Annotated in this window: 40 protein-coding genes and 1 pseudogene; 3 read left to right on the top strand and 38 right to left on the bottom strand. The window is 49.8% G+C overall.

Annotated elements, in window-relative coordinates:
* Positions 1-186 precede the first annotated feature (186 nt).
* Positions 187-396 carry a DUF1858 domain-containing protein gene (locus HMPREF9443_RS01315; protein WP_040564637.1) on the top strand — a complete coding sequence of 70 codons (210 nt, stop codon included), beginning with the start codon at positions 187-189 and terminating at the stop codon, positions 394-396.
* Between the two features lie 116 nt (positions 397-512).
* Positions 513-1,466: a lactate/malate family dehydrogenase gene (locus tag HMPREF9443_RS01320; protein WP_040564639.1), complete on the top strand. Its 954-nt coding sequence runs from the start codon at positions 513-515 to the stop codon at positions 1,464-1,466.
* A gap of 125 nt (positions 1,467-1,591) precedes the next feature.
* Here the strand turns inward: HMPREF9443_RS01320 and HMPREF9443_RS10770 are convergent, their stop codons facing one another.
* The 34 genes from HMPREF9443_RS10770 to HMPREF9443_RS01490 all read right to left on the bottom strand — a co-directional run bounded on the left by HMPREF9443_RS10770 (position 1,592) and on the right by HMPREF9443_RS01490 (position 39,016).
* Positions 1,592-1,951, bottom strand: a complete 360-nt coding sequence (locus tag HMPREF9443_RS10770; RefSeq protein ID WP_148495301.1) for a hypothetical protein — start codon at positions 1,949-1,951, stop codon at positions 1,592-1,594.
* Positions 1,952-2,251: 300 nt separating this feature from the next.
* Positions 2,252-4,873 (bottom strand): alanine--tRNA ligase, encoded by a 2,622-nt coding sequence (gene alaS / locus HMPREF9443_RS01330; protein WP_009144686.1) that lies wholly within the window; start codon positions 4,871-4,873, stop codon positions 2,252-2,254.
* A gap of 214 nt (positions 4,874-5,087) precedes the next feature.
* Complete coding sequence (locus HMPREF9443_RS01335; RefSeq protein WP_009144687.1) at positions 5,088-6,803, bottom strand: ABC transporter ATP-binding protein; 1,716 nt, start codon at positions 6,801-6,803, stop codon at positions 5,088-5,090.
* The gene (locus tag HMPREF9443_RS01340) at positions 6,804-8,213 is read right to left on the bottom strand and encodes an outer membrane protein assembly factor BamB family protein (RefSeq protein WP_009144688.1); all 1,410 of its coding nucleotides are present in this window, start codon (positions 8,211-8,213) and stop codon (positions 6,804-6,806) included.
* Positions 8,210-9,085, bottom strand: a complete 876-nt coding sequence (locus tag HMPREF9443_RS01345; protein ID WP_009144689.1) for an energy-coupling factor transporter transmembrane component T family protein — start codon at positions 9,083-9,085, stop codon at positions 8,210-8,212. Before HMPREF9443_RS01345 ends, HMPREF9443_RS01340 begins: the two co-directional genes overlap by 4 nt.
* On the bottom strand, positions 9,054-10,703 hold the full coding sequence (locus HMPREF9443_RS01350; RefSeq protein ID WP_009144690.1) for an ABC transporter ATP-binding protein: 1,650 nt from the start codon (positions 10,701-10,703) through the stop codon (positions 9,054-9,056). The genes HMPREF9443_RS01345 and HMPREF9443_RS01350 overlap by 32 nt, the downstream gene beginning before the upstream one ends.
* Before the next feature lie 2 nt (positions 10,704-10,705).
* A complete protein-coding gene (locus tag HMPREF9443_RS01355; RefSeq protein ID WP_009144691.1) occupies positions 10,706-12,364 on the bottom strand; it encodes a hypothetical protein in 1,659 nt (552 codons plus the stop codon).
* A 7-nt stretch (positions 12,365-12,371) separates the two neighbouring features.
* Positions 12,372-13,205: an ABC transporter ATP-binding protein gene (locus HMPREF9443_RS01360; protein WP_009144692.1), complete on the bottom strand. Its 834-nt coding sequence runs from the start codon at positions 13,203-13,205 to the stop codon at positions 12,372-12,374.
* A gap of 204 nt (positions 13,206-13,409) precedes the next feature.
* The gene (locus HMPREF9443_RS01365) at positions 13,410-14,219 is read right to left on the bottom strand and encodes a nitroreductase family protein (protein ID WP_040564642.1); all 810 of its coding nucleotides are present in this window, start codon (positions 14,217-14,219) and stop codon (positions 13,410-13,412) included.
* A 9-nt stretch (positions 14,220-14,228) separates the two neighbouring features.
* Positions 14,229-14,627: a hypothetical protein gene (locus HMPREF9443_RS01370; protein WP_040564644.1), complete on the bottom strand. Its 399-nt coding sequence runs from the start codon at positions 14,625-14,627 to the stop codon at positions 14,229-14,231.
* Between the two features lie 163 nt (positions 14,628-14,790).
* Positions 14,791-15,693 carry a UDP-N-acetylmuramate dehydrogenase gene (gene murB / locus HMPREF9443_RS01375; protein WP_009144695.1) on the bottom strand — a complete coding sequence of 301 codons (903 nt, stop codon included), beginning with the start codon at positions 15,691-15,693 and terminating at the stop codon, positions 14,791-14,793.
* On the bottom strand, positions 15,693-16,034 hold the full coding sequence (locus tag HMPREF9443_RS01380; protein WP_009144696.1) for a YlbF/YmcA family competence regulator: 342 nt from the start codon (positions 16,032-16,034) through the stop codon (positions 15,693-15,695). The genes murB and HMPREF9443_RS01380 overlap by 1 nt, the downstream gene beginning before the upstream one ends.
* Positions 16,035-16,419: 385 nt before the next feature.
* Positions 16,420-17,478 (bottom strand): M15 family metallopeptidase, encoded by a 1,059-nt coding sequence (locus tag HMPREF9443_RS10680; RefSeq protein ID WP_009144697.1) that lies wholly within the window; start codon positions 17,476-17,478, stop codon positions 16,420-16,422.
* Positions 17,478-18,257 (bottom strand): carbon-nitrogen family hydrolase, encoded by a 780-nt coding sequence (locus HMPREF9443_RS01390; protein ID WP_009144698.1) that lies wholly within the window; start codon positions 18,255-18,257, stop codon positions 17,478-17,480. Before HMPREF9443_RS01390 ends, HMPREF9443_RS10680 begins: the two co-directional genes overlap by 1 nt.
* A complete protein-coding gene (locus HMPREF9443_RS01395; protein WP_009144699.1) occupies positions 18,254-18,772 on the bottom strand; it encodes a YqeG family HAD IIIA-type phosphatase in 519 nt (172 codons plus the stop codon). Before HMPREF9443_RS01395 ends, HMPREF9443_RS01390 begins: the two co-directional genes overlap by 4 nt.
* Complete coding sequence (locus tag HMPREF9443_RS01400; RefSeq protein WP_009144700.1) at positions 18,769-20,316, bottom strand: sensor histidine kinase; 1,548 nt, start codon at positions 20,314-20,316, stop codon at positions 18,769-18,771. The genes HMPREF9443_RS01395 and HMPREF9443_RS01400 overlap by 4 nt, the downstream gene beginning before the upstream one ends.
* Before the next feature lie 3 nt (positions 20,317-20,319).
* Positions 20,320-21,024, bottom strand: coding sequence for a response regulator transcription factor (locus tag HMPREF9443_RS01405; RefSeq protein WP_009144701.1), 705 nt, complete (start codon positions 21,022-21,024; stop codon positions 20,320-20,322).
* 212 nt (positions 21,025-21,236) lie between these two features.
* On the bottom strand, positions 21,237-21,977 hold the full coding sequence (locus tag HMPREF9443_RS10255; RefSeq protein ID WP_009144702.1) for a M48 family metallopeptidase: 741 nt from the start codon (positions 21,975-21,977) through the stop codon (positions 21,237-21,239).
* Entirely contained in the window at positions 21,974-22,900 is a 927-nt protein-coding gene (locus HMPREF9443_RS01415) for a 3'-5' exoribonuclease YhaM family protein (protein ID WP_009144703.1), read from the bottom strand. The genes HMPREF9443_RS10255 and HMPREF9443_RS01415 overlap by 4 nt, the downstream gene beginning before the upstream one ends.
* Positions 22,901-22,918: 18 nt before the next feature.
* A complete protein-coding gene (locus HMPREF9443_RS01420; RefSeq protein ID WP_009144704.1) occupies positions 22,919-23,707 on the bottom strand; it encodes a Nif3-like dinuclear metal center hexameric protein in 789 nt (262 codons plus the stop codon).
* Entirely contained in the window at positions 23,682-24,386 is a 705-nt protein-coding gene (locus tag HMPREF9443_RS01425; protein WP_009144705.1) for a tRNA (adenine(22)-N(1))-methyltransferase, read from the bottom strand. Before HMPREF9443_RS01425 ends, HMPREF9443_RS01420 begins: the two co-directional genes overlap by 26 nt.
* Before the next feature lie 234 nt (positions 24,387-24,620).
* Positions 24,621-25,268, bottom strand: coding sequence for a phosphate signaling complex protein PhoU (phoU, locus tag HMPREF9443_RS01430; protein ID WP_040564648.1), 648 nt, complete (start codon positions 25,266-25,268; stop codon positions 24,621-24,623).
* A 23-nt stretch (positions 25,269-25,291) separates the two neighbouring features.
* On the bottom strand, positions 25,292-26,059 hold the full coding sequence (gene pstB, locus HMPREF9443_RS01435) for a phosphate ABC transporter ATP-binding protein PstB (RefSeq protein WP_009144708.1): 768 nt from the start codon (positions 26,057-26,059) through the stop codon (positions 25,292-25,294).
* Positions 26,056-26,940, bottom strand: a complete 885-nt coding sequence (gene pstA, locus HMPREF9443_RS01440; protein WP_009144709.1) for a phosphate ABC transporter permease PstA — start codon at positions 26,938-26,940, stop codon at positions 26,056-26,058. Before pstA ends, pstB begins: the two co-directional genes overlap by 4 nt.
* The gene (gene pstC / locus HMPREF9443_RS01445; RefSeq protein WP_009144710.1) at positions 26,937-27,842 is read right to left on the bottom strand and encodes a phosphate ABC transporter permease subunit PstC; all 906 of its coding nucleotides are present in this window, start codon (positions 27,840-27,842) and stop codon (positions 26,937-26,939) included. Before pstC ends, pstA begins: the two co-directional genes overlap by 4 nt.
* 242 nt (positions 27,843-28,084) lie before the next feature.
* Entirely contained in the window at positions 28,085-28,966 is an 882-nt protein-coding gene (locus HMPREF9443_RS01450) for a phosphate ABC transporter substrate-binding protein (RefSeq protein ID WP_009144712.1), read from the bottom strand.
* A gap of 459 nt (positions 28,967-29,425) precedes the next feature.
* Positions 29,426-30,007, bottom strand: a complete 582-nt coding sequence (gene pyrE / locus HMPREF9443_RS01455) for an orotate phosphoribosyltransferase (protein ID WP_009144714.1) — start codon at positions 30,005-30,007, stop codon at positions 29,426-29,428.
* Between the two features lie 4 nt (positions 30,008-30,011).
* Positions 30,012-30,728, bottom strand: coding sequence for an orotidine-5'-phosphate decarboxylase (gene pyrF, locus HMPREF9443_RS01460; RefSeq protein WP_009144715.1), 717 nt, complete (start codon positions 30,726-30,728; stop codon positions 30,012-30,014).
* Between the two features lie 47 nt (positions 30,729-30,775).
* Positions 30,776-31,741: a dihydroorotate dehydrogenase gene (locus HMPREF9443_RS01465; RefSeq protein WP_009144716.1), complete on the bottom strand. Its 966-nt coding sequence runs from the start codon at positions 31,739-31,741 to the stop codon at positions 30,776-30,778.
* Positions 31,735-32,502 (bottom strand): dihydroorotate dehydrogenase electron transfer subunit, encoded by a 768-nt coding sequence (locus HMPREF9443_RS01470; RefSeq protein WP_009144717.1) that lies wholly within the window; start codon positions 32,500-32,502, stop codon positions 31,735-31,737. The genes HMPREF9443_RS01465 and HMPREF9443_RS01470 overlap by 7 nt, the downstream gene beginning before the upstream one ends.
* Before the next feature lie 2 nt (positions 32,503-32,504).
* Positions 32,505-35,714, bottom strand: coding sequence for a carbamoyl-phosphate synthase large subunit (carB, locus tag HMPREF9443_RS01475; RefSeq protein ID WP_009144718.1), 3,210 nt, complete (start codon positions 35,712-35,714; stop codon positions 32,505-32,507).
* Positions 35,715-35,716: 2 nt separating this feature from the next.
* Complete coding sequence (locus HMPREF9443_RS01480) at positions 35,717-36,796, bottom strand: carbamoyl phosphate synthase small subunit (protein WP_009144719.1); 1,080 nt, start codon at positions 36,794-36,796, stop codon at positions 35,717-35,719.
* Positions 36,781-38,076, bottom strand: coding sequence for a dihydroorotase (locus HMPREF9443_RS01485; protein WP_040564651.1), 1,296 nt, complete (start codon positions 38,074-38,076; stop codon positions 36,781-36,783). Before HMPREF9443_RS01485 ends, HMPREF9443_RS01480 begins: the two co-directional genes overlap by 16 nt.
* Positions 38,060-39,016: an aspartate carbamoyltransferase catalytic subunit gene (locus tag HMPREF9443_RS01490; protein WP_040564652.1), complete on the bottom strand. Its 957-nt coding sequence runs from the start codon at positions 39,014-39,016 to the stop codon at positions 38,060-38,062. Before HMPREF9443_RS01490 ends, HMPREF9443_RS01485 begins: the two co-directional genes overlap by 17 nt.
* Before the next feature lie 252 nt (positions 39,017-39,268).
* Here HMPREF9443_RS01490 and HMPREF9443_RS01495 point away from each other — a divergent pair, with 252 nt between their 5' ends.
* Positions 39,269-40,408: an acyltransferase gene (locus tag HMPREF9443_RS01495; protein WP_009144722.1), complete on the top strand. Its 1,140-nt coding sequence runs from the start codon at positions 39,269-39,271 to the stop codon at positions 40,406-40,408.
* A gap of 68 nt (positions 40,409-40,476) precedes the next feature.
* On the opposite strand, the gene HMPREF9443_RS01500 is transcribed toward HMPREF9443_RS01495, so the two are convergent.
* From HMPREF9443_RS01500 to HMPREF9443_RS01515, 4 genes and pseudogenes are all read right to left on the bottom strand, one after another.
* Positions 40,477-41,913 carry a glucose-6-phosphate isomerase gene (locus HMPREF9443_RS01500; RefSeq protein ID WP_009144723.1) on the bottom strand — a complete coding sequence of 479 codons (1,437 nt, stop codon included), beginning with the start codon at positions 41,911-41,913 and terminating at the stop codon, positions 40,477-40,479.
* A gap of 110 nt (positions 41,914-42,023) precedes the next feature.
* Positions 42,024-42,455 (bottom strand): annotated as a pseudogene (locus HMPREF9443_RS01505) (FKBP-type peptidyl-prolyl cis-trans isomerase); the annotation flags it as partial.
* A gap of 182 nt (positions 42,456-42,637) precedes the next feature.
* Complete coding sequence (locus HMPREF9443_RS01510) at positions 42,638-43,423, bottom strand: hypothetical protein (protein WP_009144725.1); 786 nt, start codon at positions 43,421-43,423, stop codon at positions 42,638-42,640.
* A gap of 49 nt (positions 43,424-43,472) precedes the next feature.
* On the bottom strand, positions 43,473-44,358 hold an 886-nt coding region (locus tag HMPREF9443_RS01515), incomplete at its 5' end, for an SH3 domain-containing protein (RefSeq protein ID WP_222859536.1).

A 44,358-nucleotide genomic window follows, 5' to 3' on the forward strand; every position in this document is an offset into this window, starting at 1 on the left:
CCGTTTTTCCTACAAAAACTTTACGCTAGCCGGCTTAATGTGAAAAAATAATCAAAAAAACGTGAACTCTGTCAAGCTTATTTCGCAAAAAATTTTCAGTAATAAATTTGGCTTTTAGAAGCACAGATGATATAATGAATGAGTACGGATTTCGTGTACAATTTTTATAAAAAGGAGACTTATACAATGGTTACTAAAGATACCGGCATTATTGAAGCCGTTCAAAACCATCCTGAAATCATGGAGGTTTTCGCTGAATATGGTCTGGGCTGCATCGGCTGCATGGCTGCTCATTTCGAAACCATCGGTCAAGGCGCTGGCGCTCACGGCATTGATGTTGATGCTCTTATCGAAGATATCAATAAAGTTATTGCCGAAGCAGAAGCAAACAAATAAAATAGCGAAGCGGGATAAATACTGCACCGGCATATTTTCACCGCATAGAAAAAATGAGGGAGCTATCTCCAGCACAAGTGGGGACGGTTCCCTGTTTTCATAAGGAGGTCTCTGTTATGTTCAAAACTCGTAAGGTTGTAATCGTCGGCGCAGGTCACGTCGGCTCTCACGTTGCTTTAGCGCTCATCCAATCCGGTGAAGCAGATGATATTGTACTGATTGATATTCTTAAGGAAAAAGCTGCAGCACAGGCACTGGATTTGGACGACTGTGTCAGCGGTGCTCTTTGCGGTCACGACGCAAAAATCCGCGCCGGTGAATACAGTGAGCTCAATGACGCAGATATTCTGGTAATGGCCTTCGGCCGCAGCCGTCGTCCCGGCGAAACTCGTCTGGATATGTTTGATGATTCCATCAAGATGGCTAACGAAGTTATCAGCCACCTGAAACAGGTTGACTTCAAGGGAATTATGATCAGCATTTCCAATCCTGCAGATATTATCTGCGAGCATATCCGCCGTCAGATGCAGTGGGATTCGCATCGCTGCTTCTGCACCGGCACCAGCCTGGAAAGCTACCGCCTGCTGCGCGTACTCAGCGCCGCTACCGGCTACAGCCGTAAATCTATCCAAGCCTTCTGCATGGGTGAGCACGGTAATTCCAGCTTCGTTGTCTGGTCCCGCATCCGCATCGGCAGCAAGAGCTTTGCCCAGCTGCGCAGCGAACGTCCGGAGCTGGCTGCCCTCAGTCTGGATGATTTGCAGCTGCAGGTTAAAAGAGCCGGTGATATCGAGGTTGACGGCAAAGGCTGCACAGAATTCGGTATTGCCAATGCTGCCTGCATGCTGATTACGGCTATCTTCCATGATCAGAAGCTCATCTGGCCCTGCTCCACCGCTCTCAACGGCGAATACGGTCAGAAGAACGTTGCTGCCGGCGTACCCTGTGTCATCGGCAAGAACGGTATCGAAGAGATTCTTGAACTGAAGCTGACGGAAGAAGAAGAAGCTAAGTTCGCTGTCTCCTGCGACATTCTGCGTGGCTTTTTGGATAGAGCAGGCAGCTTGTAAAGATAAGCTTGCAATGCTTATAAGAATGTAAAACGTTAATTACAAAAAACGTCGTAAGCAATGATCAGCACTCATAAGCTCACGACGTTTTTTTATACACATTATAAAACTACAAACTCACACCCTCAATATGCGTCCAATCCGTTGCGTGCGCCGCCGACAACACGCACATTGCTAACATTAAAAGCAGCTTTAATCACAGGCAGATACTTGCCGATCAGCTCCGTGCGCACTCTTTCATCGCCGGCAACCAGCAGCAACGCATCGTCGCCCAGGTTAATATTCAGCAGCGGGCTAATCAGACGCTCAAACGCAGGCGCAGACATAGCCTTCTTCAAAGCCGTCAGTCCGGGTACAAGCTGCGGTTTTTCCTTAGCCATGCGCACCTCCAGCGCTTCAAAAGGAACCTCGAACAGCTTATCATTGGCTGCACCGACAAAGCTTTCATTAAGAGAACCGCTTACACCAACAAAATCTTCTGCCATAAGAAAAACCTCCTTCATAATATACACACATACGGAGACATAGCCCACGCTCAAAATAAAAACTCCTGCTAATATTAATTTATCACGATTCGGACTCTTTGTCAAAAAATACATAGTAAAAATATTATCGGCGTTGCAATAACGCTTAACAAAAAATGCTTCTCGGCAAGCGTTTTTTACAACTGTAATCAAACCGGCTGAAAGCACTATTACAGACATACAAAAACTGACGAAGCAAAATTTGCCTCGTCAGTTTTATTTTTAGGTAATATTTAATTCAACGTCTGCTAAACGAAGTAATTATTTCACCATAGCAGCAACGATATCAAAAGCAGCAGCAAGTGCTTCATCAACCTTAGCTACGTCCTTAGCACCAGCCTGTGCCATATCCGGACGACCGCCGCCGCCACCGCCGCACAGCTTAGCAACAGCCTTAACGATGTTGCCCGCATGTACGCCTTTAGCAACTGCATCTTTAGTAGCCATGGTCAGAATGCTTACCTTCTCGCCCATAACAGCAGCCAGCACAACAACGCCGCCCACCTTATCACGCATCTGGTCACCCAGATTACGCAGAGCGTCAACGCTGTCAGCATTAACCTTCTGTACCAGAACAGGAACGCCGTTAGCATCCTTAATCTGATCAGCAACATTGCTTACCTGCACCTTAGCGATTTCTGCAGCCAGCTCTTCGGCCTTCTTCTGTGCTGCCTTCAGCTCGCATTGCAGAGCCTCCAGACGAGTCGGAACGTCGCAGCAGCGGCATTTCAGCTCAGCAGCCAGACCGTTCACCATTTCCTCGGTAGCATTTACATGAGCCACAGCACCATGACCGGTAACAGCCTCAATACGGCGCACGCCTGCACCGCTGGAGCCTTCGCTAACGATTTTGAACATACCGATTTGAGCAGTATTGCTTACATGGCTGCCACCGCAGAACTCCATAGAGAAGTCCGGAACGGTAACAACGCGAACAATATTGCCGTATTTTTCACCGAAGAGAGCAGTAGCACCCTTCTTCTTAGCTTCCTCAATCGGCAGCTCTTCAATATTAACAGCTTTGCCAGCCAGCACCTGCTCGTTGACAATAGCCTCTACTTCCTTCAGCTCCTCAGCAGTTACCTGAGAGAAGTGGGAGAAGTCAAAACGCAGACGGTCCGGACCAACATAGCTGCCGGCCTGGTTAACATGGGCACCCAGAACCTGTTTCAGAGCAGCATGCAGCAGATGGGTTGCGGTATGGTTACGAGCGATATCCATCTTGCGTGCCTTGTCTACAGCAAAGGTAACAGCGTCACCTACAGCAACAGTGCCTTCGGTTACGGAACCGATCATAATAACAGCGCCGTCAGGCAGCTTTTTGGTAACATTTACAGCGATAACGCCGGTCGAAGCGGTAATAGTACCGATATCGCCCAGCTGGCCGCCGCCCTCAGCATGGAAAGCGGTAACGTCGCAGATAACAGCAACATCAGTGCCGTCAGCAGCGTTTTCAATCGGCTGTGCGTCATGCGCAGGATACATTTTTACAATCTTAGCTTCGGTTGCAGCTTCGTCAACCTTCAGTTCAGCAACATTGATGCCGCTGGTGTTATAAACAACCGGACGGCCCTCTTTATCGTTGCGTGCTTCACGCGCCATTTTACGCTGAACCTCCAGCGCAGCGTCGAAGCCTTCTTTATCCATAGTCATGCCGGCTTCTTCCAGAATTTCTTCAGTCAGTTCCCAGGGGAAGCCAAAGGTATCGTTCAGCTTGAAAGCAGTTGCACCGTCGAGCACGGTTTTGTTTTCAGCCTTCAGCTTTTCAATCTCCTCGTTCAGCAGCTCGCAGCCCTGTTTCAGAGTGCGCAGGAAGCTGGTTTCTTCCATTTCCACAACCTTTTTGATGAAGTCAGCCTTCTCTACCAGGTTGGGGTAAGCGTGACCGAACATGCCGATAACAACGTCAACAGCACCGGTCAGGAACATCTCGTTGATACCCAGCAGACGAGCGTGACGGATAGCACGGCGCAGGATACGGCGCAGTACATAGCCACGGCCTTCGTTGGACGGCAGAATACCATCACCGATCATAAAGGTCATGCTGCGTACATGGTCAGCGATAACCTTCAGGGAAACGTCGGTAGCCTTGTCCTTGCCATATTCAACATTAGCAATCTTAGCTGCATATTCAATAATCGGGAAAATCAGATCAGTTTCAAAGTTGGACGGCTTGCCTTGAACAACACTTGCCAAACGCTCTAAGCCGGCGCCGGTATCAATGTTCTTGTTTTTCAGCGGTGGATAGGTGCCATCAGGCATCTGGTTGAACTGGGTAAATACCAGGTTCCAGATTTCCAGGAAACGGTCACAGTCACAGCCGGGGCCGCAGGTCGGTTTGCCGCAGCCGCGTTCAGGACCGAGGTCGATGTGGATTTCGGAGTCAGGACCGCACGGACCGCTGCCAATTTCCCACCAGTTATCAGCCAGGCGTACAATGTGGTCTTCAGGAACACCTACAACATTGTGCCAGATATCAAAAGCTTCATCATCCTCAGTGTGGATGGTGATGTACAGCTTATCGCCAGGCAGGCCAAGCTCCTTGGTCAGGAACTCCCAGCTCCAGGGGATAACTTCTTTTTTGAAGTAATCGCCAAAGGAGAAGTTGCCCAGCATTTCAAAATAGGTATGGTGGCGCGCAGTGCGGCCAACGTTTTCAATATCACCGGTACGCACGCATTTTTGGCAGGTGGTGATACGAGTAGCAGGCGGTTTCATTTTGCCGGTGAAAAACGGCTTGAACGGTGCCATGCCTGCACCGATAATCAGCAGAGTCGGGTCATCCTGAGGAATCAGGGAAGCACTCGGAAGCATAAGATGGCCTCTATCTTGGAAAAATTTCAAAAACTTTTCGCGGATTTCGTTACCAGTCATGTATTTCATAGTAGTTCATTCGCTCCTTCGAAAAATAATACTGCATTACTGCGGAAATTACCGCAGCAGACAAAGATTGCATATAAAAAAATTATATAATTTTTGCCTGTGAATGTCAATAAGCGCAAAGCTCCGCAAGTGTATACATAGCATAAAAAACGGAGCAATTATCTGCCCGAAAGGCAATCTAACTGCTCCGTCTGCTTAAATTTAATTTTTAAGCTTAATCCTGTTCATCCAGCTCATAAAGGCGCTTATAAATGCCGCCAAGGGCCATTAGTTCTTTGTGTGTGCCGATTTCCGCAATTTCACCGTTATGCAGCACCACAATTCTGTCAGCGTTGATAATCGTAGACAGACGATGTGCGATAATCAGCGTAGTGCGGCTTTCAGCCAGCTTATCCAGGGACTTCTGAATCTGCTTTTCCGTTTTGGTATCAAGCGCACTCGTCGCTTCGTCAAAAACCATTACCGGCGGATTTTTCAGGAAGGCACGGGCAATAGCAATACGCTGCTTTTGCCCGCCGCTCAGCTTCACGCCGCGCTCACCGACCTTAGTTTCATAGCCCTCAGGCAGCGCGCTGATAAAGTCATCAGCAGCCGCCAGCTTGGCAGCCTGCTCAATCTCCTGCTCGCTTGCCTTAATCTTGCCATATGCAATATTAAAGTTAACAGAATCGCTGAAGAGGAAAACATCCTGCTGCACCAAACCTACATGATTGCGCAAGTAGCTCTGTTTATACTTTCTGATATCTACGCCGTCAAGCAGCACTCTGCCCTGCGTCGGCTCGTAAAAGCGCAGCAGCAGGCTTGCCAGTGTCGTTTTGCCTGCACCCGTAGCACCCACAAAGGCCACCTTTTCACCGGGAGCAATATCAAGATCAAAATGCTTCAGCACCGGCTTATCCTGCAGATAGCCAAAGGTTACATTCTCAAAGGTAATGCGGCCCTTAATCTCACCTGCAGCAATCGCATCAGGCGCATCGTCAATCTCCACCTCATGCTGCATCATCTCATTGAAGCGATTGTAACCGGCCATACCGCGCTGGTACATTTCCGTAAACATCAGCAGACGGAAAACAGGCTTCATAAAGATGTTGACATATAGGAAGAAAGCGACAAAATCGCTCAGCGGCAGCTGGCCATCAGCAACCATCACACCACCGCAGACTAATACAACAAGGTTAGTAATATTGGTAAAGAAGGTAATAGTGCCGTTAAAGTATGACAAGATGCCAAAGGATTCATTACGCACGCGCATAAGCTCGTTGCTCTTGCGCATAAAGCGTTCCAGCTCCAACGGCTCGTTGGCAAATGCCTTCACCAGACGGATACCGCTCAGTGCCTCCTCTGCCTGCGCCGAAACCTCACCGGACTTTTCACGGCTGCGGCGGAAGGCACGCTTCATCTTCCTGTTAACATAAACAGAATGCACTGCCTTGAAAAGCAGTAGCACGCTGATAATAGAACCAAGGAAGGGGTTCAGGTAAAGCATCATGAAAATAGTACCCAGCATACTGATGGTGCAGATGAGAAGGTCATTCGGACCTTTAAATGTCAGCTCACTGATTTCCACGATATCGCTCGTAATACGCGACAGCAGCTGACCTGTGCGGGCATTATCAAAAAAGCGGAAGGACATTTTTTCCATATGCGCAAATAAATCACGGCGCATGTCGTTTTCAATGCCGGAGCTCATCACACGTCCATAATAGTTAATTGCGAAAAGCAGTCCAAAGTTGATAAGATACAATACTACCAGTATGCCTGCCCAGTAAAAAAGCTCGTCAAGATTCTTCTGTGGAATTTCGACGTTGAGCATCTGTCTTACAATATAAGGAAAGACCAGCTCCATCAAGGCCGAGAAGCATGAGCCTATCAGCACCAGAAGCAAAATCAGCTTATAGGGCTTATAATAATGAATTATTTTTTCTAACATTTACTTTGCTCCTCCTGCGTTATTTTTCCAGATATGTAAACGGTAAGCACCGATAATTTTGCCATCCGGAGTCAGTGCCGGCGCCTCCACACCTGCCAGCCACTGTCCGTCAGGTGAAATACCAATCGCCTGACAAGGTCCTTCGGTTGGGAAATAGCTGTACTTTTTGCCTGTTTTCAGGTCCAGCACCAGTGCTCCGTGCGCCTTGTAATTGTGCGTGCGCACGTTGCGCCCCACCGCGCAGGCCGCCAGCCTGCCGGCGAAAGCAATTTCCTCCATCGTACCGTCTGCCATATACTGATAGCGGAAGGTACCGTCTGTATTGAATACAAAAATACTGTTATTGCTCGGGTGTTCTACCGGCGTCGGCAGCTGCCAATTTTCACGGTTAAAGGTGTTAATCGTGGTAAAGAGTACGCCGTAGGGTGTTACGAAACCGTCGCGGCCGCTGGCATTTACATATGCACCATCCACCTGCTGCGGCTTGGAAATGGAACGTGTCCACAGGATTTTGCCTGCCTCATCAAACAAAATTCCGCGTCCGTCACTGGCTCCTGCTGCCAGATATTTGCCGTCCGCGCTGTAGTTGGGGCTGCCGCGCATAACTGTGTTATCAAACGGTGGAATCGGCGGCACATGCGTCGAATTAAGCAGCTCGCCGGTTCTTTTATCGAGGAAATACATCGTATCCTTATACTTCATATCCTCGCGGTAATCGTAGGCAGAAGTAGAAAACACTGCTCTGCCGTTATTATCGTTGACATCGCACCAGTTTATCCAGCTGTCGATAACCTCATTCTTGGGGAACTGCCACAGCAACTTACCCTCCTCATTTACAGCCAGCATTTTTGCATTGTAGCCTCTGCTGCCGTCCTTGCGCATCAAAAAACGGTAGGCATTGGCATAGACGTTGTTTTCCTTATCGACTGCAATATGCACCACCGACGGATAGGAACGCTGCGAAGCATCGGAGCCGACGAAGTCAGCACTCTTATACTGCCAACGGATATCACCCGTATGAACATCAATAGCATACAGCCTGCCTTCAGCGCTCTGCTCGCCTACTATCGCCAGTTTGCCGTCAGACGTAAGGCACAGAGCAATCAGCTTGCCTATGCCAAGGGAACGTTTCCATTTCTGACGTCCTTCATTGTCAAAGAGGAAGAGCTCGCCACGCTCCGTACCGACAATCCAGCCTTCTTCGTCGGCAGCATAACGCACTACCGCCTTAGTAAAGCCCATGCGGTCATAATTCTGTGTTGGGATATCACCCAGATAAACGCTCACACCGGAGCCGTCATTGTTAACATGAAACTGGTTCCATGGCGTTCTGCTGCCGGTAATCCAGTACAGTGCGCACCAGGAAAGCAGCAGTAGCACAAGCGCCAGCCAGCCTTTAAGCTTATTCATAGATACAGCACCGTCCAATCATAGATTTGGCGGAAAACGCCAAAGTAGAAGCCCTGCTCCGACAGCAGGTAAATTATTTTACTGCCAACAACTGCCACCACTACTGCAAACAGCAGCAGGCAGCTTGCCTTTTCGCGTGCGTCCCACTGTTGGCGTCGCCTTCCGGCGCCGCCTGCGAAAAAGCCACGGCTCACAACCGAAAGCGCCAGCGTCTGCGCACGCCTCAGGCAGCGCGCCAACAACGGCTTGGCGATATACGGCAAATGCCGCAGCACAGCAGTGCGTCCCCTCTGGCTGTCACTGCGCAGCTGCAGCGCTGTAATAACCTCGCCTGTTTCTGCCGCCAGCACCGGCAAAAAACGAATCGCCGTCACCAGCATGAACGCCATCTGCGGCGGCAGCCTCCAGCCCAGCAATGCCTGCAGCAGCTGTCGCGGGTCACTCGTCCAGCAAACCAAAAGCCCCAAAGCCAACATGCTGGCGCTGCGCAATCCCTGCACCGCACCGTACAGAATGCCTTCGCGGTAGATGAAAAGTCCGCCCGTCAGCTGGCCGATAAAGCCTGCCTCCGGAGCAATCAGCACGAAAAGCGGTGTGCGCGGTGTCTGCGCAAAAAACAGCGCCTGGCTGAACATGGAGCCCCACAGGCCCAAGATCAGCAGAATCGCCATCACCTTCCATTTGTAGATAGAGGTTTTCGCTGCCAGATGCAGTATTAAGGTAAACGTAAATAAAATAAAGAGCGTCCGCGGATTATCCACGGTAATCATCAATATTGCAAAGAGGAAGAGGAACAGCAGCTTGGTACGCCCGTTGAGCTTCTGTGCCCAACCTGCTGCATCAGTGCCTTCCCATAGCTGTCTTACGGACATAGCGCTTCACCCCCTCTACCGTGATGCAGGGAGGAAGCCCCGCCTGCTCGCACACCGGCAAGAGCGCTGACGGTGTAAGACCGCCGGCCTCCACCAGCTCCTTATTGCTCAAAACCTCTTCTGTCGTGCCGTCGGCAATAATCTGCCCCGCACACAAAACAATTACGCGGTCGGCCACCTGTGCCGCCAGCTCCATATCATGCGTACAGATGAAGATACTGCCCCCCTGCTCCTTATAAGCCAAAAGCAGACGGCGGATTTCCGCCAGACTCTGTTCGTCCTGTCCTGTCGTAGGCTCGTCCAAAAGCAGCAGCGCCGGCTTCTTCGCCAGCATAGCACCCAAAACAACGCGCAAACGTTGCCCTTTGCTCAGCGCCAGCGGAAAATCATCGGCATATTCCGCTAAATTCATATGCTCTAAGAGCTGCTGCAGCTCCTGCTGCGTAATCGTGTGATTCTTCCAACACAATTCCTCGCGCACCGTATCTGCGAGCAGCATCAGATCAGGCTCCTGCCGCAGATAGCCGATTTTGCCCAGCTGCTTGTCGACCGGTTTTCCCTCCAGCAGCATGCTTCCCTGCTGCGTCTGTGTCAGGCCGCCCAAAAGGTTCATCAGCGTGCTTTTGCCGGCGCCGTTGAAGCCCATAATCGCTGTAATCTGCCCCTGATAAAGCGTAAACTGCAAATTCTTCAGCGTTGGCTCCTTGCCGCCGGGATAGGTGTAATACAAATCGCAAGCTTCCATAAGAGGCTGCTGTTGCCCTGCAGGCTTGGCCTGCTCAGCAGCTGCTGCAGGCTCGCATTCGCTGCGCAGCATCTGCACTATTTTTTCCTGGTCTGTCGTCAGCTCCGACAGCTGCAGTGCGCGGCACAGCTTCACCGTCTGCGGTTCACGCAAGCCTAAATCCGTGCGCCCTGTCATCGCCTGCCAGGCATCTTTAACAAGACCGTCATAAACAATACGTCCGTCCTGCATTACTGCCAGACGCGAAAAATATTTGCAAAGCTCGTTTACACGATGCTCAATCATCAAAATAGCAATGCCTGCCTCGCGGTTGAGGCGCACCAAAAGCTGCATAAAGCTCTGCACGCCCTGCGGATTCATCTGGCTCACAGGCTCGTCTAAAATCAAAAGTCCCGGCCTGGTAACAAGAATCGAAGCTAACGCTAGACGTTGCCTCTGGCCACCGCTCAGCTTGTGGATGCTGTAATCCTCAAAGCCTCCCAAGCCTACCAACTGCAAAGTTTCGCTCACCTTGCGCGCGATAATCTCCGGCTCCTCGCCCTGGTTCTCCAGTGCAAAGCCAACCTCATCCGCCACCGTCATCGCAAAAAGCTGGTCGTCCGGTGACTGATAGACAGTGCCCACCAGCTGGCCTGTTTTTTCCGGTGGCCATTTGCTGATATCCTCGCCCTGCAGGTAAATTGCTCCCTGCAGCTCACCGCGCTCCTCGCTGCCCAACAAGCCGCTGACAGCCTTAATCAACGTCGACTTGCCACAGCCGCTGCGACCTGCCAAAAGTAGCATTTCACCGTCCGCCAGCGTCAGGTTGATATTTTTTAAGGTAAACTGCTTCCTAGAGGGATAGCGATAAGATAAATTGTCTATTTTCAGCATCTCTATTCCCCCATAACCTGCTGCAGCTTGCTGCCCGTCTTAGCACCCAGCCAGGCGCCGATGCTGCTGTACACAAGGCCGTTGACCAGCATATACAGCGCCAGATACCAGTCTGCATAATACAGACGGTAGAAGAACATCATCTGCTCCATGTTGACGAAGGTGACAAGCGCATCGCCCACGCCCATCAGCAGGCAGATGAACAGCATATAGCCCTTGCCCAGCTCCTGCCTGCGGTAGAAGCCGGAAAGATACAACAGCGTTTCCAAAATCGCTACGTTGACACACATGCTCAAAAGTCCTAACGGCGTAAAATGTCCGAACATCAGACCGGAAAGCATATATTTGACAAAATACATCAGCGTCAGTACGCCCGGTGCACGGAAGAGCACTAGCAGCGCCACCACCAGCAAATACAGCAGCATACCGCTCAGAATGCCTGTCACCAAGCCGGAGAAAGGCCCTAAGAATACATGCAGCAAATCACCGATAAGTGTCGTCGGCAGTGTGATACCGCCAAAGGCCAGCGCCGCAAAGAGTGCCACCGTAATAGCACCGCGCGCACCGATACGGTAAATACAGCCCTTCAGCTTATAGCTAAAGGCCAGCACAGCCAGCAGGCAGATAAAGGAAAAGCCTACTGCCAAAAGGCCCAGATTATGCTTCTTGGCGATTGTCAGCGGTACCTCCTGCACCTTTTCCTGCCCGTTACCGCTTACAGTAACACGCAGGCTGTAATCGCCCTCCAACACTGTAAAATAATCTACATATAACGGAATGATAAAGGCCTGAGTTTTCTTGCCGTCCAGCGAAATCAGCGCCGTAGTTTCGTTGACGCTGCCTGTGTCACCTGCCCAGCCATGCTCGGAAACCTCATTGTTTTTGCCGGCGGTACAAAGACCGGGCATAACCTTGCCAGTCTTCTTATCAATCAGCTCCGCCTTAAATTTCAACAGGCGCACATCGCGCTGCGGGTTACGCATATCCAGCACCAGAAAAGTTGCAGGATGGTTAAACACTGCCGACCAGTTCGTCGCACCATCGCCCGTCATGCGGTTGCGAAAGCCTTCGAGCGTAGTATCGCGGATAAAAACCACGCCTTCTGCCGCGTGGTCATCCTTATTACCCAAATTATCTACCGGCAGAGTAACGCTCTGAATATACCAGTTGAATTTACTTCTGTCGATTTTCTTCCCCGGCTGCGACGCAATAGCAACAGCTGCTGCCGCCGGCTCATAGCTGAAGCTCAGCTCCCTGCGTTCGTGCCAGCCATCGCCGCTGACCTCAACCAGCAGTTGCTTCTGTCCGCGTGCAAGGTCTGTCTGCGGCTGAATGTAAAGCAGATCAAAGCTCTGTCCGAAATCTGCCGGCAGCACCCAATCTGCCTCCGCCGTCTGGCGGCCGTCAGCGCTTCCCAAGCGCCATTTGTCATTGGCAAGCGCCTTAAAGCCTTCCGGCAAAATAACACGCAAATGCGCCGGCTGCTCATGCGGTACATCAAAGCCGGTAATATTGATAAACAAAGGCATTGTGCTGCCGCCATGCACTACATGTGCGGCACTCTTATCCAGATTGTAGGGATACACTGCCTCCAGCTTTACGCCTGCAAAGACCTGCTGCGTGAGGCACAGCAGCGCCAGCAGGATATATAAGATTCTCATACTTCACCTATTCACAGCAAATCTTTTTCAATAATGCTGTTTCCTTCTTTTTGCTTGCCTCATCTACACGAGTTGTAATCTCCAGGTTATTATTCAGCGGATTACGGCTTACGGCAATATCAGCCGCATATGCTCTGCTGAGCAAAGGCTCTGTAAAAACACGCTCCGGAGTATCGTCTGCCAGCAGCTTGCCCTCGCCTAAAAGCAGAATACGGCCGCAGTATTTGGCTGCCAGATTAAGCTCATGCACAACCATCAGCACCGTCTTGCCCATCAGCGCCAGCTCACGCGCAAAACGGAAAATCTCCTCCTGATAAACCATGTCCAGACCGGTAGTAGGCTCATCGAGAAAGAGCACCGGTGTCTGCTGCGCCAAAACCTTTGCCAACAGGATACGCTGCTTCTGACCGCCGGAAACCTCTGTCACCGGCTTATCTGCCAGCTCCCGCGTACCGGTATATTCCATGCAGTCCAGCGCCAGACGCTTATCGTCCTCGCTTTCGCGCTCCCACCATTTAAGATAGGGATAACGGCCTGCCATAACAATATCCTGGCCTGTATAACCAAAGCCAACCTCTACCTGCTGCTGCAGATAGGCTACCTCACGCGCCAAATCTCTGTCGGTATATTCCTCCATCGGCTTATCAAAAAACAAAACCTCACCGCTCTGCTTCGGCAACATGCCGCGGATTGTTTTCAAAAGCGTACTCTTGCCGGCACCGTTGCAGCCGATAATACCTACAAGCTCGCCCTTGCCGATAGTGAAGCTTGCATCGCTGATAACACAGCGGCTGCCGTAGCCTATAGATAAATGATTAACACTCAAAACTGCTTCTGACATTATTACACCTCATGCTCATACTTCATCATAAAATTCAAATAAATTTAAGTGCCATATACTTTTACCCAATCTTTTATATTATACCACATAGAAGCATCAGCGACAATAAATCACAGTCCGCACTCTATATAATCAAGAACTTCTTATCAGATAAAATCTTAAATAAAAAGCATGAACCACGGCAATAGTTCATGCTTAAATAAACTAACGGAAATCAACCTTCAGATGCTGTCTTTCCGGCATCCGCTGATATTTATATTTAGGATAGCCAACCATCAGCGTACCTACAATTTTATGTTTCGGCGGCACGGCAATCAAATCCAGCAGCGGCTGATAGCCTGCAATACCGCAGGATTGGATAAAGCCGGCGATAGTTGTTCCCAAACCGATGGTCGGGGCAAACAGCTCTGCATAGGCCCAACTCTGCTCTGCATTGCTCACACCGGTAATATTCAGACGGCGTGCCAACGCAAAAACCAGACAGGGCGCATTGCGGGCGATAATATCCTGTCCACGCTCACGGTAAGCGCGCAGTACCACCTGAAAATAACGTTTATTTTCGGTGCCTGCCGCAACCTCGTTCTCCATCCAGTTGGCAACAGTGTCGGCAATTGCACGGATCTGTTCCTTATCGCGTATAACGATATAGTACATGCCCTGTGAATTGCCGGCAGTCGGCGCATAGCGTGCCACATCCAGCATACGGGTAATTTCTTCATCCGTCGGTGCCTGAGGCTTGAAGTTGCGCACACTGCGGCGCATACGCAAAAATTCATAAGCAACCTCAGGTGTCGGCAGCGGCATCGTCACCGGACGCTGTTCCGCCAGCGGCGTATATTTATTATCCAAGGCTCCTACGGGACAGATAGCAACGCACTGGCCGCAGCTCATGCAGCCACGGTCAAAATTGCACTCCGGTCCGTTTTCACCCATTGAAAGAATGCAGGAAGGACAGCATTCTACGCAAATGCCGCAACGCAGGCATTTATCCTGATTAACTGTTAACAAGTCCATAACGTCACCTCACAGTGCATTATCGGTATAGTGAATGTATTCCAGTCCACTAAAATCTGCCTTATAATGACCATTGCGCATAGGCGTACCCATGAGCTTTTTATCATCAGGCAGACCATCTACATTTACCAGACCGATAGAAGCGGTAGCACAAAGAGCACCAAGCTGTGTTGCTACACGCATAGTATAAGCCTTGTCCGCTTCACCGACAACACCCTTGTGCGGGTACATTGCCGTTGCTGCGACGATAACCGTCAGGATTTTGCCGCTCAGGGCAAAAATATGCGGTACAGTATTCATATCAGTCTGCATATAATCAATTTTAAAATTATGACTTTCCAGCCAGGGAACAAGAGCCTGTAAGCCAAGCTCGTGAATTTCCTGTTCTGTTAAAAGTTGCTGCTCCAAAATTCTCTTCTCCTGTAAACTATTAGTGTGCTCAACCCTTCTCATAAGCAGAGAGATTGTTAAGAAGATGCCGGATACGAGGAAGGGCGACGACGGCGTATAATCTTATACTCCTAGGAGCCCTGACGACGCAGATGGCGCCTTATCGGCGCTCTCCCACAAATTATTCTTCGCCGAGAACCAGAACCTCAGGTTCAAGATGCACACCGTGCGCTGCAAAAACCTTATCCTGCACATCGCAGATAAGCTGCAGCACATCTGCTGCCGTTGCTCCGCCGATGTTCACCACAAAGCCTGCATGCTTTTCGGAAACCTGCGCACCGCCGACAGTATAACCTTTAAGACCGGTCTGGTCGATAAGCGTACCGGCAAAATATCCGGAAGGACGCTTGAACATACTGCCTGCACTGGGCAGCTCCAACGGCTGCTTAGTAATACGGCGGTTACTGAAATCTGCCATTTTATCGGCAATAGCCTGCTTATCACCTGCAGTCAGGCGCACAGTTACCGCAGTAACGATTTTACCGCTGCCCTGCAGTGCTGTATGGCGATAACCGAAATCAAGAGCTGCAGCCGCCAGCTCGCTGATTGTGCCGTCAAGCTCCATTACGCGCACACCGGTAACAACCTTAGCCATTTCACCGTCATAAGCACCGGCATTCATATAAACAGCACCACCGATGCTGCCGGGAATGCCTACAGCAAATTCCATGCCGCTCAGGCCCAGCTCTGCCGCCTTACGGGAAGCAGCAGCCAACGAAACACCGCTGCCAAAGGTCAGGGTGCAGCCGTCAGCAACAACATCATTCAGCATATTGCCCAGCTTGATAACCAGGCCGCGGATGCCCTTATCGCGCACCAACAGATTAGAACCGTTGCCAATCAGCGTAACCGGCACCTTTGACTCGCCGGCACGCTGCAGTAGCTGCTGCAGCTCCTGCTCGCTCTGCGGCATAGCCATCAGATCGGCAGGACCGCCGATACGGAAGGATGTATGCTTCGCCATCGGCTCCTCTGCCAGCAAAGGCTTGGCAGTACAGCCTGCGAAAATCTCCTGCAACGTCATTATTTCTCTCCCATTGCCTCTTTGACAACATCCTGAATAGTATTGGTAACGTCCATCAGCATCATCTGGAAACGAATCAGAGCGTTCAAATATTGAACTGCATCTGCATTCAGATTCAAAATGCCCTGCAGCTTCTGCATTTTATCAACAGAAGCCTGGTCGGGAGTTTTACCCTGATGCTTAGCAAACTCAACTTCCTGAGCAACCATCAGATACTCGTTAACCATTTTCTTAGCATCCGGATCCTTCTCCAGAACAGCAGCTGCTTCCTTCAGTTTTTTGTACTCATGGCTTTCGCGCATAGCCTTAGCCAATTCGTTTGCGTTATCATATACGTTCATAATTAAACACCTCACTAATGATATATTTTTACACTAACGTAAGAAAACCAAATATAGAAAAAAGAACAAAACACATACGCGGGTTATACTGTTAAAGCTTGCAGATATCACGCCAATACAAGCAAGCGGTATGCCGTGCAGCGAATATAAATTTTAGCAAATGAGTGTCCGGAACCAAAGGAATGACGCAACTGTTTGAGCGCTACGCTTAACTCATACAGAAGAATCTGTTAGCTTAGCGCGAGTTTTGCGGTATTCCGTCTTGGTTCCACACGAAATTTGCGTCCGTCAAATCGCTTCCGCAAAATACTCAAGAACAACTTCCCTATCAAGCGATTGACGGGAAAATTTCTCTGAGCGGAATGGTATATCGCTTGCGACGCTATTACTGGTTACTTACATTCAAGTGAGCGAACTTAAAGCAGTCGCCAAACTCAAAATGCCACCACTCCATCTCAATCCCCTTGAATCCCTGCAGCTCCATCTCCTCGCGCAGCAAGCTGCGCAGATAGCGCTCGCGTGACGTACCGCCGGCATAGCTGGCGTACTGACGCAGCGACGGCTCATCAAAGCCGCAGCCCATATCCAATTCCTCACCGCTTTCCAGGCTGTACAGACCCACATCCACAGCATTACCTGTGTTATGCGTGCTGCCCTTAGTTTCCGGGTCCTCCAGCATGTCCTTCTTATCGTCAGACAAAGCCAGATTAGCCAGCTTGCTCACCGACCAGGGGCGGTAGGCATCCCACAGCACCAGGCCGTAGCCGTAAGGTGCCAGACGCTTTTGCACCTTGCCTAAGGCAGCTGCAGCCTCTTTAGAAACAAAAAGCTTAGACGTAGTATAAAGCGGCGCACCGAAAAGGTTATCACTGCCTGCGTAGACAGAATTAACCTTCACACCGGCAACAGTTGCAGCATCCACCAGCTGCGCCTGCTCACCTGCTGCCAGAGCAGCAGGAACGGCTGCCTTGGCAGCCTCCGCTCGCAGCTTAGCCCAATCCTCGGCACTGCGCTCCGCCAGACGGAAGGACTTCGCCCTCTCGCCGGTAGTCGTGCCTAAAAAGTACCGGCTGTAAGTATTACCGCCGACGCGGCAGGAAATACCGTAGCCGTCAGGATCACGCTCAAAACGGACACCGGCTTCAGTATTGCTCATCGGCCCGGATTCCTGCAAAGTGTAAGAATCAAAATGCACCTTGCTGAGCGGATAAAGATTGGCCGCAGCAAAGGACTTATCCCCCAATGCAGTGCGGTACAACAGCTCCAGACGACCGTTATTCTCACGGATAAGAATATTTTCGCCGTTCCCATAGTAAAAGCCAAGAATATACTTAATATCCTTCGGCGCATCCTTAGGCACGGCAGCCAGAGCAAGCTCCGCTCCCGTTTGGACATAGAAAAGCAGACCGGCCGCCAGGCCGGCCAGCAAATTTCGGTAATTCACTATTGAATCAGCTCCTTGCGTACATCAGCTAAAGCATTAAGCCTGCTGCGTACTCTCGCAACATCTGCCAAATCGATTTCACAGGAAACAACTTCCTCCTGCATACCTGCTTCGGCAAGAATCTTGCCGCTGGGCGCAACAACCATCGAATGACCGTAAAACGGCGCACCCTTAAAGCTGCCTGCACAATTTACCGCTACCACAAAGGTGTGGTTTTCGGCAGCGCGGGCTTGCGCCAGCAAGCGCCAGATATCTCCCCTTGCTTCAGGCCATTCAGCCGGGCAGAAAATGAGCTGTGCTCCCTGCAGAGCCAAATGACGGAAAAGCTCAGGAAAACGCAAATCGTAACAGATAGTCGAGCCGCAGCACAGACCATCTAACGTAAAGGCTTGAAAATTATTGCCGGGAGCAAAGAAATCCTCTTCATGGAAAAGGCCAAAAAGATGCACCTTATCATAAAGATTGACGATTTCACCGTTTTTATTGATAGCCGCAGAGGTATTGTAAATCTTGCCATCGGCATGACGCATAGGCACCGAGCCCGCGAGAATAGCGCACTGCTCATTACGTGCAATCTCCGCAAGCTGTGCCAGCACAGGCGAAGCCGGCGTTTCGGCCTCCTGCTCCAGGTGTCCCAGGCTGTAGCCTGTTGTCCACACCTCGGGCAGCACCAGCAAATCATGTTTTTTGGCAGCCTCCGCTGCCAGCTGCAGACCATGGGCCACATTAGCCTCTTTATTCTTTTCCAGAACTTCCAGCTGCAGCAGGGCTATTTTCATAATACGCGCTCCTTAGGCATCATATTATTGCTTTGCAGGCGACCAAGAAAGAATTTCTCCAGCTTGCGGGTGCAGCGGGTAATGAAATGCTCCTTACCGCCTAAGGACTCAACAAAAACTACAGGATGACCGGCAACCTTTGCGCCTAAAACGTCGGTCAACAGTTGGTCGCCGACAAAAAGAATTTTACCGCCGCCCATAGCTTTAGTAATTTGCTTATAAGCCATCGGCAAAGGCTTAGCGGCACGCATAATGGTGCCAAGACCGGTCTGACGGGTGATACCTTTAATGCGGTCACCGCCGTTATTGGAAATCAATGCAACATTGATACCCATCTGATGCAGCTGACGAATCCAGGTCATAGCACGAGGTCCTACCAGGTTCTTGTCGCGCGGCAGCAGGGTATTGTCAATATCAACAACAATTTTGGTGTAGCCATTGCGCTTCAGCCATTTTGCGGAAATGTCAAATAAACTTTTTACTCTGTAATCGGGGCAAACATACTTTAAAATCATACTACCTTATCCTTTGGAAATTTTATTTCAAATGTGGTACCAGAACCACATTTGCTGATTACCTCGGCACTGGCGCCGTGGACACGAATAATTTCTTTGGCAATAGCAAGCCCCAGACCGGTTCCCGGAACACTGCGGCAATGCGATTTTTCAACCTTGTAAAAGCGCTCCCAGATAAAGGGAATATCCTCTTCGGGAATACCCTTGCCCTGGTCGGAAACCGTTACAAGCACGCCGCCATCGTCAAGCTTATTCGCACCTATTGATACAGTACCATTTTCCGGCGAATATTTCAAGGCATTATCGCACAAAATCATAATTAACTGTACCATTTGGTCTCCGTCGCCCAAAATTTTGATATTATCGTCGGCATGAACATTAATAGTAATATTATGCTTCATGCAACGCACCGATAATTTTTCGGCGACATTACGGATGATACCGGCCAGCGGCAGCTCATCCATGTTGCTTACAGTCAGCGGATCGCTGGACTCCAGTCTGCTGATATCCAACAGCTCGCGTACCATACGCTCCAGACGGACTGTTTCTTCATTTATCAGGCCACGGTAACGCTGAATCAGATCAGTATCCGTTACCATACCGTCACAAATTGCCTCATTGTAGCCACGGATAATCGTAATCGGTGTCCGCAGCTCATGCGATACATTAGCCACAAAATCACGGCGGATTTTTTCCGTCCGCTCCATCTTGGCAATGTAATCACCCAAATCCTTGCCTAAAGAATTGAGCGCATTTCCCAGCTCGGCAATTTCATCATCGCCATGCACCTGCAGCCTGTGGGAATAATCTCCCGCAGCCATCGCCTGCGCATTGTCCTTCATATCCAGAACCGGCCGGATAATCATACCCGACAGACGTTTGACTAAGAACAGACTGAAAATAATGGCAACGATACCTACAATCATAATATAAATATAAACATTTCGCAAGAATTTTTCAAAACCGCTCAAGGGCTCAATCAGCAAAATAGCGCCTGTGTGTCCTTTACCGAAGGTATAAGGAACGCCGACCAGGATTACCTGCTCCTTGTAATACGGATGATAAATCTGCGATTTGAAGGACTTCCCGGCATAAACATCATTCAGTATCACTTTAATGCGATACGATAAATTACTGCTCTTCATATCCTGATCCAGTTTTCTGACGCTTTCCTGCAACACCTGTTGCGAAGGAGCACCATACTTAAGAAAATCCTTCATAGAAGCATTTTCTCCGGTCTCTTGTACATTTTCGTAATTAGAGGCCGCCAAAAGCTCGTAATTATCATCAAACAGCCAGATGCGTGCGCCAACCAGCTTATCTACAGCTAAAATATAACGATAAAGCATATCCCTGTCCTGCAGGCGGATGAAGGCTTCCACAGTTTCCCCCATCTCATCTCCCTTTTCGGCCAACTCCTGCTCCTTAATCTGGAAAAAGTAGTCGGCAATCAGGTAGGATATGCCTGCTGTAATCCCCACAACGACGATAATTATGATAGTCATAAAACTATACATCAGGCGTGTGCTTAGGGATTTTTTCATAGGTTATTCGTCCTTTAGCTCGAATTTATAGCCTACACCCCAGATAGTTGTAATATCCCATTTGGAATCAGGCGGAATGTTCAATTTCTGTCTGATGCGTTTGATGTGCGTATCAACAGTACGGGTATCACCGTAATAGGAATAGCCCCAGATGGTTTCCAGCAGCTGGTTGCGGCTGAAAGCCTTGCCAGGATTCGATGCCAGGCACCACAGCAGCTCCATTTCCTTAGTCGTAAAGGTCATTTTGTTGCCGAATGCTGTTACCTGATACTGATCCATATCAATAATCAGACCGGGATAGGTGATGCGCGAAACCTCGCCCTTCTTCTCCTGCGTGCCTGCACGGCGCAACACAGCCTTCACGCGGGCTACTACCTCACGCGAATTGAACGGCTTGGTGATATAGTCATCAGCGCCGATTTCCAAGCCGGCAATGCGGTCATCATCATCATCCTTGGCCGTAACCATGATAATGGGTAGGTCCGACATTTTACGTACCTGCTTGCAAACCTCAATACCGTCGAGAACGGGCATCATAATATCCAGCAGCAGAATATCCGGTTTTTCGGACTGCACCTTCAAAATTGCGGCAGCACCGTCTTCGGCTTCAATAACCTCAAAGCCTTCCTTCTCAAAATATATGCGCAAGATTTCGCGAATCTGCGCTTCATCATCAGCAATTAATATTTTCTGTTTTGCCATAATCATCACTCCTGCCTTTAAGCTGACTCATACCATTTATTTATCAGAGCAAACGGCAGAGTCCTACAAGATGTTACTATAATTATAGCACAAATACTAGCTTTCTTAGTATGCTTTCACAAAAGATTTACATATATATACTGCTTTTATCATAAACGTAAACGCGAATGCATTATTTATCACAGAAAATGCTTATAATTTTTGTTTTAAGACAGCTATTAAAGCGGCTTGAAGGCTAGCAGCATTTTTTTGCGCTCACGCCAATCGGGCAAATAGCGTTCGACAATCGCATGGAAGCGCGGTGAATGATTAGCCTCGTGCAGATGCGCCAGCTCATGCACCACGATATATTCCAAACATTTCTCGGGCCAGCAGGCCAGCAGCGTATTCAGATTAATGCCGCCTGTGCGCACGTTGCAGGAACCCCAGCGCGTTTTCATTCGATGCACCTTGAGGCCGGTATGACGCACGCCCATTTTCTTTTCCCATGCCTGCAGCAGCTGTTCTCCTCTGTCGGATACCTCCTGCTTATAGAAAAATTCTACAAAGGCGCACCTGGCTTTCTCGCTCAGCTCACTGCGGTAATAAAAGCAGACAACGTCAGCCTGCACCTCATAGGTACCGTGCTTTTTTCCGCTGAGCAAAAAGTTCGCCAGCAAACGCTTGCCCCACAGCCACACATACTGCCCGTCAAAGGGAAGCTCACCCATGCTGTATTTCGGCTCCTGCTTTTGCTGCGACTTTTCCTGCAGTACCTGCTGCAGCTTTTGGCGCAGCCATTGCTCCCTGCTCTCTAAGAACTGCTGCACCTCGCTTAGGCTCATTCCTACGGGAGCAGTAAGAAAGATGTCGCCGGTTTCTTTTATGCGCAGCGTAATATTTTTGACCAGCTTAAACCGAAGCTTTATCTTCAACCCGTGCAGGTTCAGCACGGTCTCGCGGATTATTCTGCTGTTCACAGCTTGTCTACCAGAATATTACGTCCCAGCATACGGTTGAACTCCCAGGCACTCTTGCCGTCATGCACGTCAAACTGGTTCATTACGGCGTTGATTTCGTCGGCGTAATGCACAACGAAGGCTTCACGTGTAGAGCAGGCTACAGGGGAACCCTTTTCGTTATCACCGTGATGCGACAGCAGAATATGCTGCAGCTGCTCCAGACGGGAGGACGGCAAGCGCAGCTTAGCAGCTGCCTCCTGCACCATCATGCAGCTCATGGTAATGTGTCCGAGCAAACGGCCTTCACTGGTATAAGGGAAGCCGATTTCCGCAGAAATTTCGCGGATTTTGCCGATGTCGTGCAGCAATGCGCCGGCAATAACAAGATCCTTGTCCACGCCTTCAATCTGCTCGGCCAAGGCCACTGCCAGACCGGTAACATCCACAGAATGCTGCAGCAGGCCGCCCAAATAAGCATGATGCATGCGCATGCCTGCGGGATTGGTCACAAAGCGCTCATAGGTTGCACCGCTGAAAATAGTTTCCAGCAGCATACGCAGTCCGGGAGTGCGCACTGCCTTGATATAATTGGCAAGCTTGGTTTTATAAGCCTCTACATCAAAATCACCATGCGGCAACAGATTGCTGATATCATCCTGCGGCAGCAGATTTTCCAGACGCTGAATGACAACCTGCAGCGTCATATCGTTATTGAATTTGTTGATGTCGACGTTACCGCCCATCATAAAGGCAGTAGGGCCCTCCAGCTCACGCAGCTTGTCTACCAGCACTGCGTCAAAGCAGATAAAGGCAATGCGTCCGCTGTTATCCTCCAGCATGCCGCGGGCAAAAACGCCGCCGTTAGAGGAATTGCCTACCTTCTGTACCCTTACCAAAACTGCCTGACACACCTTGATGCCGGCTTTAAAATCTTTAATCATTCTTCTATCACCTGTTTTCTATATATGCTTCAGCAGCAGTGTTTCGCGTGCTACCTGAATTGCCACATCCCAATGCTTTTCCGCAAAGCGCAGCGACAATCTGTCGGCAAGGTCATCGAGCACCGGCAGCTCCGTCGGCTGATGGCCTGCATCGATAATGTTCAAGCCGCTGAAAACAGCCTGCTGTGCCTCATGATACTTCACGTCGCCTGTCACCAGCGTATCGGCGCCCTGCGCCAAAGCCAGCCCAATCAAATCGGCACCGGCACCGCCACAGACCGCAACACGCTTAACCTTGCGTCCTGCATCGCCTACGGTAAGATAATCGGCCTGCAAAGCCTTTTTGACGAAAACTGCAAAATCATGTAGCTTGCTCGGCTGCGCCAGCTCGCCGATGCGTCCGAGGCCGCTGACAGTATCCAGCACATCTGCGTCCTGCAGACGCAGTCTTTTCGCCAGCACGCTGTTCACACCGTTAGCCACGCAATCCAGATTAGTGTGCGCGCTGTAAACAGCAACGCCGTTTTCTGCCAGCTGCAGCAAAAGCTCCTGCTGCCAGTCGGCATCAGTCACATTGCCCAGCTTATGAAAAATCGCCGGATGATGCGTAATCAGCATATCAGCCTTTTTCGCCACCGCCTGCGCCACAGTTTCCTGCGTCATATCCAACGCCAAAAGCAGCTTGCGCACAGGCTTATTGCGTCTGCCCAGCATCAGGCCGACGTTGTCCCAAGACTCCGCCAGCTCAGGCGGTGCCATTTCATCCAGCAGGTTGATGATATCATTTACTGTCACTACGCTTGCCATTTTGCAGCACCTCCAGTTCTGCTTTCAACGCTTCGATTTCCTTATACTTTTCGCTCGCGCGTGCGCGCTCGCTGCGTCCCATATTCTCCAACAGCTGTCTGCAGGTAGCAAGCTGGCGTTCCAGCTGTTTATCCAGCAGCGGATGCTTCTGTGCGAGCAGCAATGGTCCTACAGCACACTCTGCCGCACTGTAAACAGGCGCTAAGCCGCGCTTAGCGGCAATAATCTCGTAAAAATGTGGGGCATCATCCACCAGCTCTTCGGCAGCCAGCTGCCAGCCGTGGCTGCACAGCCACGCACGCAGAGATGCGGCGCCGGCCATCGGCTGCAGCACCAAAAGCTCTGCGCTCTGCGCTACCTCCGTGTCATCCTCCAAAATGCTGATGATGGTAGAAGCGCCCATGCCTGCAATAGCAATGCAGTCTGCTTCACCGGGGCTTAATACCTTCAGGCCGCTGCCCTGACGTACCTCTACATGCTCATGCTGACCGAACTGCGCCACGGTAGTGCGCGCCGCCTGGCAAGGGCCTGCGGCGATATCGCCGGCAATCGCCCGCGCAATTCTTTGCTTATCCAACAGCCACACGGGTAAATACGCATGGTCCGTGCCGATGTCCGCCAATACGCAGCCCTGCGGCACCAGATTAGCAATAGTTTCTAATCGTCTATCAATATGCATTGCGTCCCTCCTGAATTTGCTCTAAAATCTTAGTTTCTGAATCGTGACAGCCACAGCCTGTAATATTTTCTGAAGCTGTCCGGAACGTAAATACTCTAACGCTTTATTATAACACAAATCAACGAATATAGAAAATAAGTCTGCAAAGTGATGCCTGCTGCCAATGCTATGATAACTGCTGAAATAAAGAAAAACCCCCGCATTGCTGCGGAGGCCGTGATTGGCATTCAACGCTCAGTTTTTCAGTTCGTTCTTTACCACAAACATTACCCATTGGGCGATATTCGTAGAATGGTCGGCAATGCGCTCCACATATTTGGCAATCATCAGATAGTCAACATATTGGGGTACGTATTGCGGCTTTTGCTGCATTACAGTGGTCAGATGCTGACGCATTTCGGCAAAATAATTGTCTACCTCATCATCGGTAGCAATGACCTTGTTGGCCAGCTCCAAATCATTTTCGCTGATGGCGCTGATGCTGTCGTACACCATCTGGCGCATAACCTGCAGCATAGCCATAAAGTTATCCGGCAGCGGCACAGGATCCTTTTCAATCAGCTTCAAGGTGTATTGGCTGATATCGCTGCAATGGTCGGCAATGCGCTCCATATCGCCCACCAACTTCAGACAGCTGGCAATCTCGCGCCAGTCAGTTGCTACCGGAGTCTGTGTCAGCACCAGCTCCAGGCATTGCTTTTCGATATTTACTTCGCTGTTGTCAAAATTATCATCGTCGCTGATAATTTGCTGCGCCAAGGCGGCATCCTTCTGCTCCAGGTTGGCGATAACCTTATCCAGGGTATCCTCCAGATTTACGCCCATCACGCGCACACTGTTGAGCAGCTGCTTCAGCTCCTCGTTGAATTTGTTACGTGTCATTTTATTGTTCCTTTCTCCTTGCATCAACCGAATCTGCCGGTAATATACTCTTCTGTCTTAGGATTAGACGGATTAGCAAACAGCTGCTTTGTTTCGTTGAACTCAATCAGCTCGCCCAAAAGGAAGAAGGCCGTTTTATCGGAAATACGTGCAGCCTGCTGCATATTATGCGTAACAATAACAATGGTATAATCCTTTTTCAGCTCCAACGCCAAATCCTCAATCTTCATCGTAGAAATCGGGTCCAGCGCACTGGTAGGCTCGTCCATGAGGATAACCTCCGGCTGCACAGCCAGGGTACGTGCAATGCACAGGCGCTGCTGCTGGCCGCCGCTCAAGCCCAGCGCACTCTTATTCAGTCTGTCCTTCAGCTCGTCCCAGATGGCAGCCTGACGCAGACTGCGCTCCACAATCTCGTCCAGCTCGCTCTTTTTCGTCACGCCATGAATACGCGGACCGTAAGCAACGTTATCATAAATGCTTTTCGGAAAGGGGTTAGGCTGTTGGAAGACCATACCTACACGATGGCGCAGGCTGATGGGGTCAATCTCCGCAAAAATATCCTTGCCATCCAGTGCAATGCTGCCTTCAATGCGAACGCCCTCTTCCAAATCGTTCATTCTGTTAAGTGTTTTCAAAAAGGTGGATTTGCCGCAGCCGGAAGGACCGATAAGTGCGGTAATTTCCTTTTCCTTAATATCAAGATTTATTTTTTTCAACGCCTGGAATTTGCCGTAATACAAATCCAGATCCTGCACTAAAAATTTAGTTGCAGCCTTATCATTCGTCATTTTCTGCTACCTCCGGTTTTTGTATCTAAATAAGTGCTCAGGTAACGTGCGCCCAGGCTAAAGGACAGCACAAGCAGCATTAAGATTGCTGAAGAAAGGTTGGCCATCTGCGCTGCATTGGCCGCTAGAGCCTCGGTACGCGATGCCCAGATATGCAGTGCCAGCGTTTCGCCCGGACGGAAGGGGTTCAGCGGACAGGTCGGCGACAGCAGGTTCCAGCTGTTCCAGTTGATATCTGTGCTCATACCTGCAGTATACAAGAGAGCTGCCGCTTCACCGAAGCCACGACCTGCGGCCAGAATGACACCTGTCATAATACGCGGCAGGCACGCCGGCAGCAGGACTTTGTAAATTGTCTGCCACAGCGTTGCGCCCATGGCCAAGCTGCCGCGCTTATAGCCCTGCGGCAGTGATTTGAAGGCATCCTCTGTTACCGTCATAATCAGCGGGATGCTGAGAATAGAAACTGCCAGCGCACCGCTGAACAGGTTCCACTGTGAGCCGGTCATTACGATAAATACCAGGTAACCGAACAAGCCGACAACAATGGACGGCAGTGAGGACATCGTTTCGATACACATACGCAGGAACTTGGTGAACTTGCCCTGCTTAGCATATTCCGCCATGTATATACCGGCAGCGACGCCCATAGGCACGCTCACCAGCAGCGACAGGAAAACCAGATAAATAGTGTTGAAGAATAAATTACCGATGCCGCTGCCCTCAAAGGATACCAGGCTCCAACTGAAATCCTTGAAGCCGTTGATAATAACATACAGGGCAAAGGCTACGAGCAGCAGGATAAAGAAGCCTGCTACGCAATAAAACACAGCTGTCATCAGCTTATCAATAAACTTTGCACGCGCTATACTGTCGTTCATGCCTGCTTCCCTCCTTTAGCAGTTAAAAAGTTGATGGCAAAGATACAGGCCAGAGAGATAATAAACAGCATCAATGCCATTGTCCATAAGGCAATGTTGTATTCGCTGCCCTCCATTGCGCCGCCCATATCTGCCGCAATCGCCGCCGTCAGATTGTTAGTCGGGGAAAGCAGTGAGGTTGGGAAGGCACGCATCTTGCCTATAACCATTGCTACAGCCAGCGCTTCGCCGAAGGCACGCGCCAGGCCCAGGATAACGGCCGTCATCAGACCGGTGATTGCCGCAGGCACTACGACCTTGGCAATAGTCTGCCAACGGGTTGCGCCCAAACCATAGGAAGCAGCACGGTAGCTTTTGGGGATGCTGCGCAGTGCATCTGCCGCCAAACTTGTAATCGTCGGGAAAATCATAACCGCCAGTACAATGCCTGCCGCTAATACGGAAAAACCGAAGCGCAGGTTAAAAATGTTTTTAATCAGCGGTACCAAAATTGTCAGGCCGATCCAGCCGTAAACTACGGAAGGAATGCCGACAAAAATTTCCACAGCCGGTTGGACAAAGCGCTTGCCCAGTTCCGGCGAAATCTCCGTCATGAAAATTGCGGTTGCCAGGCTGAACGGTGTAGCAATCGCCAGCGCCAATGCGCAGGTAATAACAGAACCGAAGATAAAGATGGCTGCACCAACACTGCCGCCGCCCTCAGCGCTGTCACTCGGCGCCCAATCTGCCGAAAAAAGAAACTCTGCAATACTGTGGTTGTAGGTAGTAAATGTGCCTACGCCCTTGTAGCACAGGAAAGCGCCGATAGACAGCGTCAGAACAATGAGCGCCAGACCGCAGCCGGTAATAATGTAGCGCCACAACGCATCCTGCCTATAAGCATTTGTTGTAACCTGTTGCATAAACTATTCTCCTCTGATGTAACTCGTGAATATTTCTTTCGTAAAACTAAAGGCTATGCAAAGGCTCGCAGCTGATAACTTACCAGCTCCTGCCCGGCACAGCCTTGATATTTATTCTAAAGGGGATGAGAAGACCGGTAAGACGCATCTCTTGGCGTATGCTGTCTTCCTGCTTCTCGTTTAGATGGAAGCGTAATAATTGTTTTGGGATTGACGCTAATGCGCCTTAGCCGAAGTCCGAATTATCGTTTAACCTGCATTTTAGCAGTAACACCATAACCCTGCTTTTCAATTTCCTTACCATAATCAGCAGAGATGATGAAGTCCAAGAATGCTTTTACAGCGCCGGTAGCTTCGCCTTTAGTATACATATGCTCATAACCCCATACAGGATATTTGCCGTTATAGGTGTTGTCCAGAGTAGGCTCTACACCGTCGATTGCTACGGTTGCAACGTCTTTGTTATTTACAAGGTAGGACAGAGCAACATAACCGATAGCGCCTTTGTTATCCTTTACGCTTTGCAGCAGAGTGCCGGAGTCATCAGTTTCCAGAGATTTGTTGGTTGCTTCTTTAGCACCGCCCAGAGCGAACTCCTGGAAGAGAGCGCGGGTACCGCTTGTAGCAGGACGGGTAATCAGAACGATAGGTTCATCCGGACCGCCAACCTGTTTCCAGTTGGTTACCTTAGCAGTGAAGATGTCGGTCAGCTGAGCCTTGGTCAGGCTTTTTACTTTAGCTGCCAGATCTTTGTTGATAACCGGAGCCATGGTAACTACGCAAACCTTGTGGTCTACAAGTCCTTTGGCAACTTCGGGTTTCAGCTTGCTTTCTGCCGGTACGTCAGAGTTACCGATGTTAACGCTGCCGTCCGCAACCTGTTTCAGACCGGTGCCGCTGCCGCCGCCGTTAAGGGTGATGGAAACATCCGGGTTAATAGCTTTGAATTTGCTTGCTGCATCCTTTGCCAGCGGCAGAAGTGCGGAAGAACCGCTGCCGGTTACACTGCCTGTAACCTTGCTGCCTGCTTTGTTATCAGCAGCCTTGTTATCACTGCCGCAGCCCAGAGCACCGAGTGCTACCATAGCTGCCAGACCTAAACATGCGACTTTTTTCAATTTCATAATATATTTCCTCCTTCAACCATAGTCAAAAAATTTATTTCCGATAAGGCCTGCGCCTCATCAGTAGGGTTCGTGGTTTATGATGCTAGTATAATATATCATTGTTAAGGAAGTATTATGCTGATGTTAAGAACATGTTAAATAGCAAAAAATGCGCACAAGAAAAGCACCTGCCTATCAGTTGTATGATAAGCAGGTGCTTTGAAATTTAGGTTAGATTAGCTTACTTGCCCTCTTCGAGGATAGCGCGCTCAAAAATTTCTCACTTCGCAAAGCTCGTGACAAATCAGGTCTTACTTGTCCTCTTCGAGGATAATTCGACATTCAGTTTCTCGCGGCGCTACGCTTGCGACAAACTGTGTCTTATTTATCCTCTTTCTTGCTCCCTGTTCGGTCGCAAGCGAGGATAATTCCACCTTTTCGATTTCTCGCTTCGTTACACTCGCGACAAATCGGGTGTCATTTACCAGTTCTGCCACGTTTGGTGAACGGTACACCTTTAGCGCACAGCGGACAGGTTGCCGGATCATAGGTTTCTACATTCAAGTGCAGCAGAGCTTCGGTGCGAACGCCGAAATCTACCTTGCCGCCGCTGCGGTCAACCAGCAGGCCTACGCCTACAAGCTCGCCGCCATGCTCTTTAACTACTTCCATAACCTCTTTAACGCTGCCGCCGGTGGTTACGATATCTTCAACAACCAGTACGCGGGTGCCTGCCGGAATTTGGAAGCCGCGACGCAGAGTCATTTTGCCGTTTTCACGCTCGGTGAAGATAGCACGGGTGCCCAGAGCCTTGCCAACCTCGTGAGCCAACAGAATACCGCCGGTCATCGGGCCAACTACCAGTTCAACATTGTCGTTTTCATAACGACGTGCGATTTCCTGGCACAGACGCTCGGTATATTTAGGATGCTGCAGTACGTTGAATTTTTCAACATACATAGGGCTGTGCAGACCGCTGGTTAGCAAAAAGTGACCATGGAGAACTGCTTTAGTTTCCTCGAGCATTTTCATAACATCTTTTTCTTCTAAAACTGCCATTTGCTTACACTCCTTTAATCTCTTCTACAATTGCCAATGCTGCTGCCTGTCTTGCCTCAGCCTTAGTAATAGGTCTGCCTACTACAATGTGGCTGCTGCCGTTTTGCAGAGCGCCTGCCGGTGTTGCTACGCGCTTCTGGTCATCCAAAGAGCTGCCCGCAGGACGTACGCCCGGGGTAACAATCAAAAACTCAGGTCCGCAAGCCTCGCGGATTGCTGCAGCTTCCTTAGGAGAAGCAACAACACCGTCCATGCCTGCTTCCTTCGCCAGCTTAGCCAGGCTGATAACCTGCTCGGCAATGGTATTATTATAATTCAAATCAGCAAACTGTTCATCATCCATGCTAGTAAGAATGGTTACAGCAATCAGCTTCGGTGCCGGACGACCTGCTGCCTCAGCAGCCTCATGCACAGCCTTAACAGCCTCTGCCATCATCTTTTTGCCGCCGACAGCATGAACGTTCATCATATCTGCACCCAAATCGCTGAGTACGGTAAGTGCATGAGCAACAGTGTTAGGAATATCCTGCAGCTTGAGGTCTAGGAAAACATGCTTGCCCTGTTCCTTCAAGAAGCGGATAATTTCGCTGCCTACTGCATAATAAAGCTCCATGCCAACCTTATAGTAGCTTACTGCGTCACCCAATTCGACAACGCAAGCCTTAGCCTGTTCCAAGGTAGGAAAGTCAAGTGCGACTATTAATCTATCATCATGTTGCATGAGAAAATCTCCCTTATATCATACTTTATAGACGCTGGAGAATAATGTTATACAGCGTCGTTAAACAACGGCATGCTTGCTTTGCCGTTTGGCAAAGCCAGACCAACAATTTCAGAAATGTTCTGCGCGTTGTGTCTGTCCAGATATGCCAGCATACCATGGGCAATGGTTTCAGCGATATCAGGCTGTACAAAGTTTGCGGTACCAACTGCTACCGCACTTGCGCCTGCCAGCATGAACTCAATTGCATCCTCGGCACACATGATGCCGCCCATGCCGATGATGGGGATATGCACAGCCTGCGCTACCTGGTAAACCAGGCGCACTGCTACCGGACGTACAGCAGGACCGCTGAGGCCGCCGGTTACATTGCCAAGCACAGGACGCTGACGCTCAATATCAATCTTGGTACCGAGCAGCGTATTAATCATGGAAATTGCATCCGCACCTGCTGCCTCTACAGCCTTGGCCATTACCACGATATCCGTTACATTAGGAGAAAGCTTGGCGATAACCATTTTGCCGGTGTTGGCCTTAACCGCACGTACGACTTCGGCAGCTGCTTCCGGCACAGTGCCGAAAACAATGCCGCCCTCTTTAACATTTGGGCAGGAGATGTTGATTTCTACTGCATCAACACCGTCTACGTCCAGCTTTTTGGCAACAGCGCCGTATTCCTCGGGAGTATGACCGTAAATGTTGACAATCACAGGAACATTATATTTTTTCAGCTCAGGCAGAGTGTGCTCCAAGAAGTACTCACTGCCGGGGTTTTCAAGACCGATGCAGTTCAGCATACCGGACGGGGTTTCTACCGCACGCTGGCCCTTATTGCCTGCCGCAGGCTCTAAGGAGGTACCCTTTACGGTAACAGCGCCAACCTTTTCCAGGTCGAGAAAATCGGTAAATTCCAGGCCAAAGCCAAAGGTACCGGAGCCGGTAGTAACAGGAGTAGCCATTTTCAGGCCGGCAATATCAACTGCCAGACGGCCATCATACAATGCTTTTACCATTCTCCTACCTCCTCTGCCCAGAATACCGGGCCGTCCTTGCAGACCTTGATGCGCTTGCCGATGCCTTCGCAGGCACAGGACAGGCACGCACCCAGACCGCAGGCCATGTATTTTTCCAGAGATACCTGACATTTTACGCCGGCTTCTAAGCAGGCATTGGCAACTGCGCGCATCATCGGTACAGGACCGCAAACGTATACGCAGTCATAGCCGCCCTCTTTTAACAGCTGCGGCAGCAGAGCCATTACGGTGCCCTTAGTGCCGACACTGCCATCATCGGTGGTCAGATAAATATTTTTGCTGAGGCTTTCATAAAGCTTGGTCCAGAACAATTCCTCGGCACTGCGGCCGCCCATCAGGATATCGGTATTGCCCTCACCGAAGCCCTCTGCCAAAAACAGCAGCGGAGCCAGGCCCAAGCCGCCGCCAACCAGCAGCGGTTTTTTGGCGCTCATATCAAAGCCGTGTCCCAGCGGACCGACGATGCTCAGCTCGTCGCCGCTGCAAACGTCAGCCAGAATATGAGTTGCTTCACCGATGATACGATAGATCATGGTGATGGTTCCCTCAGCCTTGTTAACTCCTGCTACGCCGAAGGGACGGCGCAGCAGCGGAGCAGTATTCTTGCACACCTTCACGTTGACGAACTGTCCTGGGACAGCTTCGTCAGCGATTTCCGGTGTATAAACATTTATTAATTTTGTCGTACTATTTAAAACTCGTTGACCAATTACCTTGGCACTCGCAATAGTTTTAGACATAATCAATCCTCCCAGGTCAGGTCCTGCAGAGCGGTAACTCGTACAACGCTACGACGACGCATTGCGCTCATAACGTTCAGCAGCTCGCGTGCAGTATCCATAGAGGTCAGGCAGGCAATTGCATGCTCTACGGTAGAACGGCGGATCTTGAAGCCGTCACGTTCAGCGTCACGGCCATGGTTGGTGGTGTTGATAACCATACCGATGCGTCCGCTCTTGATATCATCAATCAGGTTCGGATGACCTTCGCTTACTTTGGTAGCAACCTCAACAGTTACACCGTATTGCTGCAGATATTCCGCAGTACCGTCGGTTGCAATAACAGTGTAGCCCAACTCTTCAAAGCCGCGAGCAATAGCAACTGCCTCAGGCTTATCCATATCAGCAACGGTAATCAGAATTGCACCCTCGTGCGGTACATTGATACCGGAAGCGATGCAGGCCTTATACAGCGCACGGCTATACTGGTAGTCGCAGGCCATAACCTCACCGGTGGATTTCATTTCAGGTCCAAGGGTGATATCTACATTGCTCATCTTATTGAAGCTGAATACAGGAGCTTTAACAGCATAGTAGTCCGGGAAGAAGCGTAAACCTGCTTGCAGGCCCTGCTCTTTAAGGCTCATGCCCATTGCGCATCTGGTAGCAACGTCTACCATAGAGATGCCGGTAATTTTGCTCAGGAACGGTACGGTTCTGGAGGAACGCGGGTTAACCTCGATTACATATACATGCTCGTCACGAACGATGTACTGAATGTTGATCATGCCCTTAACTTCCAGGCCCAGAGCCATCTTGTTGGTGTATTCGATAATGGTACGGATAACACTTTCGCTCAGGCTGCGCGGCGGATATACGGCAATGGAGTCACCGCTGTGTACGCCTGCACGTTCAACGTGTTCCATGATGCCGGGGATTAATACTTCCTTGCCGTCGCAGATAGCGTCAACCTCTACCTCAGTACCCTGCAGGTAATGGTCAACCAGTACCGGATGCTCGCGAGAAGCCTTAACGGCATAGGTCATGTAGTTGCGCAGCTCGTCATCGTTATAAACGATTTCCATAGCACGGCCGCCTAATACGTAGGAAGGACGAACCATAGTCGGATAGCCAACCTTGTGAGCAGCAACCAGCGCACCCTCGGTATCGAATACGGTGTGGCCTTGCGGACGCGGGATATCGCAGCTTGTCAGCAGCTCATCGAAGCGTTCACGGTCCTCGGCACGGTCGATGCTGTCAACGGAGGAACCCAGAATCTTCACGCCTGCGCGGGAGAGCGGGCCTGCCAGGTTGATAGCGGTCTGACCACCGAATTGAACGATAACGCCTTCCGGTTTTTCTTTGTCGATAACATTGAGAACATCCTCTACAGTCAGCGGCTCAAAGTACAGTTTATCGGAAATATCGAAGTCAGTGGAAACGGTTTCCGGGTTGTTGTTGATGATAATGGTTTCATAGCCCATTTCCTTCAACGCCCATACGCAGTGTACGGAGCAGTAGTCGAATTCTACGCCCTGACCGATACGGATAGGACCGGAGCCAAGTACAACTACTCTCTTTCTGTCGCTTACTTCAACCTCATCCTCGGTTTCGTAGCAGGAATAGTAGTACGGAGTTGCAGCTTCAAATTCCGCAGCGCAGGTATCAACCATTTTGTAGGTCGGCAGAATGCCGTTAGCCTTACGCATATCGCGGATTTCGAACTCAGTCTTGCCTACGCGTTTTCCGATAACAGCATCGGCAAAGCCCATTTTCTTAGCCTTACGCAGCAGGCTCGGAGTCAGCTCGTGAGTTTCCAGAGCTTTTTCCATTTTAATGATGTTTTGGATTTTGGAGAGGAACCACAGGTCAATCTTGGTGATATCGTGAATCTCTTCCAGAGTAATACCGCGGCGGATAGCCTCAGCAACAACGAAGCAGCGCTCGTCGTCAATGCGTTTGATGCGGTCATGAATTTCTTCATCACTCAGAGCCTTCAGCTCAGGCATTTCCAGATGGTTGATGCCGATTTCCAGGCAGCGAACTGCTTTCAGCATGGAAGCTTCAAAGCTGCGCTCAATTGCCATAACCTCACCGGTAGCTTTCATCTGAGTTCCCAGGGTGCGGTCAGCGGTTACAAATTTATCGAACGGCCAACGCGGGAATTTCAGTACGATATAGTCAATGGTAGGCTCGAAGCAAGCCTTAGTCTTTTTGGTAACAGCGTTTTCGATTTCGTCCAGGTTGTAGCCGACAGCGATTTTGCTGGTAACCTTAGCAATCGGATAACCGGTAGCTTTGGAAGCCAGTGCGGAAGAACGGCTTACACGCGGGTTAACTTCAATTACATAATAGTTTTCGGAGTACGGGTCGAGAGCCAGCTGTACGTTACAGCCGCCAACTACACCCAGCTCACGCACGATATCGATGGAAGCCTGACGCAGCAACTGTACCTCTTTATCGCTCAGAGTCTGTGCCGGAGCCACAACTATGGAGTCGCCGGTGTGTACACCAACGGGGTCCAGGTTTTCCATGGAGCAGACGGTGATGCAGTTATCAGCAGCGTCGCGGATTACTTCGTATTCGATTTCTTTCCAGCCGGCGATGCTGCGTTCAATCAGGCATTGGCCGATGGGGCTGTAGCCCAGGCCCTTTTGCACGATATCAATCAGCTCTTCCTCGTTTTCAGCAATACCGCCACCGGTACCGCCGAGGGTATAAGCAGGACGGACAATCAGCGGATAGCCGATTTCCTTGCCGAAGTCGCAAGCAGCCTCAATGGTTTCTACAATGGTGCTTTCAGGAATCGGCTGATGGATTTTCTCCATAGTTTCCTTGAACATTTCGCGGTCTTCGCCACGTTTGATTGCGCTGATCTGAGTGCCCAGCAGGCGAACATTGTACTTGTCCAAAATGCCTTGCTCTTCCAATTTCATAGCCATGTTCAGACCAACCTGACCACCAAGAGTTGCCAGCAGGGAATCAGGACGCTCACGTTTGATAATTTTTTCAATGAATTCATCGCTGATAGGTTCAACATATACACGGTCAGCCACATGCACATCAGTCATAATGGTTGCAGGGTTACTGTTAATCAGTACAACCTCCAGGCCTTCTTCCTTCAGAGCGCGGCAAGCCTGAGTGCCTGCATAGTCAAACTCTGCTGCCTGACCGATGATAATAGGGCCGGAGCCGATAACGAGAACCTTTTTAATATCTTTAAGTTTCGGCATAATTAACGACCCTCCATCATATCAACAAAATGTTTAAACAAATAATCATGATCGCCGGGGCCAGGGCAGGCTTCCGGATGATATTGAACGGTAAAGGTAGGATGCTTGGTGTATTCCAGGCCTTCGATAGTACCGTCGTTCATGGAAATATGGCTGATGTTGATGCCCTTGCCTTCCAGAGATTTTTCATCTACAGCATAGCCGTGGTTTTGGGCGCTGATGTAGATGCGGCCGGTTGCCAGGTATTTTACCGGTTGGTTGATACCGCGATGGCCGAATTTCATTTTATAGGTATCAGCGCCGTTAGCCAAAGCCATGAGCTGATGACCGAGGCAGATACCGAAAATCGGTTTCTTGCCGATTAATTTCTTAATGTTTTCAATAACCTCAGGCAAATCCTTCGGGTCGCCGGGGCCATTGGACAGGAAGATACCGTCCGGGTCGCAAGCCAGTACTTCTTCTGCGGTAGCGGAAGCAGGGAATACTGTCAGGCGGCAGCCAAAGGCTTCAATGGATTTCAGGATATTGCGTTTAATACCGAAGTCCATCACAGCTACATGCAGCTTGCCCTCGCCCATGGTGTAAACCTCGGGAGTGGTAACCTCCTCAACCTGGTTGCGTACTGCCGGTAAGTCCAACAGTTTCTGTACTTCCTCATCAGGCATTTCTGCCGGAACGATTACGCCCTGCAGTACGCCGTGATTACGGATTTTACGGGTGATAGCACGTGTATCTACACCTGCTAAGGTCGGGATATCCTGTTCAGTCAGGAAATCCTCCAGGCTCTGCTCATTGCGCCAGTTGCTGGGGCAATCGCACAGCTCGCCGATTACGAAGCCCTGGAAGAAGCATTTCTTGCCTTGGTTAAACAACGGATTGCAGCCATAGTTGCCTACCAGAGGATAGGTCATTACTACAATCTGACCGCAGAAGGACGGATCAGTCAAGGTCTCCTGGTAACCGCTCATGCCGGTGGTGAATACAACCTCACCTACAGCATTGCGCTTGCCGCCATACAGAGTGCCTTCAAAAACGCTGCCGTCTTTTAAAACTAATTTTCCTTTTCTTACTTTTTCGTGCATACTACACCATTCCTCATTACAAAATTACCATGCAGCATAGTAGCAACAGCCTTGCCGGTGCAAGCCTTGCCTTCGTACGGGGTGAATTTGCCGCGGGTATAGAATTTGGAGCTGTCAACAGTCCATTTTTTATTCAGGTCCATAATAGTGATATCAGCAACGCTGCCTTCTTTCAGAGTACCGCCGGCCAGCTTGAACAGCTTAGCAGGCTCGCAGCTCATTTTGCTGATAATAGTATTCAGGTCGAATACATGGGTGTGATATAAGTCAGTCAGAATTACTGCCAGAGAGGTTTCCAGACCGCAGAAGCCGTTCGGAGCATAACGGAATTCAACATCCTTTTCTTCCGGTGCGTGCGGGGAGTGGTCGGTAACGATAGCGTCAACAGTGCCGTCTAAAACAGCCTCACGCATAGCCTGTACGTGGTCTGCACTGCGCAGCGGCGGGTTAACGCGGGTTGCAGAATTATAATCTGCGCAAGCCTCATCAGTCAGAGTCAGATGATGTACGGTTACTTCACTGGTAACATTTACGCCGCGTTTTTTAGCCTGGCGGATGATATCGATAGCACCCTTGGAAGCAACGTGGCAGATATGTACATGTGCGCCGGTGTATTCAGCGATGATGCAGTCACGTGCAACAGCGATATCCTCACTGATTGCCGGTACGCCTGGTACGCCGATACGTGCGGAAACAACGCCTTCATGCATGTAGCCTTCGGAATCCAGCTCAGGATCAATTGCATGGCACAGCAAAGGTTTGTCAAAAGCAGTTACATATTTAGCAGCCAGCACCATCAGGCGGGAGCTCTTTACATAGTGGCCGTCATCAGAGAAGCCCATAGCGCCTTTTTCTGCCATATCGCCCATCTCTGCCAGCTCTTCGCCCTTTTCGCCCTTGCTGATTGCGCCGATAACTTCAACGTTAGCGTAGCTTTCTTCGCGAGCACGTTCTTTAATACCGCTTACTACGATGGCGGTATCGATAACAGGCTTGGTATTAGGCATGCAGGCAACGGTGGTTACACCGCCGGCAGCAGCAGCCTTGGTACCGCTGATAATATCTTCCTTAGCTTCCAGGCCGGGCTCACGCATATGAGTGTGTACGTCAATCAGACCGGGAGTTACTACGAGGCCGGTTGCATCAAAAACCTCGTCAGCAGCTTCGGCAATATCCTTGCCCAAAGCTTTAATTTTGCCATCCTCAACGAGGATATCCATTACAGCATCTAATTGTTGGCTGGGGTCTACTACCCTGCCGTTTTTAATCAACGTTTTCAATGTGTTTACCTCCTGTCAAAGTCAAGAATAAGAGTGCCATACGTACAGCTACGCCGTTTTGTACCTCAGTACGGATTGCGGCGTTATCGCAGTAACCAACCTCCCAGGAGATTTCCAGACCACGGTTCATCGGGCCGGGATGCAGCACGGTTACGTCAGGCTTAGCCAGCTTCAGGCGGTTTTCGTTAATACCGAAGATACGTGCATATTCACGCGGAGACGGGAACAGGCCCTTTTGCTGACGTTCCAGCTGAATACGCAGGATATCGATTACGTCAGCGCCTTCGATTGCTTCTTCAACGCGTTTGTGTACGGTAACGCCCAGAGAAGCAATATCATGCGGCAGCAGAGTCATAGGACCTGCAACGTGTACCTCAGCTCCCATTTTGGTCCAGGCAGCAATATTGGTGCGGGCAACACGGCTGTAGAGAATATCACCGATGATTGCCATTTTCAAGCCCTTCAGATTTTTGCCCTGCTCACGGATAGTAAACATATCCAGGAAGCCTTGAGAAGGATGTGCGTGTGCGCCATCGCCGGCGTTAATGATTACAGGGTCTGCAACCTTAGCAGCATATGCTGCAGCGCCTTCAATGGGGTGACGCATAACAATCGCATCACAAGCCATGGATTGTACAGTCAGGATGGTGTCGCGCAGGCATTCACCTTTGACAACACTGGAGGAGGATGTAGTGATGTTTACTACATCGGCACCCAGATATTTGCCTGCCAGCTCGAAGGATGTACGGGTACGTGTACTGGGCTCATAGAACAGATTTATGATAGATTTACCGCGCAGTGAGGGCACCTTTTTGATATCCCTCTTCATAATCTTCTTCATTTCCTCAGCGGTTTTCAAAACCAGCTCGATTTCCTCAACGCTGAGGCTTTCCAGATCCAGTATATCTCTGCCACCCAGAGATACATTTGATTTAGCCATTAGCTTTACCTCCTGTTTTTTATAATAAAATTGCATAATAAAAGGCCTTCTCGTCCCATGATGGTGCAAAAAGGCCTTAGGTTTCATAATAACTTATACCTTGCAGTCTCACAGGACCAATTTAAAGGTGCAAATTGATTGTATATATTTTACACCTTAATGAAGAATACGTCAAATACTTCGAGGTAAAATCTTGGCAGGATTTTTTTACTTATAGTATAATAAAGAAGATTAAAAATTAGCGAGGTACTTATGCGAAACACCATTATAGATAATCTGCGTGGCATCTGCATGCTTGGCGTCATCGGTATTCATATCGGCAGCCTGGCACTTGCCCCCAACAACTTTACTCTTTACTTATTACTGGAGATTTTAAGCCGTTACAGTGTCCCCTCCTTTTTCTTTATCTCCGGCTACGGCCTGGCCTGTACGGATAAAGGCCTATTAAGCGGCAGCCGGCTGAACTATATCGACTTTATGAAGAAGCGTCTGCGGGGAGCAGGCCTGCCCTATCTCAGCTGGTCGCTTTTTTACATGCTTTACTTCTGGCTGATTCTGCCACCGGGCTTCGTCAGCTGGAATCCGCTGCATGTGGCCTATGTGTTATTCTTCGGCCTGGGCTGCTACCATTTGTATTTTATGGTCATCCTGCTGTGGTTTTATGCAAGCTATCCGCTCTGGCGCCAACTTCTGCGTATAATTATACACAAAAGCATACCATTTATGCTAGTGCTTTTATTCATATTCCAGCTTGCATTTAACTGGTGGACAACGCATCCTGGCCTGAATACAGCGGGTTGGAGCGTCATAGCTAAAAATTTCTTTGATTATCGCCTCAACTATCTTCCCTTGCATTATTTACTTATTTTTATGAGTGGCGGCTTGGCAGCCGGCTATTGGGAAAAATTCATCGCCCTCCTGCGCAGATACAGCGCCATGGTATGCATGATTTTTGCTGCAAGCATGGCCTGGGACGTGCAAAGCTGTTACGAAGCAGTTACGGTCAAAGGCTACACGCTGATTGATCTGGCCAACACCTATCACCAGCTCAGCCCGCAGGGACTCTGCTACACCGTAGGCTCGCTGCTCTTCTTCTGCCTGGCACTTGATTGGCTGGAGCGCAAGGCGCAAAGCGAAGGTTCCCTCGCGAAGCCTTTCTATAAAGCCATCAGCATCCTTTCCTCCTACTCCATGCTCATCTACTTTGTGCATCCGCTGCTCCTGGACTGGCTCAGCAGCGCCTACAACCATTTCGGCATCATCATGACCGTCAAAAAGGTAGCACTGTCCTACGTGCTGCTGGTGCTTGGCTCTCTGGCCCTCAGCATCCTGCTGACGAAAGCATTTGAAAAATGCAGTATGGCAAAGCTGCTGTTTACAGGTAAACGCTGAATTTAATACATAGCAAAAAGACGTTGCGTGCTTTTTCAGCACACAACGTCTTTTTGCCATCTTAAATTTTACAGCTGAGCCTTCATTAATTTCTTATAAACCTCAACGCCAGGCTGGTCAAATGCATCCACATCCGCCAGCTCGCCCTCGTAGGCAATCGTCAGCATCAAAAAATACATCAGCTGACCAAGATAATATTCATTAAGCTTCGGCAGCGTAAAGCGCGCATTGTAACGGTTATCACCCGTCAGCGCCGCTTCATTGGCATTCAGCGCCGCTTTAAGAGCCTTCGCCATATCCATGCCCTCGTACTTATCAAAGAACGGTACATCCGCAAAGGGATTGTGCAAAATTGCCTCCTCCTCAGGGTTGGCAACCTCCAGGAACTGTACCACCTTGTTCAGACGGCCGTCCTGATGCTGCTGCGTCTGCGCATGCATATCCGTCGTGCCAACAGCAACAATCGGCGTTCTACCGTAGTAAACAACCTCACCCTCACGGTTGCAGCGCTTGCCCAACGATTCCGCCAGCAGCTGCACGTACCATTCGCTCAAGGATTTCAGGCGCATGCTGTACGGCATGAACACTTCTATATCACGTCCGCGCTCATAGGCCATAAATTTCAGTAAAGCGTTGAGCAGCGCAGGATTCTCCGCAAGCTCTGCCTGCCGGCAATAGATGTCCATATCACGCGCACCACGCAAAAATTCTTCGATATCTCCGCCCAAGGCAGCCATCGTCACTAGGCCCGGGTCCGTCATGATGCTGAAGCGTCCGCCGATGCCTTCCTTGATATCAAAACGCTCCCAGCCGAATTTTTCCGCCAGCTGCAGCAGCGGCGCAGATCCAATCGGTGCCTGCAAATCGGTAACCACCGTACAATCAAGGTCGATGTCTGCGTTTTGAGACAGATTAGCATAGAAATACGTAAAGGCAGAAATTGTTTCCAGCGTAGTACCGGATTTAGAAATCGGCACCAGCATAATCTTTAGCTTCTTGCCTTCCTGCGCACTTACTCCAGCCATACGGCGCATCTTGAACAGCAGTGAATTGCAGTCCACCGGATCAAGATTATTGCCGGAAAAATAAATGCAGGGCTGCCCCTGACGCAAGGTTGCGCTGGTATTCCAGTGATAACCGCCAAAGGCATCAAACAGCACCTTGTTGCCCAAGTAGGAGCCGCCAACGCCCAAAAAGATTACGACATCCTTACTGCGCAGATGCTTGCTGTAGCGCATCAGCTTGATAATCGACTGCTCCGTATTGGGGTTGCCGTCAGCAATATACGGCATGCGTGGAAAATAAACATGCTCAGGCGTGCCGTCCTTAGATAAATGCTTCTTGGCAAAGCCGCTGCGGCGCAGCTCACACACAGCCTTCTCGGCTACGGCTCCCTGCTGCTGCAGTGCCTGCTCCACTTCCTGCGGCTGCAGTCTGCCTGCTCCCATCATATTATTGAAATCAAAAACGATTCCGCTAGGCACCACAATTCTATAATCCACCATAAACACTCCTAAATATCAGTTGCAAAAATGCACGTATGCTATTGTACCATATCAGCACTGCAAAATCTATTGCCAAAGCAAATTGCAGTTTGCCATATGGTAGCAATACTTTATTTTACCTCTACCAGCTCAATATGGAAGTTCAGTTCCTTGCCAGCCATTTCATGGTTAGCGTCAAAGGTAATGTTGGTATCATCCTTTTCGGTTACCAGTACAGGAACAGGCTGACCGAATTGGTTCTGCAGGTAAACTCTCTGGCCAACGGTCAGGTTTTCAGAACCAGGCAGCTGGGCAATCGGCATGGTGAAGATAGCCTTCGGATCAGCCTCACCGTATGCTTCTGCCGGCAGCAGATGGATGTCAACCTCAGCGCCAACCTCCAGGTCTGCAACAGCTGCATCAAAGCCTTTAATCATCTGGCCTGCGCCGCAAACAAATTCCAACGGCTCGCCACGATCATAGGAAGAATCAAATTGCTTGCCGTCATTAAAGGTACCTTTATAGTGTACGCGACAGGTTTTTCCTACATTACGTCCGGTTAATTCATTACTCATTATTAAATCACCTCATAAAAATATTTGATATAAAGCCGGTATAAGCGTATATCAGTCACAGTTATATATATTATACTATAAATTTCGCCTTATTTCACCTCAAAAAAAACGGCAGCCAGTTAAATTCCGACTGCCATCATATTTCAGGCTCATCACATCAGCCCTTTTATTCACCTTCCTGCAGAAAGATACTGCCTCATCAGACCCTTAAAGCCCTGCTTTTTGAAGTCCTTCAACGGTAAAAATTCAATCTCAACACTGTTATTAGCGTATTCAGACCTCATTTCATTGAACTCTTCCACAGTCATATCTGTTTCCTGCGAAGCATCTGCCTCACTCCTGCAGCTCATGTTGCGGTAAACGCCAAGGCCGTCATCCTTTGGCCAGGTAAAATAAAGCTCATAGCATCCTAGGTTGCCGTCAGGCTGCAAATGCTCAACAGCAAGCACCTGATGCGAAATGCCGGTGCCGCCTCGTGTCACCAGATTGTCATTTGCCATAAGCTGCAGACTGCTACGGCTCCAGCCCTCCGCAACGTATTTCACGCTGTCGTCCGCAAAGGTGTAAATCGCATAAATCTCCTTACCGTAATGCCCCGCGCCGCGTTTTTGGCTAATCCAACCGATAAGCAGCTCCGGAACACCGTCGCCGCTGATATCCTGCAGCGTGTAGCCAAGCTGCTGCAGGGCCGCCTCCCGCTTGGCGAAATCCCGCACCTCACAGATGCCTGTTCTTCCCTGCTCCGGCAGGTTATCACTCGTACCGTCAGCGATAAATTCATAAACGCTGTCTACAACCTTTGCATATTCCTGCTCATAGGCCGGCGCTGCTTTGGCAGCGGCCTCAGCCTTAGGCAAATCCATCTGCGGTAATACGGAATTTTTTTCTGTGCCGCAACCGGCAAATGCCGCCAGAAGCATTGCCAGGCACATGCTCTTAAACAGCTTACGCTTCATTACGCCACCTCCTGTCAAAAGATGTTTTTAGCAAAATTTGCTTCATCCGTCAGTTCGCTAAATGAACATCACTCTCACAGTACATAATTTCTGCAATCACATCACGAGAATCCAGTTTTACATAAAAGCTCTTATGCAGGCATTTTTGCCCCCTTGCGTTGTATGCATATTTTACCCAACCGATCATATGATGCGTATCCGATATACCCACACCCATAGAATCGTTCTCCCAGCCATTCATTTTCAGGTACCCGTCCAGAGCAATCTGCCTGTCTGTGTCAAGCTGCTGACCGACAGCATAGCCTGCCATGCTGCCATGAAGTTTATTAATCTTCACATCATTTACTTTGTTTCTCGCTGAATCTATATAGAACAGACGCGGTCCGACCTGCATCTTTTTATCAGCATAGGAGATAATATCATCCGTATTCTGTTCCACAGGCCCCGGGTAATAGGCACCTGAAGCAAAAATCTCGGGATCCATAATCCAATCTGCTTCGAGGGCAGCATTAAAGCGTCCTGCTGCGCTGGCAGCTCTCGGGGTTGTATCAAGATATTTGCTTGCCATAAAACCAACATGGCCCCTTTCAGTAGTTCCAAGAAGCCATTTGTATTCACTGTTTACTACATCTACAACCATGCTTACATAAAATTTATCTCCCCTTTGCAGCATGGTGATAACATCACAGTCAGTATTAGGCTGTGTTCTGACATTAACATCGGTTGCGTTGCAATATACCTCCAGCGGCCAGCCGGGATAAGACCTGAGCTCGTTGGCCAAATAATCTGTATTAACCTCGGCAAAGGCAGTGTTGGCAAACATTGCCAATCCAAGCGCTGCACCTAAGAATAATTTCTTTTGCATATTAATCACTCCTTTTTCTGCCGTCTGTGCTCCCGGCTGGATAACGTATAATAAGTTGCGCAAATTCAAT

This window comes from Phascolarctobacterium succinatutens YIT 12067, from assembly GCF_000188175.1.
Classification (GTDB): domain Bacteria; phylum Bacillota; class Negativicutes; order Acidaminococcales; family Acidaminococcaceae; genus Phascolarctobacterium_A; species Phascolarctobacterium_A succinatutens.

Coding starts and splice junctions, on each gene's coding strand:
- HMPREF9443_RS01315 (WP_040564637.1), top strand. CDS start 187: ATGGTTACTAAAGATACCGGCATTATTGAAGCCGTTCAAAACCATCCT.
- HMPREF9443_RS01320 (WP_040564639.1), top strand. CDS start 513: ATGTTCAAAACTCGTAAGGTTGTAATCGTCGGCGCAGGTCACGTCGGC.
- HMPREF9443_RS10770 (WP_148495301.1), bottom strand. CDS start 1,951: ATGGCAGAAGATTTTGTTGGTGTAAGCGGTTCTCTTAATGAAAGCTTT.
- alaS (WP_009144686.1), bottom strand. CDS start 4,873: ATGAAATACATGACTGGTAACGAAATCCGCGAAAAGTTTTTGAAATTT.
- HMPREF9443_RS01335 (WP_009144687.1), bottom strand. CDS start 6,803: ATGTTAGAAAAAATAATTCATTATTATAAGCCCTATAAGCTGATTTTG.
- HMPREF9443_RS01340 (WP_009144688.1), bottom strand. CDS start 8,213: ATGAATAAGCTTAAAGGCTGGCTGGCGCTTGTGCTACTGCTGCTTTCC.
- HMPREF9443_RS01345 (WP_009144689.1), bottom strand. CDS start 9,085: ATGTCCGTAAGACAGCTATGGGAAGGCACTGATGCAGCAGGTTGGGCA.
- HMPREF9443_RS01350 (WP_009144690.1), bottom strand. CDS start 10,703: ATGCTGAAAATAGACAATTTATCTTATCGCTATCCCTCTAGGAAGCAG.
- HMPREF9443_RS01355 (WP_009144691.1), bottom strand. CDS start 12,364: ATGAGAATCTTATATATCCTGCTGGCGCTGCTGTGCCTCACGCAGCAG.
- HMPREF9443_RS01360 (WP_009144692.1), bottom strand. CDS start 13,205: ATGTCAGAAGCAGTTTTGAGTGTTAATCATTTATCTATAGGCTACGGC.
- HMPREF9443_RS01365 (WP_040564642.1), bottom strand. CDS start 14,219: ATGGACTTGTTAACAGTTAATCAGGATAAATGCCTGCGTTGCGGCATT.
- murB (WP_009144695.1), bottom strand. CDS start 15,693: ATGACGTTGCAGGAGATTTTCGCAGGCTGTACTGCCAAGCCTTTGCTG.
- HMPREF9443_RS01380 (WP_009144696.1), bottom strand. CDS start 16,034: ATGAACGTATATGATAACGCAAACGAATTGGCTAAGGCTATGCGCGAA.
- HMPREF9443_RS01390 (WP_009144698.1), bottom strand. CDS start 18,257: ATGAAAATAGCCCTGCTGCAGCTGGAAGTTCTGGAAAAGAATAAAGAG.
- HMPREF9443_RS01395 (WP_009144699.1), bottom strand. CDS start 18,772: ATGATTTTAAAGTATGTTTGCCCCGATTACAGAGTAAAAAGTTTATTT.
- HMPREF9443_RS01400 (WP_009144700.1), bottom strand. CDS start 20,316: ATGAAAAAATCCCTAAGCACACGCCTGATGTATAGTTTTATGACTATC.
- HMPREF9443_RS01405 (WP_009144701.1), bottom strand. CDS start 21,024: ATGATTATGGCAAAACAGAAAATATTAATTGCTGATGATGAAGCGCAG.
- HMPREF9443_RS01415 (WP_009144703.1), bottom strand. CDS start 22,900: ATGATTAAAGATTTTAAAGCCGGCATCAAGGTGTGTCAGGCAGTTTTG.
- HMPREF9443_RS01420 (WP_009144704.1), bottom strand. CDS start 23,707: ATGGCAAGCGTAGTGACAGTAAATGATATCATCAACCTGCTGGATGAA.
- HMPREF9443_RS01425 (WP_009144705.1), bottom strand. CDS start 24,386: ATGCATATTGATAGACGATTAGAAACTATTGCTAATCTGGTGCCGCAG.
- phoU (WP_040564648.1), bottom strand. CDS start 25,268: ATGACACGTAACAAATTCAACGAGGAGCTGAAGCAGCTGCTCAACAGT.
- pstB (WP_009144708.1), bottom strand. CDS start 26,059: ATGACGAATGATAAGGCTGCAACTAAATTTTTAGTGCAGGATCTGGAT.
- pstA (WP_009144709.1), bottom strand. CDS start 26,940: ATGAACGACAGTATAGCGCGTGCAAAGTTTATTGATAAGCTGATGACA.
- pstC (WP_009144710.1), bottom strand. CDS start 27,842: ATGCAACAGGTTACAACAAATGCTTATAGGCAGGATGCGTTGTGGCGC.
- HMPREF9443_RS01450 (WP_009144712.1), bottom strand. CDS start 28,966: ATGAAATTGAAAAAAGTCGCATGTTTAGGTCTGGCAGCTATGGTAGCA.
- pyrE (WP_009144714.1), bottom strand. CDS start 30,007: ATGGCAGTTTTAGAAGAAAAAGATGTTATGAAAATGCTCGAGGAAACT.
- pyrF (WP_009144715.1), bottom strand. CDS start 30,728: ATGCAACATGATGATAGATTAATAGTCGCACTTGACTTTCCTACCTTG.
- HMPREF9443_RS01465 (WP_009144716.1), bottom strand. CDS start 31,741: ATGGTAAAAGCATTGTATGATGGCCGTCTGGCAGTTGATATTGCCGGC.
- HMPREF9443_RS01470 (WP_009144717.1), bottom strand. CDS start 32,502: ATGTCTAAAACTATTGCGAGTGCCAAGGTAATTGGTCAACGAGTTTTA.
- carB (WP_009144718.1), bottom strand. CDS start 35,714: ATGCCGAAACTTAAAGATATTAAAAAGGTTCTCGTTATCGGCTCCGGC.
- HMPREF9443_RS01480 (WP_009144719.1), bottom strand. CDS start 36,796: ATGCACGAAAAAGTAAGAAAAGGAAAATTAGTTTTAAAAGACGGCAGC.
- HMPREF9443_RS01490 (WP_040564652.1), bottom strand. CDS start 39,016: ATGGCTAAATCAAATGTATCTCTGGGTGGCAGAGATATACTGGATCTG.
- HMPREF9443_RS01495 (WP_009144722.1), top strand. CDS start 39,269: ATGCGAAACACCATTATAGATAATCTGCGTGGCATCTGCATGCTTGGC.
- HMPREF9443_RS01500 (WP_009144723.1), bottom strand. CDS start 41,913: ATGGTGGATTATAGAATTGTGGTGCCTAGCGGAATCGTTTTTGATTTC.
- HMPREF9443_RS01510 (WP_009144725.1), bottom strand. CDS start 43,423: ATGAAGCGTAAGCTGTTTAAGAGCATGTGCCTGGCAATGCTTCTGGCG.